At 71.1% G+C, this 43,220-nt stretch carries 33 protein-coding genes and 1 pseudogene; 12 read left to right on the top strand and 22 right to left on the bottom strand.

Translation table 11 applies throughout. The features are described 5' to 3' along the window. Nucleotides 1-176: 176 nt before the first annotated feature. Nucleotides 177-1,067, bottom strand: a complete 891-nt coding sequence (locus tag ABZS54_RS22855; RefSeq protein WP_355538978.1) for an LPXTG cell wall anchor domain-containing protein — start codon at nucleotides 1,065-1,067, stop codon at nucleotides 177-179. A 407-nt stretch (nucleotides 1,068-1,474) separates the two neighbouring features. Between ABZS54_RS22855 and ABZS54_RS22850 the strand changes: the two genes are divergently transcribed. Next, the gene (locus tag ABZS54_RS22850; RefSeq protein ID WP_355538975.1) at nucleotides 1,475-1,735 is read left to right on the top strand and encodes a hypothetical protein; all 261 of its coding nucleotides are present in this window, start codon (nucleotides 1,475-1,477) and stop codon (nucleotides 1,733-1,735) included. Between the two features lie 73 nt (nucleotides 1,736-1,808). Here ABZS54_RS22850 and ABZS54_RS22845 read toward each other — a convergent pair whose 3' ends face one another. Next, complete coding sequence (locus ABZS54_RS22845) at nucleotides 1,809-2,750, bottom strand: DUF1838 family protein (RefSeq protein ID WP_355538972.1); 942 nt, start codon at nucleotides 2,748-2,750, stop codon at nucleotides 1,809-1,811. A 717-nt stretch (nucleotides 2,751-3,467) separates the two neighbouring features. On the opposite strand from ABZS54_RS22845, the gene ABZS54_RS22840 reads away from it, so the two are divergent. From ABZS54_RS22840 to ABZS54_RS22830, 3 genes are all read left to right on the top strand, one after another. Beyond that, the gene (locus ABZS54_RS22840) at nucleotides 3,468-3,941 is read left to right on the top strand and encodes a carboxymuconolactone decarboxylase family protein (RefSeq protein WP_355538969.1); all 474 of its coding nucleotides are present in this window, start codon (nucleotides 3,468-3,470) and stop codon (nucleotides 3,939-3,941) included. A 163-nt stretch (nucleotides 3,942-4,104) separates the two neighbouring features. Continuing rightward, nucleotides 4,105-5,028 carry an RNA polymerase sigma-70 factor gene (locus ABZS54_RS22835; RefSeq protein ID WP_355538966.1) on the top strand — a complete coding sequence of 308 codons (924 nt, stop codon included), beginning with the start codon at nucleotides 4,105-4,107 and terminating at the stop codon, nucleotides 5,026-5,028. A gap of 391 nt (nucleotides 5,029-5,419) precedes the next feature. Beyond that, complete coding sequence (locus tag ABZS54_RS22830; protein WP_355538963.1) at nucleotides 5,420-6,769, top strand: hypothetical protein; 1,350 nt, start codon at nucleotides 5,420-5,422, stop codon at nucleotides 6,767-6,769. A 173-nt stretch (nucleotides 6,770-6,942) separates the two neighbouring features. On the opposite strand, the pseudogene ABZS54_RS22825 reads toward ABZS54_RS22830, so the two are convergent. Both ABZS54_RS22825 and ABZS54_RS22820 read right to left on the bottom strand, forming a co-directional pair. Continuing rightward, a pseudogene (locus ABZS54_RS22825) lies at nucleotides 6,943-7,371 on the bottom strand (CocE/NonD family hydrolase); the annotation flags it as partial. Between the two features lie 196 nt (nucleotides 7,372-7,567). Next, on the bottom strand, nucleotides 7,568-8,569 hold the full coding sequence (locus ABZS54_RS22820; protein WP_355538960.1) for an EamA family transporter: 1,002 nt from the start codon (nucleotides 8,567-8,569) through the stop codon (nucleotides 7,568-7,570). An 83-nt stretch (nucleotides 8,570-8,652) separates the two neighbouring features. On the opposite strand from ABZS54_RS22820, the gene ABZS54_RS22815 reads away from it, so the two are divergent. The 3 genes from ABZS54_RS22815 (at nucleotide 8,653) to ABZS54_RS22805 (ending at nucleotide 12,300) form a co-directional block, all read left to right on the top strand. Beyond that, nucleotides 8,653-9,618 (top strand): LysR family transcriptional regulator, encoded by a 966-nt coding sequence (locus ABZS54_RS22815; RefSeq protein ID WP_355538957.1) that lies wholly within the window; start codon nucleotides 8,653-8,655, stop codon nucleotides 9,616-9,618. A 493-nt stretch (nucleotides 9,619-10,111) separates the two neighbouring features. Next, nucleotides 10,112-11,680 (top strand): ABC transporter substrate-binding protein, encoded by a 1,569-nt coding sequence (locus ABZS54_RS22810; RefSeq protein WP_355538954.1) that lies wholly within the window; start codon nucleotides 10,112-10,114, stop codon nucleotides 11,678-11,680. A gap of 326 nt (nucleotides 11,681-12,006) precedes the next feature. After that, the gene (locus tag ABZS54_RS22805; protein WP_355538951.1) at nucleotides 12,007-12,300 is read left to right on the top strand and encodes a hypothetical protein; all 294 of its coding nucleotides are present in this window, start codon (nucleotides 12,007-12,009) and stop codon (nucleotides 12,298-12,300) included. Nucleotides 12,301-12,484: 184 nt separating this feature from the next. On the opposite strand, the gene ABZS54_RS22800 is transcribed toward ABZS54_RS22805, so the two are convergent. Continuing rightward, nucleotides 12,485-13,678 (bottom strand): permease-like cell division protein FtsX, encoded by a 1,194-nt coding sequence (locus ABZS54_RS22800; RefSeq protein WP_355538948.1) that lies wholly within the window; start codon nucleotides 13,676-13,678, stop codon nucleotides 12,485-12,487. A gap of 284 nt (nucleotides 13,679-13,962) precedes the next feature. On the opposite strand from ABZS54_RS22800, the gene ABZS54_RS22795 reads away from it, so the two are divergent. After that, nucleotides 13,963-14,778 (top strand): class I SAM-dependent methyltransferase, encoded by an 816-nt coding sequence (locus ABZS54_RS22795; protein WP_355538945.1) that lies wholly within the window; start codon nucleotides 13,963-13,965, stop codon nucleotides 14,776-14,778. A 268-nt stretch (nucleotides 14,779-15,046) separates the two neighbouring features. On the opposite strand, the gene ABZS54_RS22790 is transcribed toward ABZS54_RS22795, so the two are convergent. The 3 genes from ABZS54_RS22790 to ABZS54_RS22780 all read right to left on the bottom strand — a co-directional run bounded on the left by ABZS54_RS22790 (nucleotide 15,047) and on the right by ABZS54_RS22780 (nucleotide 19,687). Then, nucleotides 15,047-16,369 carry a S28 family serine protease gene (locus ABZS54_RS22790; protein ID WP_355538942.1) on the bottom strand — a complete coding sequence of 441 codons (1,323 nt, stop codon included), beginning with the start codon at nucleotides 16,367-16,369 and terminating at the stop codon, nucleotides 15,047-15,049. 319 nt (nucleotides 16,370-16,688) lie between these two features. Continuing rightward, a complete protein-coding gene (locus ABZS54_RS22785) occupies nucleotides 16,689-18,299 on the bottom strand; it encodes an alpha/beta hydrolase (protein ID WP_355538939.1) in 1,611 nt (536 codons plus the stop codon). Between the two features lie 383 nt (nucleotides 18,300-18,682). Then, the gene (locus tag ABZS54_RS22780; RefSeq protein WP_355538936.1) at nucleotides 18,683-19,687 is read right to left on the bottom strand and encodes a DUF2278 family protein; all 1,005 of its coding nucleotides are present in this window, start codon (nucleotides 19,685-19,687) and stop codon (nucleotides 18,683-18,685) included. A 267-nt stretch (nucleotides 19,688-19,954) separates the two neighbouring features. Between ABZS54_RS22780 and ABZS54_RS22775 the strand changes: the two genes are divergently transcribed. Further along, on the top strand, nucleotides 19,955-21,109 hold the full coding sequence (locus ABZS54_RS22775) for a hypothetical protein (RefSeq protein ID WP_355538933.1): 1,155 nt from the start codon (nucleotides 19,955-19,957) through the stop codon (nucleotides 21,107-21,109). Nucleotides 21,110-21,139: 30 nt separating this feature from the next. Here the strand turns inward: ABZS54_RS22775 and ABZS54_RS22770 are convergent, their stop codons facing one another. From ABZS54_RS22770 to ABZS54_RS22735, 8 genes are all read right to left on the bottom strand, one after another. Further along, nucleotides 21,140-22,543, bottom strand: a complete 1,404-nt coding sequence (locus tag ABZS54_RS22770) for a hypothetical protein (protein ID WP_355538930.1) — start codon at nucleotides 22,541-22,543, stop codon at nucleotides 21,140-21,142. Further along, the gene (locus ABZS54_RS22765) at nucleotides 22,540-23,817 is read right to left on the bottom strand and encodes a CHAT domain-containing protein (RefSeq protein ID WP_355538927.1); all 1,278 of its coding nucleotides are present in this window, start codon (nucleotides 23,815-23,817) and stop codon (nucleotides 22,540-22,542) included. Before ABZS54_RS22765 ends, ABZS54_RS22770 begins: the two co-directional genes overlap by 4 nt. Then, nucleotides 23,817-25,265, bottom strand: coding sequence for a hypothetical protein (locus tag ABZS54_RS22760; RefSeq protein WP_355538924.1), 1,449 nt, complete (start codon nucleotides 25,263-25,265; stop codon nucleotides 23,817-23,819). Before ABZS54_RS22760 ends, ABZS54_RS22765 begins: the two co-directional genes overlap by 1 nt. 89 nt (nucleotides 25,266-25,354) lie before the next feature. Then, complete coding sequence (locus ABZS54_RS22755) at nucleotides 25,355-26,692, bottom strand: hypothetical protein (protein WP_355538921.1); 1,338 nt, start codon at nucleotides 26,690-26,692, stop codon at nucleotides 25,355-25,357. 137 nt (nucleotides 26,693-26,829) lie between these two features. Next, nucleotides 26,830-29,721 carry an AAA family ATPase gene (locus ABZS54_RS22750; protein ID WP_355538919.1) on the bottom strand — a complete coding sequence of 964 codons (2,892 nt, stop codon included), beginning with the start codon at nucleotides 29,719-29,721 and terminating at the stop codon, nucleotides 26,830-26,832. Nucleotides 29,722-29,941: 220 nt separating this feature from the next. Then, nucleotides 29,942-31,594, bottom strand: a complete 1,653-nt coding sequence (locus ABZS54_RS22745; RefSeq protein WP_355538916.1) for a M14 family metallopeptidase — start codon at nucleotides 31,592-31,594, stop codon at nucleotides 29,942-29,944. Nucleotides 31,595-32,075: 481 nt separating this feature from the next. Next, nucleotides 32,076-32,630, bottom strand: a complete 555-nt coding sequence (locus ABZS54_RS22740; protein ID WP_355538914.1) for a cytochrome P450 — start codon at nucleotides 32,628-32,630, stop codon at nucleotides 32,076-32,078. A 144-nt stretch (nucleotides 32,631-32,774) separates the two neighbouring features. Next, nucleotides 32,775-32,957: a hypothetical protein gene (locus ABZS54_RS22735; RefSeq protein WP_355538911.1), complete on the bottom strand. Its 183-nt coding sequence runs from the start codon at nucleotides 32,955-32,957 to the stop codon at nucleotides 32,775-32,777. 369 nt (nucleotides 32,958-33,326) lie between these two features. On the opposite strand from ABZS54_RS22735, the gene ABZS54_RS22730 reads away from it, so the two are divergent. Both ABZS54_RS22730 and ABZS54_RS22725 read left to right on the top strand, forming a co-directional pair. Further along, on the top strand, nucleotides 33,327-33,746 hold the full coding sequence (locus tag ABZS54_RS22730) for an SgcJ/EcaC family oxidoreductase (RefSeq protein ID WP_355538908.1): 420 nt from the start codon (nucleotides 33,327-33,329) through the stop codon (nucleotides 33,744-33,746). Between the two features lie 84 nt (nucleotides 33,747-33,830). Then, nucleotides 33,831-34,082 carry a class I SAM-dependent methyltransferase gene (locus ABZS54_RS22725; RefSeq protein ID WP_355538905.1) on the top strand — a complete coding sequence of 84 codons (252 nt, stop codon included), beginning with the start codon at nucleotides 33,831-33,833 and terminating at the stop codon, nucleotides 34,080-34,082. Between the two features lie 115 nt (nucleotides 34,083-34,197). Here the strand turns inward: ABZS54_RS22725 and ABZS54_RS22720 are convergent, their stop codons facing one another. From ABZS54_RS22720 to ABZS54_RS22695, 6 genes are all read right to left on the bottom strand, one after another. Then, nucleotides 34,198-35,640, bottom strand: coding sequence for an aminopeptidase P family protein (locus tag ABZS54_RS22720; RefSeq protein ID WP_355538902.1), 1,443 nt, complete (start codon nucleotides 35,638-35,640; stop codon nucleotides 34,198-34,200). A gap of 61 nt (nucleotides 35,641-35,701) precedes the next feature. Then, entirely contained in the window at nucleotides 35,702-36,772 is a 1,071-nt protein-coding gene (locus ABZS54_RS22715) for an oligopeptide/dipeptide ABC transporter ATP-binding protein (protein WP_355538899.1), read from the bottom strand. Further along, nucleotides 36,769-37,809, bottom strand: coding sequence for an ABC transporter ATP-binding protein (locus ABZS54_RS22710; protein ID WP_355538981.1), 1,041 nt, complete (start codon nucleotides 37,807-37,809; stop codon nucleotides 36,769-36,771). The genes ABZS54_RS22715 and ABZS54_RS22710 overlap by 4 nt, the downstream gene beginning before the upstream one ends. Further along, complete coding sequence (locus tag ABZS54_RS22705) at nucleotides 37,809-38,783, bottom strand: ABC transporter permease (protein ID WP_355538896.1); 975 nt, start codon at nucleotides 38,781-38,783, stop codon at nucleotides 37,809-37,811. Before ABZS54_RS22705 ends, ABZS54_RS22710 begins: the two co-directional genes overlap by 1 nt. 111 nt (nucleotides 38,784-38,894) lie before the next feature. Further along, nucleotides 38,895-40,661, bottom strand: coding sequence for an ABC transporter substrate-binding protein (locus tag ABZS54_RS22700; protein ID WP_355538893.1), 1,767 nt, complete (start codon nucleotides 40,659-40,661; stop codon nucleotides 38,895-38,897). Nucleotides 40,662-40,731: 70 nt separating this feature from the next. Then, the gene (locus tag ABZS54_RS22695) at nucleotides 40,732-41,736 is read right to left on the bottom strand and encodes an ABC transporter permease (RefSeq protein WP_355538890.1); all 1,005 of its coding nucleotides are present in this window, start codon (nucleotides 41,734-41,736) and stop codon (nucleotides 40,732-40,734) included. Nucleotides 41,737-42,018: 282 nt separating this feature from the next. Between ABZS54_RS22695 and ABZS54_RS22690 the strand changes: the two genes are divergently transcribed. After that, nucleotides 42,019-42,930 (top strand): dihydrodipicolinate synthase family protein, encoded by a 912-nt coding sequence (locus ABZS54_RS22690; protein WP_355538887.1) that lies wholly within the window; start codon nucleotides 42,019-42,021, stop codon nucleotides 42,928-42,930. Nucleotides 42,931-43,220: the final 290 nt, after the last annotated feature.

Here is a 43,220-nt window from a genome sequence, read left to right as displayed (position 1 = left end):
CACCACCCCCTCCCCCCCCCCCCGCCTCTCCCTCTGGGGGCCCCCGCCGGGGCCGCGGCGGCGCCGGCCTTTATTTGGCCCGCCCGGGGGGGGGGGGGGGGGGGCCCCCCCCCCCCGCGCCCCTTCACCGTTCGGGAACGTGCGCTGCGCGGGACGGCGCCGCGAGCAACCGGCGCTTACCGGGTGGTGCGGCGGCGGACGGTCACGAGCGCGCCGCCACCGAGGAGCACGAGCGCGCCGCCGGCGACCGTCAGCGGCAGGGCCGTCGCGCTGCCGGTCCTGGGCAATTCGGTGACCTGCGGGTCGGTCGCCGCGGTGTCCTTGGTGGTCTTCGACGTGGGCGTGTCGGTACCGGGCCCGGTCGGTGCGACGATCTTGAACGGGTGGGTGACGACGTCCTGGTCGACTTCCCTCACCAGCCAGGGCTTGAGGCTGCCGTTGGTGATCCGGGTCGATACCGACGCCTTGATCGTCACGGAGAGCTCGACCGTGATCGACTTACCGACCCGCAGGGTGCCGGGAATGTCGAAGTCGACGTGCAGGCTTTGCCCCTCTTGTGTGACGGCGAGCGTTTGCATGGCCTTGCCGGGGACCTTGAAACCGACCGTGACGTCGTCGGGCTTGGCGTACGCGTTTTCGCCCGTGAGGTCGAGCAGGATCGCGAGCTGCGGCGATACGCGGTCGTTGTACTTGGTGGTGTTGGTGACCGTCAGGCGGCTCTGGAAGGTCTTGCCGCGGGTGACCGTCGACGGTACGTCGGCGGCGAGCCGGAGCCACGGCTTGTAGCCGGGCTCGCCGACGTGCGGGTCGTCCTCCTTGGGAGTGGCGGCCTTGGTGGGAGTGGCGGCCTTCGTGGGAGTGGGGGCCTTGGTGGGAGTGGGGGCCTTGGTGGTGGGCGTGGTCTTGCCGTCGCCGGGCGTCGGTGCGGCGGAGGAGGACGGAGGGGTCGGAGTCGGGTCGTCGGCCGCGTGGGCGGTGCCTGCGGCTGCGGGCAGGGCGAGTGCGACCAATACGGCGACCGGAGTGCCGACCGCGAAACGGCGGGCGAAAGAGGTTATTTCGGGCATGCGCATGACGGAGTCGTCCCTTGCTTGAGTAAAAGGTGAAAAGAAAACGAACTTGGAGTCCCGGGTGCCGCCGGAGCCGGTGTCCCGGCCCCGCTTGCTGCTTCCCGCCGCTCCTCTGTTGCTGCCGTCGCTACTGGTTCCGCGGGATTCCGCTGATTGCTGTCGATTCCTTCGGTTGCAGCTCTCGATCAGATAGACGCGCCTTCGTCATGTTGGTTGCGTCCGAAGTGAAAAGTGGTGAAGAAGTTCTCGGAGAGCCCTACGACGTGGCCTACTCGGTCCGTCGATGACGCGGGATGCGCGCGTGCGGAGCATGGGCCGCTCCCGGGAATGTCACGTTCGCGACGGCGGTTCGTGAACGAAGTGAACGGCGGGACCGTCGTGACACCCGAGCGAGGGGAACCGGCATGCCGCACGCACAACCGAGTGACGCCGACCTGTACTACGAAGTCGCGGGCGACGGCGAGCCGCTCCTTCTCGTCCACGGCTCCTGGACCGACCACAACAGCCGGCGGCCGGTCGTTCCCGGGCCGACCGCGTCCTACCGCGTCGTGACCTGTGACCGCCGAGGCCACGGCCGGAGCACCGGGCCGGCCGGCCCGGGAGCCCGCACCCAGGACGAACGAGGGGTCCTCGTCGAGGCCCTGCGGCACGACGCGCCTGGGTGAAGACACCGGCCCGTCCCGGGAGTTCATGCGCGGCAACGGCCCGGGCGCGGTGTGGGGCGGGTGCGTGGGCGGCTCAGTGGGTCGTGTCGCGCCATTCGCGCCAGGTGAGGCCGCGGGGGGCCAGTTCGTCGGCGTGGAACGCGGTCCAGGTAGTGGTGTTGGGTCCGGTGCCGGGCGCGTCGGGGGCGCTCGTGTACAGCGGGTGGTGTGCGCGTACGAGGTCGGCCAGCCACGGTTCGAGCGCGTCGAAGCCGTCCAGCGTCCAGGCGCGCGCGTGGTAGACGAGGTTGCCCGGCGTCTCGCTTTCCGCGATGCCCATCGCCGGCACGTACGGGCAGATCCGGCTCCAGCAGTTGGTGACGGGCATCGCTGCCGGCCGAGTGGCGGCATCCGTACCGGAGTACGCGCGGGCGTCGTCCTCGTGCACCAGGAAGTCGAACAACTCCCATGACGTGTACGTCGAGTTCGCGAGGCCGAAGTCGTCGTCGATGCCGTAGCGGTCGGCGAGGCGATAGACGGGCGGCACGTCCAGGGTCCACACCAGGTTTCGATGGACCTGCCGCGGGGCGACGGAGGCGGCCAGCGGTACCTCGGCGGGGCCGAACACCGCGTACAGGGCGCCGTCACGGATGCGATAAGACAGTTGCACGCGGTCGTTGGCGATCGGCGGGAGGGAGCGGGTGTGTCCGTCCAGCGGGTTCGTCCACTCGGTCAGGACGGTGCCGTCCTTCGGGTCGGTGTAGAAGACGATTTCGCGCGAGACCATGTGCAGGTCGTGGGTGCCCGGCGGATTGATCAGCCGGCGGATGTTGTAGCCCTCGACACCGAACAGCGCGCGACCGTGCGGGAAGACCTTGCCATGGACGTCACCGGGCACGTGATTGTGGACCGTTCCGCTGATGCGGTACAGCATGTCGTGGCCGTCGGGGCGGCCGAGCAACCGTACGAAGAGCCGGGCGTTCACGTCGTCGAGCGACGCGATCAGGGCCTCGGGCGATGTCTTGCCGGGTTCCATGCGCGGTGTCCGTCCATTCGTCTCGATCATGTCCGCCCACATCTTCGTCGGCCGAACTCCGAGCGTCGGCCGCTCCGGGATTCGGTCGCCCCACTTTCGGCAGCCTACGCTGCGAAATCGCCCGTTCGCGGTGGACTTCATCCGCAGCCTTGCCCATGGAGGACGAAGCGGGAAAAGATCCGTGGTTGTGGAGGGTCTACGTCCTATCGGAGCCGTAGCAACTCCGAGGCCCCCGGAGCTGTTGCGTGCGAAGTGCGGGGAAGCAGCCGTGAGGCGGCTGTTCCGCTGCCCTGGTCGGATGTCGAGCAGGCCGTTTTGATCGCGGTGAATCGCGTATCCGGCGACGACGTGGCCTGGCGCTCGACTATCGCAGCGATCCCTGCGACCCCGTGTCGTGAGTGGCGACTTCCGGACCAACCCCCACGCTGCGCGTGGCGCTTCGTGGCGCCGTCCTTCACGGCCTTCGCCGCCGACCTGGGTCGGTGAGCGGGCGCGCCCCGGTCGGCTGCGAGCGTGGGGCCGCCATGCCGTGCCGGCTTCCCTGTCTCCGCCGCCGCCTGTTCCTCGACCACGACGTGCGCACCGGCCGGTGACCGTCGGGCGTCGATCGAAGCGTGCCGGCGGCGGGAGACGCGGGTCACATTCGTCCATGTCACAGGGGGTCGGGCTGCCTCGTCTCAGGGGGTGTAGCCACCGACGACCACGAGGGAGCACACCATGGACGCGCGACTGAACTACTTCGCCGGCCCCGTCGACAGCAAGGCATTCAAGTACCTCATGTCGACGGGCAAGGCGATCAAGGAATTGCCGCTGCCCGCCGCGACGCAGGAACTGGTGGCACTTCGGGTGAGCCAGATCAACGGCTGCGCCGTCTGCGTCGACATGCACAGTAAGGAGGCCGCGGCCGCCGGCGAGACCCCGGTGCGGCTCCACCTGGTGGCGGCGTGGCGGGAGGCGACGGTCTTCACCGAAGCCGAGCGCGCCGCGCTGGAATTGGCGGAGCAGGGGACCCGGATCGCGGACGCGGCCGGCGGGGTCACCGACGAGGCGTGGGCCGATGCCGCCAAGCATTACGACGAGGAGCAACTCACCGCCCTGGTGGTCCTGGTCTCGTTCATGAACACGGTGAACCGGCTGAACGTCATCACCCGGCAGCCGGCCGGCAACTACGAAGCCGGGCAGTTCCACTGAAAGCCACGGGCTTGGGCAGAGCAAACGCGCCCGGGGGCCACTGCGGCCCCCGGGCCCCGGGCCGGGGGCGTTACCCTGGCCCGCCGGTGGTCCTGCCGATCACGGGAAGCCGCCCGCGTCGGCGCGTACGACCGGGTGGGGGCCACGGGGAAGGGAAGTCGGCGTGAGCAAGGTCGAGGACTTCGAGGAGTTGCGGCCGCTGCTGTTCTCGATCGCCTACCGAATTCTGGGCAGCGTGAGTGAGGCCGAGGACGCGGTGCAGGAGACGTGGCTGCGCTTCGACGGTTCGGCGACCCGGCCCACGTCGACCAAGGCTTTCCTGTCGGCGGTGGTCACCCGGATCTCGATCGACGTGCTGCGTTCCGCGCGGGTGCGGCGCGAGGAGTACATCGGGCCCTGGTTTCCCGAGCCGCTGCTGAACGATCCGTATCAGGACCCGGCGCGATCGGTGGAGCTGGCCGACTCGGTGTCGATGGCGGCGCTCCTGCTGCTGGAGCGGCTGAGCCCGCTGGAGCGGGCGGTGTTCGTGCTGCGGGAAGTGTTCGCCTTCGGGTTCGCGGACGTCGCTGCGGCGGTGGGGCGTTCGGAGGCGGCATGCCGGCAGCTGCTGGTGCGGGCGCGGCGGCATATGGAGGCCGGGCGGCCGCGGTTCGAAGCCGACCGAGGGGAGCGGCAGGAACTGGCGACGCGGTTCTTCGACGCGCTGAGGAACGGCGACGTGGGCGGGCTGCAGAATCTGTTGGCCGCCGATGTGCAGCTGGTCGGGGACGGTGGCGGCAGGGCTCCGCAGCTGGCCAGGACCGTTCTGGGCGCGGCGAATGTGGCCCGGCTGCTGGGCACGGTCTTCCCGTGGCTGCTCCGGGTGGACGTGACATTGGAGCCGCGCGAGGTCAACGGCCAACCCGGCGCGATTCTCCGCGACCGGGACGGCCGGATCCTGCAGGCTCTGCTCATCGAGGTTCTCGACGGACGGATCCAGGCCATCCGCGGGGTGAGCAACCCCGACAAACTCGGCCACCTCGGGCCGGTCGCCGACGCCTGGGCCGTCGACCGCGAGGTGAAGCAGGTCCGCCGACGGATGCGCTGACCCCCTCGACCGCGGCGCGGGCGGATGGGTCGGCCGGTGGTTTCGGAATCGGGCAGCGGACCGGGGTCCGATGCCCTCGGGTCATCCGGTCCCGGCCGAGTCCTCCAGGGATCAGCCGAGCTCGGGCCGATGCTGTGCGGGGCCGCGAGCGAGGGGAGCGGACGAGTGGTTGGGTCGTGCCCGTGTACTCGCTCGCCGCGCGCTACGCGTCCGTCTCCCGTGCCCGCGGCGCGGACGTCTGCCGTCGTCTCGGCCCCGGCCGCGTCGCCGGCCGAGTTCGTCCACGCCCCACGTCGCCGTCGGGTCGATCTCACTGCCTCCGGGGCGGTCCGGCTGCTCTCGACGCGGTGGAGACTCGGGCGGGTTGGGGTGGTGGCAGTAGCCTGAATATATGACGAAAGGTGTATTTCGTTGCGGGTGGTTGCCGTCGTGGATGGCCGGGCTTGGGGCGGTTCTCGTGGTCGTGATCCTGGCCTTCGCGTCGGGGCCCGCGCATTCCGCATCCGGTGGGGGCATCGGGACGATCGCGGCCTCGCTTCGGGACGATCCCGTGTACACCGTTCCGGCGGCCACGAACGTGCTGCCCGCCGATACCGCCGATGCGTTGCGGGCGAGGATCCGGTCGTCCGGCAAGCCGGTCTTCGTGGTCGCGGTACCGGCCGACTCGCCGCTCGCGACGGCGGGTTCGCGGGCGGCGGTACTGTCGGGCCTGCGCGAACAGGTGGGCCGACCCGGCGTGTACGCGATCGCCGTGGGCCGTACGTTCGATGCCGCGGCCGATGCGTCGGTCATGTCCCGGGCGCGGCTCGCCACGCTCAAGAGCGACGCGGTCGCCGCGCACCAGGGTGACGGACCGGGGCTGTTCACCGCTTTCGTCGACGGAGCCGTGGCCGACGCACAGCAGGGGTCGGCGCCCGCACGCGACGGCTCGTCGTGGACCGGCCTCGCGGTGGTCGCGGTCGTGATCGCCGCCGGGGTCGGCGTACTCCTGTTCGTGCGCAGGCGCAGCCGTACCCGCCGGACGGCGCAGGCACGGCAGGAGTTGGAGCAGGTGCGGCCCGTGGTCGACGAGGACATCACCGCATACGGTGAGACGCTGGAACGGGCCGCCTTCGACCCGGGCGCGGCCGACTCCGACGACGGCATGCGCGCCGAGTGGACGAACGCCCTCGACGCCTACGAGCGGGCGAAGTCGGCCATGGCGGCGGCCCGCGAACCCGGGGACGTGCGCGCGGTCAGCGAGGCCCTGGACGACGGACGATTCGCCCTCGCGACGCTGGAGGCCCGACGCCGAGGCACACCGCTCCCGGAACGCCGACCGCCGTGCTTCTTCGACCCACGGCACGGTCTGTCCGTGCGCGATATGCGATGGGCACCGGCAGCCGGCGCCGAGCGGGACGTACCGGTCTGCGCGGCCGACGCGGCCCGCCTGGACGACGGTCTCGACCCGGCGATTCGCGAGGTGGACGCCCCCGGTGGTCGTCGCCCCTACTGGGAGGCCGGCCCCGCGTACGGGCCGTGGGCGGCCGGCTGGTACGGCGGCATGCTGCTGCCGGGCCTGCTGATCGGGACCACGCTCGGCGCGTCCATGAACATGGGCTACGCCGCCGACGTGGGCGCGTTCGGGGCGGGCGACGGCGGATTCGGTGGCTTCGGCGGCGGTGACGGCGGTTTCGGCGGTTGGGGTGGTGACGGCGGGGGCGGCTGGGGTGGCGGCGGAGACGGCGGCGGCTCGTTCTGACCCCACCGCCGATGTCGCGACGGACCGTGTTGCCGGTCGGCCGGGACAGCCGCCGCCACGATCTCGCCGAGAAGAGCAACGCCGGCACCGCGGGAATCCCGCGGTGCCGGTGACGGTCCACCGGGCCCGCCGCGTCTTCCCGTCTCGACGAGGTGCACGCGGACGACACGGTCCGCGGGTTCGCCCGATCCGGTGTTGCGGGCGAAGCGCGGGTGGGCTCCGCCGCTCAATTGCAGGCGGACACGATGCCCGGGAAGGAAGCGGTGGCCGGTCGAGCCCATGGCGACAGTGCCCCGGGTCGGTGTGCTGCCGGCCGGGGACAGTCGCAGGATGCCGTCGCATACGTTGGTGGACCGGCCGCGTTCGTCGACGTCGCACAGCCGGGCGAAGACGTCGGCATGGTCGGTGCCGGTGACCGCGAGCACGTCCGCGTACACGGGACCGCAGACCTCCAGCGGCTCGGTCAGCGGTGCCGTGGTGAAGGTGAGCACGTCGTCGCGGGCCTCCAGCGCGGTGTTGTCGCGGTCACCGGCCTTGGGGGAGAGGGTGGAGCCGCCGACCGAGGGCGTCGGATCCGCGCGGTCCCAGCGCAGCGTCACGGGTTCCGAGTTCGATCGACTTCTGACACATCTCGTCGACGGCCTGGCCGCAGCCCGCGGAACGGCCCGCGCGTAGCGGCGTTGCCCGGGCGGCCGCGGAGGTGGCGTCGGGCCGGGGACGCGGTCGGGTGCGCCGCGCGGGTGGGGAGCCGATGCGGGCCCGGCCGACGGGTGCCGCCGTGGCTTTCCCGGTCTCGTCTCACCGAACCGGCGCGGCCCCGAGGTCGTTGGGGTCGGCCGCCGACAGGCCCTCGTCCGGGGGCGCCGGGTCGCCCGGCGGGACGGGATCGAGGTGCCCGTCCTCGGGGGCGGGGGTCGCGCGGGTCTCGGTGCGGGTGACGGCGATGCCGGCGATGACCACGAAGACGACGCCGGCCGCGGGCATCGGGCCCGGGATCTGGTCGAGCACCACCAGGCCCATCAGCAGCGCGATGGCCGGTTCCAGGCTCATCAGCGTCCCGAAGGCGGAGGCGCTCAGTCGGCGCAACGCGAGGAATTCCAGGCTGAACGGCAGCACGGCGCTCAGCACGGCCAGCCCCAGCATGATCAGCAACAGCTGCCAGGTCACGTCGCCGAGCCCGGTGGGGGCGGCGGCGAGCATGGCGACCAGGCCCGCCACGGGCATCGACACGGCCAGTCCGTTCAGACCGGTGACCCGGTTGCCGACGTGTTGGGTCAGCAGGATGTACGCCGCCCAGCAGGACGCGGCGGCCAGCGCGAAGCCCAGACCGACGGGGTCGGTCCCGGCATGCCACGGCTCGGTCAGCAGGACGACGCCGATGCCGGCCAGGGCCGTCCAGCGCCTGCGTCCGGGACCCGATCCGTACAGGGAGACCGCCAGCGGGCCGAGGAATTCCAGTGCACTCGCGGTGCCCAGGGGCAGGCGTGCGACGGCGAGCATGAAGAACAGCATCAACCCCCCGCTCACCACGCCCAACAGCGTGCACGCCCACAGATCCCGGCCGGTGAAGTCACGGCGCCGCGGCCGGACGAGAACCAGCAGGAGCAGGCCCGCCCACGCGAGTCGCAGCCCGGCCGTGCCCAGCGCGCCGAGCCGGTCGATCAGCGGCACCGACAGTGCCAGTCCGAGCTGGACGGTGGACATCGCGGCGACGGCCATCAGGGCGCCCGTCGCGGCGTCCGGCAGGTGCGGACGCGCGGCCGTGAGGCGCGGGCGGGTATGTGGTGGCGGCGTGCTCATGAGTCAAGTAGAAGACTTTGTCATCGTTCGTGTCCACGTGCCGATTCGAAACGAATCGTTCGGGAATCGTGGACAATCGAGGGATGGAGACCCGACGTCTACAGGTGCTGGTGGAATTGGCCCGGCTGGGCTCCATGCACGCGGTCGCGGACGTGCTGGGCACCGGCACCTCGACGGTCTCGCAGCAGATCGCCGCGCTGGGCCGGGACATGGGAGCCGCCCTGATCGAGCCGCACGGGCGACGGATCCGGCTCACCCCGGCCGGGCGCCGACTGGCCGAACACGCCGTGACCATCCTCGCCGCCGTCGAGCAGGCGCATCACGACCTCGCACCCGGCGCGGAGCCCAACGGCACCCTGCGCATCGCCGGGTTCGCCACCGCCATCCGCGCCCATCTGCTGCCCGTGGTCACCGACCTCGCCGCCGACCATCCGCGCATCCGCGTGCTGATCCGCGAGCACGAGCCCGCCGAGGCGTTGGAACTCCTGGCCGAGGACGGCACGGACCTCGCACTGACCTACGACTACAACCTGGCACCGGCGGCCGAGGACCCGACCGTGCGGGCCATACCGCTGTGGACCGCGCGATGGGGCCTGGGCGTGCCCGCGCACGCCGACGACGCGGCCGACGCCGCGGGCACGACGGCGGAGGTCTTCGCGCGCTTCGCCGACCACGACTGGATCGTCAACTCCCGCAACACCGCGGACGAGACGGTGATCCGTACGCTCGCCTCGCTCGCGGGGTTCACCCCGCACGTCACACACCAGGCCGACAGCCTCGACCTGGTCCAGGGCATGATCACCGCCGGCCTCGGCGTGGGCCTGTTGCCCCAGGACATCGTCATGATCCCCGGGGTGCGGCTGCTCCCGCTCACCCTCCCGCACGTCGACCTGCGCGCCTATGCGGTGGCCCGCCACGGCCGGCTGAACTGGCCCCCGCTTGCCGTGGTGACGGACCTGCTTCTGCGCCGGACCCCGGATGCCGCGAATCCGAACCGGCCCGAGGGGCCCGGAGGGTGGCCGCCGCGAGGGCCCGGCGGCGGTCGCTGAATCCCACCAGGCTCTTGCGTGCGCCCGGCGCATAACTTTGCCGCATCGGCAATGTTTCCTCTTCGTCGAAGACACCCTCGGCGAGGCGGCAACCGCACCCACCGGCGAAGGCGCGAGCGGGGGTCTCGCGTGGGCCCACGGAGGCATCGCGCCGCGTGGTGTTCGGCTTCGCCTCGGTTGGTCGACGGGCGGACGTGGGGTGGGGTGAACCTTGAGAAGACTGCCGGACGCCGTCGGCCTTGCCGTTGGTGATACGGACGGAATCGGCGGTCGTTCTTCGTTCACGTGGACGAGACGAGGTGTTCGGGCGCTGCCTACCGTGAGCGTCCTCTGCGGCACCTGCGCCGTTCTCCGAGGAGGTATCCAGCATGGGACGATCCGCTGCGGTCGGGTCCGCTGTCCGGACGGCGGGTCGGGACACTCGTACGCTGCTCGGCGCCGCATCGAGGGGCGAGCGGTCCGGGCGCTCCGCCGTTCCCGCCGGCGGTGTGCGATGAGAGGCGCCGCGCGTGGAGCCGCGACGGCGGTCGCCCTGGGCCTGCTCGCCACCGGCTGCGGTGCCACCGGCGGTTCGAGCGCGGGCGGGAGGGACACGATCACCATCGGTATCACCGACGACCCCGGCAACGTGTCCCCGCTCAGCTCGCTGTCCAAGATCACGTCCCTGATGAGTCGGTTCTCCTACGACAACCTGGTCAACGTCGGTCCCGACGGAAACATCGTCTCGGGCGTCGCCGAGAAGTGGACGTCCGACACCCTCTCGGCGACCTTCACCCTCAGGCGGGACGTGACATGCGCCGACGGCAAGCCGCTCACCGCGTCCGCCGTCGCGGCGCAGTACAACTACATCGTCGACCCGAAGAACACGTCGCCGCTGTACGGCCTGTCCGTGGCACCCGGAACCGTCGCCACCGCCGACGATGCCGCCAACACCTTGACGCTGCGCACCCCCGAGGCCACACCGTTCCTGCTGCGGGGCGCCACGGGACTGCCGCTGGTCTGCCCCTCCGGTCTCGCGGCACCCGATTCGCTCACCCACGCGACCAACGGCACCGGGCCCTACCGGCTCACCGAGGTCGCCACGGGCGACCACTTCACCTACACCAAACGACCCGACTACGTCTGGGGCCCGAACGGCGCCGGCTCCGCCGAACTGCCCGAGCGTTTGGTCTTCAAGGTCGTCTCCAACGAGTCCACCAGGGCCAACCTGGTCCTGGGCAAACAACTCGACATCGCCCAGGTCGGCGGCGCCGATCGCATCCGGTTGACGGCAGCCGGACTGAAGGCCCAGATCCAGCGCGATCCGCTCGGCATGCTCTTGCTCAACGAGGCACCCGAGCACGTCACCGCCGATCCGGCGGTGCGCTGGGCACTGATCGCCGCGCTCGATCTCAAGCAGTTGGGCGCGGTGGCCACCGGTGGCAAGGGAGAGGCGCCGACGAGGGTCGCCACCACGATGTTGCCGCCCTGTCAGGCCGACGCGGTCGGCGCGAACACCCCGCCGCACGCCCCCGCCCGCGCCGCGGAGGCACTGCGGGGCGCCGGCTGGAAGAAGTCCGGCGGGTACTGGACCAAGGACGGCAGGCAACTGTCCATTGTGCTGCCGCACTCCACCACGGGAGGTTCCCAACTCCTCTCCGCCATCGAGTTGGCGATCGAACAGTGGAAGTCGTTCGGCGTGAAGGTCACCCGCAAACCGCTCACGAACGGGACGACCGGCGAGGTGCTGGCCTCCGGTCAGTGGGACGTCTCGTGGACACCGATCACACTCGCCCAACCCGACCAGCTCATCCCCTTCTTCAGCGGCCCCGCAGGGCCCGACGGGCTCAACTTCGGCTCCATCGACAACCCCGAGTACAAGCGCCTGGTGGGCCTCGCCATGACCAAGCCGGATATTGCCGGCTGTGACGATTGGACGGCCGCCGAAGCGGAGTTGATCAAACGAGTCGACGTGGTGACGTTCGTGGACTCGCTGTCTCCCTACTTCTCCACGCCCGGGACCACGTTCGTGATCGACGGCGCGGGCATCGACCCGATGTCCATGCGCCTGAACCGCAAGTAACGCCTCCGGCCGCCCGGCCCCCGTCCCCAAGCCGTTCGATCCGGCTTCGGGACGGGGGCCGTCGGCTGTCGCGCGCAAGGCAGGCAGGGGAGAGGGCCGGGTTTCGGTGTGCGATGCCGGCGCTGCCGGGTGTCCGTGGCGCACCCGGCCCGCCGGCTCCCGAGCGCGGACGTACGCCCGCGCATACCGCCGGCGGGCACGGCTTTCGGTCTCTCCTGCGCACGGGTCCGGGCGTACACGTCACACTTTCGGGTCGACGTTCGTCTACATCGCATGGGGGTCGTACCTCGTCCGCCCTGGTCGGCGCCGAACAGGTCGCGCGACACATGCTCACGTCGGCCCCGTTCTTCCTGCCCTACTCCCGCGCGGTCGTGGTCAACGGCGGCCCGGGACGCCTGGTGGGCGACCCCAGCCTGCCCAGCGGCATCGCGGGCTTCACCGTGGCGGGCGGCCGAATCGTGCGGATCGACGTGATTGCCAACCCCGAGAAGCTCCAGGGTGTCGCGCTGGACATCGTCGACGAGGCCGATCCCGTCGACTACCCGGACTTCAGCCGGATCCCGCACGAGGCGCCGACGGGCGACGATGGTCCCCGACGCCTGGACGACACCGACGGCTGACCCGCCGAACCAGGGGCCGCCGGCCACCGCCGGCCCGGGTGCGCGCCCGGACGTGCGGGTGGCGGCGTCCCCGCCCGTGCCGTTGCCATGCCGACGCCCGTTCCTGTCGCTGTCGCTGTCGCTGTCGCACCCGATCGTGAGGCTTCGATCGTCCTGGAATCCGTACCCGGGCGCGGTGTGGTGATCAGTTCCGGACGGCGGTGTGCAGATATTCGGCGGCGCGGCGGACCAGTCGGTCCAGGGCGGTGGGGTCGACGTCTACGTCACCCAGGACGGAGACGGTGGCGACGTTGGGCCCCATGCGCACGAGGATCGAGTCGACGGCCTTGGGGCCGCCGCCCTGGTTCACGACGATGCGCATGCCTACGGCCTCCTCTCCGACGGTGGGGGCGGCGATCGCACGAAAGCGTGCGGTGCCGCCGTTCCACGGGAGGTCGAGGTCCGCGCAACCGGTCACCATGGCACGGGACTTGGCCAACTGCACGGCCGCGCCGTCACCTTCGTAGACCTGGACGGAGGCGACGAGTTGCGTCCCGGTGCGGTCCTGCTCGAAGATCCGGTCCGCGCCGAGGGCGACCCTGGTCGGGCCGGTCGGCACACTCTGGAGGGCCCGATCGCACCCGGCGTCACCGCTGCTCCCCGAGTACGGCGCCGCAGCCGGCTTGGGCTCGGTGTCCGTCAGGGCGCCCGCGCTCCACCCGGGGCCGACGTCGTCCACGGTCAGGACGGCGCGCCGGGCCCGATCCGGGGTCAGTGGGGCCGCCATGCCGGTCCGTGGTGGCGCCGCGGGGTTCCCGGGCCCGGTGGGCAGGCCGGAGGGGGTCTGGGTCATGGTCGAGGCGACGCCGGGGCGTCCGTCGAACGCGGATTTCACGGCCGCGACGGTGCCGGGGTCCTTGAGCTTGACGCGGAACGACTCCGGCAGTTGCTCGGCCGTCATCGCCTCGACGAGGGGTGTGTTGCCGTTCTGCACGCGAAACAGCTCCCATGCCTGGCGCCGGTCCTCGAAGTACACGTGCTTGACCTGCGGCATGGCCTGAAGGGCCGTGCGGATCTCATCGCGCTGGGTGCCGGTGACGGCGCCGGCGGAACAGCCGCCGGTCTTCGCGTCGGAGACATGACACAAAAACACGGCCAGGTCCACCTTTCCCGCCCAGAAGTCGACGCCCGGCGGCAGGTTGTCCATGGACCACGCGGGGGCCTCCTCGGTCGCCTCGCCGGAGCCGGGCGACCGCGGAGACTCGGTGCCCCTGGTCTGTCTCGGAGGCAACTTCCCGCCGTCGCCGGAACACGCGGCGACTGTCGTGATCGACAGCAGTGCGGTCGCGCATCCGACGGCGACCCTGCCGGCGACGCAAAACGTGATGCGCTTCGCCATGTCTGCTCCCCCCGACGTGAACTTCTCGGGCAGTGAGCCTAGTTGGTGGCCTTCCCGTCCGGTCTCGTGGTGTCGCCGACCAGTCGTCTGCCGGGAAGCGCCGAATTGTCTCAGCCGGCGGTCGTAGTCGATCGAAGCTCCGGCCGGTCTGTCCGAAGTCCACTTGATGTCCATATTTCGAGATGGGAATCTCATTATGCGACATGGAGCGTACGGTGTCGTGTACCGGTCGGCGGCGCGATGTCGCGGGTTCCGGGACCGGAAGAAGACGCGAAGGGGACGTCATGCCGAAGGAAAGCGCCGTCTACACGCATGGGCACCATGAATCCGTGCTGCGCTCGCACACCTGGCGGACCGCCGCGAACTCGGCGGCCTATCTCCTCGACTCGCTGAAGCCGCACATGAAGATCCTGGACATCGGCTGCGGTCCGGGCACCATCACCGCAGACCTGGCGTCACTCGTTCCCGACGGCCACGTCACCGGCGTCGACCACGCACCGGACGTCCTGGAACAGGCGCGCGCCACGGCCGCCGAAGCGGGCCTACGGAACGTCGAGTTCGCGGTCGCAGACGTCCACGCGCTGGACTATCCGGACGACACCTTCTGCGTCGTCCACGCGCATCAGGTACTGCAGCACGTGGGTGACCCGGTGCAGGCGCTGCGCGAGATGGTCCGGGTCACCAAGCCGGGCGGGATCATCGCCGCCCGCGACGCGGACTACCCGACGATGGCCTGGTTCCCGGCGACACCGGGCATGGACGACTGGCTCGACCTGTATCTGCGGGTGGCCCGCGCCAATGGCGGCGCGCCGGATGCCGGACGGCGCCTCAAGTCCTGGGCGCTGCAAGCGGGCTGCACCGACATTACCGCCTCGTCGAGCACCTGGTGCTACGCCGATGCGAAGGAACGCGCCTGGTGGAGCGGCCTGTGGGCGGACCGCACGCTCGCCTCGTCGTACGCCGACCGCGCCACCGAGGGTGGCCACGCGACGACCGAACAGCTGCGCGCGGTGTCGGAGGCGTGGCGGGAGTGGGGGCGGCAGGAGGACGCGTGGTTCTCCGTCCCGCACGGCGAGATTCTCTGCCGCAAGCCGTCCTGATCCGACCCGGTCGCCCGCGTGACCTTCGAGGTGACGGGCCCCTTCCGCGACGCGGCCTGACGCCACACTGCGCCGCGGACCGGGCTCGGGCGGGACGGGATTTCGACGGCTCGGGTGTAGGCGCCGAGGTCGGCGGGCACGGCAGCCGGAGCCGGGGTGTTCGGTCGTAGGTTCGCGATTGCGAACGGCCCGGCATCCGGCCCCTCCGATGGCCCGGCCACACGCCCCCCCGGGGGGCGTATCTGCGAGCAGGTGGATCACACCCGGATCACACCCTGGCCCACCGGCGCAGCGCGGCGGTCGCGCGGGCGGCGTCCTCGGGTGCGAGGACATCGATCCTGGCGCTGTGGCCCGCGTGCGGCGCCATCAGGACCTGCGCGTCACGGCTGCCCGGGCCCAGCCGGAACGGCTCGGCACGGACCGGGTCGTTCTCGCCGTAGACGAAGAGTATTTCGCTGCCCCGCGACCGGACCCAGCGGTCGATGTCGCGCATCGCCCCGGGCTCGAACCGCAGCGGTATTTCCCGAGGCACGTAGCTACGCACCTCCTGGATGCCGGGGTAGCGCAACAGACCCTCCAGATGCGGGGTCGCGACCTGCATGTATCCGAGCTGGGTGCCCAGTTGGTAGAAGTACGGCTGGAAGAACTCGACACTGCTGTCCGTGTAGACCGCCAGTCGGGAGATCCCGTCGACCCACGCGTACAACTCGTCGGAGGATGCGGCCGGCGTGGGCGCGCCGGCGCACTTCGACTCGCCCGCATACATCCAGAACATCGTCGGCAGGCGGAGCACCGCGAGTTCGAATGCCTTGTCGACGCTGCCCAGGGTGTCGAAGGTCTGCCCGTTCACCTGGGCCCATTGCGCGTAGCGGGCCACCATCTCCTCCCGTCGCCCGAGTGCTTCGCGCTGCACCGTCTGCAGAGCGGCCCGGCACTCGGGCGTGCCCACCCGGGCGAGGAATTCGTCGTATGCGGTGTCGTCGCGGTCATCGGTGTTGTTGGGAGCGGAGTAGACCACGCTGCCATCGACGTCGTGCGGGTAGAAGCGCCGATGGTAGACGGTGGTCATGCCGCCCTTGCTGCCGCCGGTGGATATCCATGAACCGCGGTAGATCGGCTTGAGGGCCTGGATCAGCCGGTGGTGGTCGTCGGCCGCCTGACGGATGTTCAGGTTGGCCGGGTCGGCGGGGTCGGGGCGGGATGTGCCGAAGTAGCGCTGCTCGGTGTAGATCTGGTTGCCGTCCACAAGGGTGGTCGGCTCGGAGCGGAAGCTCGGACCGGCGCCGAGGTCGTAGCCGCTGGTGTACAGGACCATCGGCCGTCGCGTGGAGACGTGTCGAAGGCTGAGCCGCTGTTCGAAGGAACCTCGCTCGGGACGCAGGTGGTCGGTGGGCTGACGGTAGGTCAGGTCGAAGTATCGGACGCCCGGCGTGACGGGCTTCTCGTCCAGCACCCGCATGCCCGGTATCGCCTCGATCAGCGCTCGGATGTCGGACTCGTCGGCCTCGGCCATCGCACCGGCTGCCGCCGCCTGTGCCCGGGCCGGGACCGCCGTGCCACCACCGACGAGCCCGAGCACGACGGAGAACACGGAGAGCACCGCGAGTCTGCGTCCGCCCCGCCGTCCCGCGCGCCCGCGCCGGGCCGCCGGTGCCGCTCCGACGCCGCTTCGGTCTTGATCGTTGATCGCGTTTGTCATGCCTCAAGAAAAGCCGGAGTCCCCATGCGGGTGGATCCCCGAACCGGGGGAATCGCCTCCCCCGCCCGGGGGATGCCGGACCACCGACACCGCACCCCGCACACCCCCGGCACCAGCCGGCATGCGATCGACGCCGGACCCGGTCCGTGCCGACGGGCGTGAGCGAAGATTCCCGGTCACGCCCGTCGGGTGGTGCACGCCGGTGGACCGGCTACTTCACGCAGGTCGGGTCGGTCGCGGGCAGGTTGCCCGTGGCCAGGTAGGCGTTGACCCGGCTGTCGACACAGGCGTTGCCGTAGGAGCCGAAGACCCCGTGCTGGTTGGCGCCCCGAAGGGTGACCAGCCTGGAGCTCGGCAGCTGGTCGTGCAGGGCGACGGAGCCCTTGTAGACGGTGCGCGGGTCGCCGGTGGCGGCCACGATCATGATCGGGGCGTCGCGCCGCACCCGGGTCGGCTCCTCGCGGGGCCGGTCCCAGAAGGCGCACGGCACGATGTTGTTGCTCAGCGGGCCGAACAGCGGGTGTGCGGCGCGACTGCGCTGGACGTCCCGCCAGTAGACCTCCGGGTTGCGCGGGGCGGCGACGTCACCACAGAAGATCGCGGACTGCACGCTGCCGTGCGGCGAGCCGCCGTCGGTCAGCGCGAACTGCAGGAGCCCGATGAGGCCGGGCGACGACGGGGCCGGCAACCCCTGTGCGGCCTTGTTCAGCACCGACACCTGTTCGGCGAGGGCCGCACGGGCCGCGTCGCTGTCGTCGGCGATCCCGATGAAGTACACGAACGGCACCTGGGTGTCGTCGACCCGGAAGACGTCGGGCGCGGTGCCGACGGTCAGCGGGTTGCGCGCGGACGCCGCGACGATGCGGTCCGCCGCGGCGAGCACCTCGTCGCGGGTGCCACCGAGGCCGTAGACGTCGTCGCGGCTCGCCGCCCACGCGGCCCAGTCGCCGAACGCGTGCTCGTACTCGGCCTCGCCGCCGCGCAGCGTCCGGGAACCGTAGTTGTTCGGGTCGAGCGCCCCGTCGAGCACGACCCGGTCGTAGCGGCCCGGGAACATCTGGGTGTAGACCGTGCCCAGATAGGTGCCGTACGAGTAGCCCAGGTAGGAGATCTTCCGCTCGCCCAGCGCGGCCCTGATGACGTCCATGTCACGGGCGGTGTTGCGGGTCGTGACGTACGGCAGCACCGAGGCGTTGGTGGCGCGACACCGGTCGGCCAGGTCCTTCTGGAGGGTGACCTGACGGTCGAAGGTCGCCCGACCGAGACCGGCCGAGAAGATGTTGGTGCCGACCGGCCAGCCGCAGTCCAGCCGGCTGCTGCGGCCGACGAAGCGCGGGTCCATCCCGATGATGTCGTAGCGCGCGCCGACGTCCTTCATGGCCGTGCGGATGTCGGGCGGCGCGCCGATGGTGTCATTGCCCGGGCCACCGTTGTTGAGCAGCAGCGAGCCGATCCGACGATGGGTGTCGGTGGCTTCGAGCCGCGAGATCGCGACGGTGGTGGTCCGACCCCAGGGGTCGGCGTAGTCCAGCGGCACGGTCACGTTCGCGCAGAACGCGCCCGCCTGCTCCAGATTGCGGCCCACGGCGTCGTCCGGGCCCAGGACACAGCTGCGCCAGTCGAGGCGTTGGTGGTTGAAGCGGTCGAGCCCGGCTCCGGACGTCGCCACGTCCGTGCCGGGGTCCGCCGGGGTTGCCGCCGTGGCGGACAGCGTCGTCAGGCCCGCGGTGAGGATGAGACCCGTGGCCAGGGCGGTTGTGCGCCGAGCCGCTCGATACATGCCGGAGAAGGATCTCTTCACGCCGTGCTGTATGGAAGTCATAAGGTCGGACGGTAGGGGGCGCAGCGTCCCCGCCCATCGACGTCCGCTACGAAAATCGGTGTGGTGTGCTGTGCCAACGCCCATATGTACAACCGAAGTTCGACTTCGGCGAAGCGGATCACAGCTCCACCACGTCCGCGTGACCGGGCTTTCCTCGGCGGGGCCGAACCCGTCGACGGCGAAGTCGGAGCGCATGAACGCCATTTCGGCGACCAGGAGACGGAGGGGTCGGTTGGGGCGGGGGCGGGGCACGTGACCTGTCTCTTCCAGCGTGACAAACGCGGCTCCCGTACGCACCTTTTGGCCGCACGTGCCACCGATATCCGCCCGGACATGCCACGCAGGGGCGCCGCGCACCCGCGCCGCCCCTGCGCACGTGTCGATCAGAACACGATCGTGCATCCCTCGCGCCGCGCTTGGTCCGCGGTGTACGTGACACCGTGCACCTTGAGCCCCGCCGGATCGATCAGGGTGATCACGCCGCCGCGGTTCCCCAGGTGGAACGTCGGGTTGCCGGGCACCACCAGGACCGCACCGGGCGCCGGCGTCGTCGCGGGGAGAGGCAGCGCGGTCTTGTCGCGGTCCAGGAGTTGCCAGCCGTCGAGCATGATCGGTGCGGGGGAGGCGTTGAGCAGAGTGACGGTCTCCGCCTCGGGTGCCGGTCCCGGAGCGTTGACCAGCGCCGCGACGATCCGCATCGGCTCCTCGCCCGAACCCGGGAGGGGCGGCGCGGTGTCGAGGGTGTGGCCTGTGGTGTCATCGGTGTGCCACGCCTGGGACTGGAAGGCCAGGAAGACGGCCACCCAGCGGCCGTCCGGCAGGCGAATGAGCAGGCCGCCGTCCTGCCAGACCCCGTCGTCCTTGCGGAACTCCTCGCTGTTGCCCTGGTTCATGTGCACGTCGTGCACACCGTTGCCGGGCAGGAAGCCGAACACCTGGTCCGGCTCGGCGGGTTCGGGGCCAAAGCGCCCGCCGAACACGTAGACCGCGGCCGCCGGATTGCCGATCGCGCGTTGCACGTAGTGATCGAGCAGATCGGCCAGGTCGTTGTCCTCGCCGGGCAGGTCCGGGGGCAGCGGCCGCGCGGTCGCCGGATCGAAGAGGTTGGCGCGGATGTAGTCGAGCGCGGCTCCGCCGGGCCGCGAGGCGAGTGTGGTCCACCCGCTGCCCGCGGCCGGCAGGGAGTCGGTGAGCGGGTGGCGGAAGTCCTCCACCACCACGAACAGCAGCTCGGACGGCGCCTTCTTGGACAGCACGTTGATCGCCGCACGATACATGGTGCCGGCGTCGTCGGCCAGATGGATCTGGTAGTGCGGTGTGCCGGTGGCGCCTTCGCGTACGCGCGCCACCGCCCGCGCGGCCAGAACTCCATAGTCCCTCAGGGGCATGGGCATCCCTTCCCACCGGGCCCGGTCCCGTCGCCGGGCGGACCCGGCCATCGTGGAGGGCCGGCACACCGGAATCGAGCGCGACACACCGCAGGACCGCGACCCGCACCCGATCGCCGGCCCAAAGCGATCCACGGCGGAGGCACTCGCATACCACGCCGAGCAACAGCACGGCAGGCGCTCCCGGCGCGTCCATCGGGGTGACGCCGGACCTGAAGAAGCCGATCGAGCCCGAATTCGTCCAGCCCGTCGTTCATAGTCGAATACATGGAGTCAAACCCGACACCCGCGGAGCAGCCTCCGCCGCCGCCCCCCGGCAGTTTCCGTCGAGTCGGGCGCTCGCAGGCCCGCAACGTCCGACGGCACGAACGCGGACAGTGGGAACTGCGCGAAGGGCTGCGCTCTCGCGTCATCGAACTCGAGGCACTCCTCAAGAGCAAGACCGCACCGGGTCCGCTCGCTCCGAGCGATCAGGTCCTGGCCGACCAGGCCCTCGAGTCGCTCGATGAGGCGAAAAGGGCCCTGGGGCACGAACACGGCCGACCGGCCGCACACATCGCGGTCGCCCAGACGCAACTGGACGTCGCCTACATCATTCTGCTGCGGCTGTTGACGCTGGAAGACATCACCGCACACCTTCCCGGCATCGTGGCCTTCATCAAGGAGCACCTGCCACTCGGCGACGAACGCCGCGCCCACGTGGACGAAATGGCGCTGTCCGTTCGCGGGGGCGACACGCTGACCGAAAAGCAGCGGGAAACGTTGGTCGACGCCTCGACCGTGGCACACCAGGTGCACCTGAAGGAGAAGCTCAGGGTTCGCAGTTTCGCGCACATCGTCTTCGGTGTCACCGCGGCACTCGCGATCATCGCCACCCTGATCGCCCTCGCCGGTGCCTCCTCGCCCGGGACGGTGCCGCTGTGCTTCAACCCGCCGGGCGTCGGCATCGTCTGCGCCACCGCCACTTCCACCGTCAGTGCCGGTTCCGCAACGAACCGCGACCAGTTCGCCGGGCGAAGCCTGGACCAGATGTACGCCGACGTCGCCTCCCAGTGGGACTACCCGGTGGTCGAGCTGGTCGGCCTGGTCGCCGCCGCCGTGGCCGCCGCCGCGTCGCTGCGCCGGATCCACGGCACCTCGACGCCGTACAACGTGCCCGTCGCCCTGGCCCTGCTCAAGCTCCCCACCGGCGCGCTCACCGCCCTTCTGGGCCTGTTGCTCATGCGCGGCGACTTCGTTCCCGGCCTGAGCGCGCTCGACTCGTCCGCGCAGATCATCGCCTGGGCGGTCATCTTCGGCTACGCGCAGCAGTTGTTCACCCGCTTCGTGGACAACCAGGCCCAGTTGGTCCTCAATGCCGTCGGCGGCCCGACGACCCACCCCGCCAAAACGACACGCAGCTCAGCGGGCCAACCGGGCTGAGCCGCCGCGCCGCCCGTCGAGGACGACGCGTCACGGCCCGTCGCCGCCCGACGCGGGCAGGGCCACGGTCGGGTCGCCCAGCAACACCAGGCTCTGTCGATCCAGTGCCGAGACGCGCAGCCTGGTCAACGTCTCCCGGACCGACGTGTCGCCGCCCGCCAACGCCTCCCTCAGCCGGGCCCACCGGGTGTGCAACTCGCCCACGTCGGCCCGGTATTCGGCCAGGGCCAGGCCCAGCGGCTCGCCCGCGTACAGATGCGTGGACAAGGCGGAGACCAAGCGCCCGCCGAGTCCCTGTCCGGTGTCGTCGACCTGCAGGGTCCAACTGAAGGTGGGCTCGACGTGACCGAGGACGGCCCGCACCGGGTTCTCCCGGCCGAGCAGTTCCAGTGCCGCGGGTGCCACCATCGTGCCCAGCCCCGCGACGGCCTCGACCGCGCCGAGGGCGGAACTGCCGACCGGAAGCAGCCCGGCGTAGAAGCTCTCGCCGGCGGCGCCGGCGGAGCAGCACGCCTGGGCGTACCAGACGCAGCCACCGGGCATGGCGTCGCACAGCGTGCCCAGCGGCACGGTGGTGTGCGTGCCGTCGACCGGAAGCCCGAGCGCGGCCCGCATCTCGGCGGGGTTCCCCAGCGGTCCGGTGCGGCCGTGGCTGGACGTCGCGAGCAGTCCCGGGCGGATCTCGGCCAAGGCGCCCAGCAGCGCCGCGCCGGTGGCCTCGGCCGCGGTGAGATCGCGGAACTGCGCGAGCGGGGGCGGCGTGAGGCGCTCGGCCAGGGGCGCGGCGATCACCGCGCGCATCAACGCGGTGATGTCCGTGGGCCCGTGGTCGACCGTCCAGGTCAGCGCCCGATCCGCGTGGGCCTGCGCGTCGCTCCAGCCCGCGAGCAGCGCGTGCACGTAGTGGGCGAGCGGCTCCCCGGACAGGGGGATGCGCCCGACCAGGTGCCGGGTACCCAGGGCGTACTGCACGGACCAGGGGATCACCTCGGGGCCGCCGATGATCGCCACGTACTTGGGGAGCCGGCCCCGGCCGATCCCGAACTCGGACAACCCGATGGCCGGTTCCTGGGGCAGGCCCTGCGCGAAGTACCTGCGCAGGAGGTGGTCGGGCAGGTCCGGGCTCCAGCGCAGCACCGCGGTGTCCGGCCGTGCCGCCAGCAGTTCGCGTACCGGCGCGGCGGCGTCCTCGCCGGCGGCCTTCGCGGCGTCGGACAGATTCGGATCGGTGTCGTCCGGCAGCAGGATCCCGTAGCCGACGTCGGCCGAGCGCCAATCGCGCGGATCGGCCGGCGGGCCGAAGGGGAGCACGGCCTGGGAGTGCGGGATGCCGCGCGTTCCGGCACCCCAGCGCGCCGCATCCTGGTCCGGCGTGGCCCGCGCGACCTCGTCCCCGGTCCAGGCGTTGAGCTGAATGTCCGCGGGCAGAGTCATCGACCCCCACCCGCCGATCGGGCCCGCAGGTCGGCGATCAGGGCGTCGACCCGGTCCAGCAGGGTCCGGTCGACGGTGATCGGGTCGAGCGTCGCGCGGAACCGCTCGTAGGTGTCGAGCTGCCCCTGCAGGTTCGCCGTGTCGGACAACGCCACGGCGGAGCTCGACGTGATCCGCAGCGGTTCGTCCTGCACGTAGAGCACGGGATCCGACCACGAGTCGGTCTGCGACGGGTCGGCTTGTGCCATCGCCTGGCGCGGCGCGGTGAAGGTCGTGGCCCAGTCGATCTCGTGCTCTCCGGCATCCTTGACGGCGATGCGGACGGTGGCGAGCACCTCCGGGTACAGCGCGGCGCAGAACCGGTCCGTGTCGTTGAGGTCGATCAGCCTGCGCATGCCCGCGACGGCGGGCAACCCCTGCGAGACGAGTTCGTGGGCGAGCGAGAGCGTGTCCGAGGTCTGTGCCGTCCGGCAGGCACCGAGGACGACCAGCCACGGTGCGCACGGGTTCAGCGCGACCACCAGATCGGGCAGTTTCAGCTGTACGGAGCCGACCGGTTCGCCCGCGTCGACGTCGGCGGTGTGCGCGAAGGCCAGTGTCCGGACACCGCCGACCGCCCCACCGTGACACAGCAGGTGCACGATGTGTGGCCGGGCCGCGGTGATGCGCCCGGCCAGATCGGGCGCGTTCGCGGGGATCGGTTCGGCGCTGACGTCGGGTCGTCCGGCGGCCGCGACGGCATCCAGCACGGCCTGCTCGGCGCTGATCACGTGCAGCCGTGTGTCGACCGCCCGGGCGTCAGGCAGCGCCGTGGCGGCCAGCAGGGCCTGCAACTGGGGCACGCCACTGCGCAGTGCCGCGGACAGCACGGCGACGATCGTCAACGGCGGGGTGAACGTGCGGCGATCGACGGGGCTGCGGATGGCGGCGATGCGGGCGATCGGCCAACGGGCGTCCAGGGCGATGAACCCCTGGAGGACGGAACGGAGTTGCTCCCAGGGCAGCTGATCGGCCTGGTTCGAGACCATGTGCAGGTACAGCGGTCCCGGTCCGGCGACCGGCGGCTGGGCCAGCGCGGCGTTCAGCCCCTGGCTCACCGCCGGATGCCGGCACAGCCGCTCCAGCAGGGCCTCGCCCCGGGAGGTGATCGTGCCTCCGGGGTCGGTGACGTCGGTGAGTTCGTTGGTACCGAGCCCCGGGATGTTGGCGGGTGCCTCCCGCAACTTGAGCACCGTGCGATCCCCGAACGGCTCGAAGCCCAGGACGGTACGCATCACGACTCCCGCATCCGCCGGTCGACCAGGGCACGCAGTTCGGCGATGGCCTGCCCGACCCCGCGGTCGTAGGCCTGCTTCGCGGCCGGGGTCTCGCCCGGAACGCCCGCGGTCCGTACCAGCGAGGCCACCTGGTTCTCGATGTAACGCGTGGACGCGGCGACCCACATCGGCACCGACTCGGCGTTCGCATAGCGCGCGGTGATCTCTTCGCCGCCGGCCACACCAAGGGCGTTCGGCAGGATCTCGCCGCTGGTCGCCGATTCACCGATCGCCGCTCGCCCGCTGAGCCAGACCTGCCCGGGCCGGTCGGGATCGGGCCAGGCGTCCCTGAGCGCGGCCTGCACGAACTCGGGCTGGAGGTACGCGAACAGCGAGGGGTCACGCGGGATCGGCACCGAACCCGGGGCGCCGGCGACGAACGCGTGTGCCCGTGCCAACGCGTATCCGGCGGGATCCAGCGGCAACGCGGTGTAGAACGTCGGCCCCGCACGCCGCAGACCGACGTGGTCGGCCATGATCCGGGTGGCCGAGTCGCACGGATTGTCCGGGGGCGAGCCGAACGACAGCACGGACGCGCCGACGCGGTCGGCCAGGCGCCGTACCCGGTCCGAGGTCACGTACGCGCGATCGGATCGGTGGGTCGGCGCAGCGGGATCGGGGCTCACCGACAGGACCGGGCGGTTGCCCTCGAACGCGCCGTCCGCGACGATGTGCAGCGCCCGCACCGCACGGCCGTCGAGCCCGGCGGTGATCCAGTCACCCCACAGCGGCGGGCCCGTCGCCGGGTGCGCGTCGGCGTCGTCATGCCGGCGCGGCGGCCCCGATCGGGCGAGCAGTGCGGCGTCGCCGGGGTCGTGCAGGTGCACACGCGGTGCGTCCGGACCCTCGGGCGGCAGCGCCCGCAGCGCCTGTTCGGCGCCCCGGTCGGTGAACACGTGCACATCCACCTCAGCCGCGACGGAGGTGCGCAGGCAGGAGATGAACGACGAGAGGTATCCGGCGACCCAGGCCGCGTTCGGCGCCACGGACACCGCGACGGCAACGGTCCACACCCGCCCCGGGTCGGATCCCGGCGGCAGCCGATCGGGAACCCGCAGGAGCGGGCGACCGGTGGCGGGGATCAGGGCGCCTTCCCACGGAACCCCGCCCAGGTGGCCATACGGTGGGACCAGCCGCAGCCACAGCGCGGTATCCGCCTCGAAGTCCGCGAGCAGGCAGTTCTCGACGGCTTCGACCAGATCACGGGGCACCTTCAGCCCGGTTGGCGGCTCCGTGCCTTCGGAGAGCCCGAACGTGCCGTAGTCGAATTCGGCGTGCCAGTACGTCGTCGGGTTCTTCGCGGGATACCCGACCAGTTCGACCACCGCCACCGGCGACGACCGCGTCAGGTCGAGCCGCACCCGGAGCACCGCCAGGCGCCAACTCTCGATGAGAGCCTCGGCCATCACGACTCCTTCGTCTCGGGCCGACCGTTTCGGCCACCGGCGACTGCGCCGGGCGGCGTATCCGGTCGCGGGTGCGCGCGGACCGCACCTCAGTCGGGCCGCACGAGGGCGTGCATGGCCCACCACGTCGCCGGGTTGCTGACCTCGCCGTGCCCGGCGATGGCCGGCTTCCCGTCGATCTCGACCCCGCCGTCCACGGCGATCACGCGCGACGCGCCGCCGAGGTCGTAGCGTTCTCGACCGGGCACGGCCGCAAGTCGACGGGCGGAGATCCCCTCTACGCCGGCGGGCCCGAATCCGCCCAGCGCACCGTACAGTTCGGGATCGCCGATCGCGGCTACGCCCGGTTCGCCCAGTTGACTTCCGCGCATCGCGAGATGGAACACCTTGGTCAGCGGGTCGTCGAACGCGGAGAACGTCGTCAACAACGGCCTGTCCACCAGGTCCGGGACCGAGTGGTAACCGCCGGGGCGCCCGGTGCCGGCGACGTCCGCCGCGAAACACCAGCGGTTGACGGCGGCCTGCAACAGCAGCATCGACCGCGCGGGACGGCTCGGGGCCGCGGACGCGAGCGCGGACAACAACACCTTCGCGCCGAAGGAATGGCCGACCAGATGCAGTCGGACCCCGCTCTCGCGCAGGATGTGCGCCACGAGCGGACCGACCCCGTTGCTCCCCACCCCACCCGCGCGCGCCTTCATCTTCCACACGGTGGCCGCACGCAACAGGTTGCGCGGGTCGAATCCCCCGCCACCCGCGACGAGCAGACCGGGGGAGGCACCGCGCGCGACGCCGAAGTCGTCCGGGTCGGCGGGTGCGGCTGCGGCCCCGCCACCGTCCAACGCCGCCCAGACAGTGAGGAATTCCTTCGCGGTGGGCGGCGATGATCCGTCGTCCGGGTCGGGCTCGGCCCGCAGTGCGCCGAGCACGATCTCGGCCGCACGCAGCGCGGCATCGGAGTCGATCACGGAGCGGCCGTCCACCAACTCGACGAACTCCGGGTCCACCTCGGCCCCCAGGGACCCGGTGACCAGGCCGAGCATCTCCTCCACCTGGCGCGCCTCGGCCCCGTCGGGTTCCGGATCGGCGGCGATTCTCGGGCCCGCCTCCCACGGCATGAGGAAGCTCGTCGAGGGCCAGATGACGCCGATCAGCAGGGGCCGGTAGTCCGGTGGAACCGCAATCGCGAACTGTTGTCGCTGAGCGATGAAGCCACCGACGAAATCGCGATAGCGGTCGAGGGCCTGCGCGAAGATGTTGTTCCAGCCGTGGGAGAACAGGAAGACGTCGCCGACTCCGGCGAGCCGGTCCTTGATCTCCCGCTCGGCGAGTGGACTGCGCAGCCCACCGTCCTGGTCGTAGCGGAGCAGGTACAGGTCCGCGGTCGTACCCCCACCGAGCGGAAACTGCTGAAAAGGACCAGACATGGTCCGGCTCCAGATCCGTGCGGTTGTCGTGCGACGATCCTGATTCCATGGTTCACCTCCCCGAGGACCGGGGCAAACGGGGCAGGGCCTCGACGCCCGGAGGGGCCGGGGCTGCCGGTGCGGCACGCAAAGGCCGGTCAGCGGGGACGTTCCGGCAGGCCCAACGCGTCGTGCAGGTGTGAGCCGAGTTGGGTCCGCGAACGCACGGCGAACTTGCGGTAGATCCGGGTCAGCGACGCCTCGACCGTCTTGACGCTGAGGAACAGGGCCGCCGCCGCCTCCCGATTGCTCGCCCCCTCCGCGACCAGCCGCGCCACCTGTTCCTCGGTCGCGGTCAGCGTGGCGAACGCCCGAGCGGCATCGGATCGCGGCCGGCCTACCGGCGGACCACCCGACGCGGGCTGCCGGGCGAGCGTACGACCGGCCTGCTCCATCCACGGCCGCGCGCCGCACCGGGTGAACACCGCCAGCGCCTGCGCCCCCGCCGAACGTGCGGCCGCGTGCCGGCGGCGGCTGCGCTCGATGCGACCGAGCACCAACAGACAGTGGCCCGATTCCAGCGGCTGACGCAGCGCCTCGAAGACCCGCGTGGCGTGATCGAGCAACTCCACAGCGCGGCCGACGTCGCCCCGAGCGGCGCACAGGACCGCCTCCGCCCGGTCGAGTTGTGCGCTGGTGCCCCGGCCGCGGTCGGCGGGATCCAGCGCCTTTCGGGCCGACCGGATCACCTGCTCCGAATCGTCGAGTCGGCCGCCGAGGGCCAACGCGCAGGCCAGGTCCCCGTGCCGGCGCAACACCGACGGCGGGGCCACCCACCGGCCCCGCGCCGGGTCGGCGATCAGCCGCAACGCCTCGATGGCTCCGCAGACGTCCCCCGCGCGCAACCGCGCCTGCCCCAGTGCGTGCAGATGGCGCTCCAGGAAGATCGAGTCGCCCTCCTGCTCCGAGGCACGCACACCGCGTTCCGCGTACGCCGCGGCCCGCGCCACGCTGCCGCCGGCGAGTTCGGCGATCGCGCCGTTGTACCAACCCGGGCCCGGGCTCAGGCCGGAATCCTCGGCGATCCGCATCGCCCGGTCCGCGAAGTGCAGTGCGTCCGCGCACCGGCCCAGCCGGGCGGACACCTCGGACAGCGAACGCAGTACCGCGACGATCTCCTCGCCGGTGCCGCCCTCGGTCCGGGCGAGCATCGCGAGCAGATCGTGCCGGGCGTCGTCGAGTCGGTCGTCGAAGACCGCGAATCGCGCGGCCACGAAGCGCGGTGTCATGTGCAACCGGCCGTCGAGTTCGGGTTCCGGCAGCGCCAGCGCCCGGTGCATGTGGAGCCGGTGATCGGGGCGTCCGGTGACTCGCGCGGTCATCGCCGTCACGGCCAGCGCCATCGACTCGGTGGCCCGGTCACCGGCCGTTCGGGCCAACCCGATCGCCGACTCGGCGTGGTGGGCGCTGCGTTCGTGGTTGCCCGCGACCATCGCCGCCCATGAGCGCCGCAGTCGCAACGGTCCGGTCAGGGCGGGGTCCTCGCCCGCGTCGAGCAGGGCCGCGGCGAACAACTCGTCCATGTCCGAGAGCCCTTGGCCGGCGAGGTCGATCAACGCCATGCGCACCCGCACCCGCTGCGCGGGCAGCGCGTCGGCGGCCAGCACCGCGTCCGCCGCCCGGTGCACGGCCTCCGACAGCCCGGCGGTCGCACCAACCTCCGCCGCGGCGACCAGCCGATCCAGTCGCCGGCCGTCGAACTTTGCAGGGGTGCGCTCCGCGGCCAACAGATACAGCTCGGCCGCAAGCCGGCGGGAGCCGCGTCGGCGGGCCTCCTCGGCGGCGGTCGCCAGTTCCCCGGCGAGTTCCGCGTTCGGGTCGGCGCAGACGAGTGCCCGATGACGGATGCGTGCGGCGGCGTCGGTCACCACCGCGGCCAGGGCCAGATGCAGCCTCGTGCGATGGTCGGCGCGCGCGGATTCGGCGAGCACGCCGGCCACGGCCGGCGGCGTGAATCGGATCTGCCTGCCCTCGCCGACCACGAGCCCGGTGGCGGCGGCGAGCCGGATGTCGTACTCGGCGTCCGCGCGCCCCGCGCGCAACAGCAGTTCAATGGTCGGGCGGGTGGTCAGCGCCGCGACGAGCAACGTCTCGCGGGCCTGCGGGGACAGGCGGCCCACGCGCTCGCCGATCAGCGCGCGCACCCGCTGCGGCAGCGGCGCCGGCCGGCCGTGGCGCGTGGCCCGATCCGACGGTTCGCCCGCCAGGGCCAGGGCCAGGTACGGATTGCCGCCGGAGTCCGCGTGCAGCTTGTTCGCGACGCGAGCGGGTACACCGTGCCGGTCGAAGAGTTCGACCAGGTCTTCCGGCGGCAGCGGCGGCACGGCGACCTCGACGGCGATCGGCGCGGTCAGCCAGGGCAGGTCCTCGCCATGCTCGGCCGTACCCCGCTCGGCCCACCCGCCGGCGACCAACGCCCGGACGTCGGGGCCGGCCAGATGGTGCAGCGCGTGCGCCAGCACGTCGGCCGAGGCGGCATCGAGCCAGTGCGCGTCGTCGACCACCACCAGGGTCGGGAAGAGCGCGGAACAACGTTCGAGCAGCTCTTGCCAGGCCCGCCCGCACAGGTCGTGGAAGCGCGCTCCGGGCAGGTGACCTCCCCACGGCGGGCGGCCCGGGGCGAACGCCTCGATACACATCCGGGTGTGCCCGCCCGCGAGCAGGTCGCGGACGACGGAGCGCTGTGCCGGCGCCAGCGTGGCCGGCAGTTCGGGCGGAATACGTTGCAGCAGGGCGGCCAGCCCGGAATAGGGGACCCGTCGACCGATCTCGGTGCCGCTCGTGCGCAGGACGTTCTCGCCGCGAGCCGTGGCGGACCCGCAGAGAGCGCCCATCACGGTGGTCTTGCCGATTCCGCTCGATCCGGTCAGCACCACGCTGCCACCGGCCGCGATCCGTGACTCGACGGAGGCGAGCAGCGCCGCCCGACCCACCAGGGGTGTCGACGGCGGGTCGAGGGTTTCGGCGGAGCCGGCGACCTGGTCGGCCATCGTCTGCTCCCGGCGGATGGGGGAATTCCCGACTGAACCCTAGCCATCGGGTATGTCGGGTATCAACCCCGTGGATGGGTGTCACCCGAGTGGCCCCATGTTCCTCGTGTCGCCCTCGCCGAACGCGTCGGCCCGGTCGCTGACTTGCCGCACACGAGCGACTCGGCCCGACCCGATGCGAAGCCGGGCCGGGCCGAGTCGAGGTCCACGAGACACCCGCTCAGAAGGTGACCTTCCAGGAGTCGATCTTGCCGGTGTCGGAGGCGGCGACGTCCTGCACCTTCAACCGCCAGGTGCCGTTGGCGACTTCACCGGAGACGTCGACGGTGTAGGTGGTGATGACGTTGTCCGCGGAGTCGTTGCCGACGGCGTTCTTGAGTCGGTAGACGGAGTTGTCCGGTGCGACGAGGTCGATGGTCAAATCGCCGCGCCAGGTGTGCTTGATGTCGACGCCGACCTTGAGGCCGGCGGGCGCGTTGCCCGGTACACCAGTGACGGCGATGTCGCTGAAGACGGCGGCGCCGTTGTCGGGGACGGCCACATCGTTGGTGTTCTCGAACGTTTTGCCGCCCGGATCCGCGCCACAGGTCTTGCCGATGGCACGCGGGGGACAGTCCGCGTAGTCGAGCAGGTGCAGGACGGCGGCCTTGTTCCGGGACGTTTCGCGGTCGATGACCTCGTCGGGCGGATAGAAACCGCCGTTGCCCGACGCGGGGTACATCTCGAACGTATAGGCGTAGACGCGCTGATCGCCCCACAGCCAGTCATCGATCGAGCCGTCGGTGATGTAGAGATCGGACGACTGCTCGGGGGTGTAACCGTTGGTCGCCGCCATGGCCCGGCCGATCGTGGCGAACGTGTTGTACTCGTCGGCGGTCATCCCGGGCACGACGTCGTTGTAGGTCCAGCCGAACGGCCACAACACCAGTTCGCTGTAGGTGTGGAAGTCGATCGCGGCCGTCAACTGCTGCTTTCCGCCGACGACGCGGCCGTGCACCCAGTCCGTCACGGCCTTGACCTCGGGCGCGGATTCGGCCCGGGGGCCGCGGTACGTCTCGCTGCCGGTGCTGCCCGAGGAACCGCCGCAACAGCCCCACTTGTAGGACCAGTTGCGGTTCAGGTCGGTACCGACGTTGCTCGAACCGGAGTTGGGCTGCCGGTTCTTGCGCCAACTGCGGTACGAACCGGTGGCGATGTCGAACTCGCCTCCGTCCGGGTTGACGTCGGGCATGATCCAGATCTCGCGACTGTCGACCAGCGCCTTGATCCGAGGGTCGGTGGTGTAGCCGTCGCCGAGCAACTTGACGAGATAGAGCGCCATCTCGACGGTCAGGTGCTCTCGGGCGTGTTGGTGGTGGGTGAACAACACTTCCGGTTCGTCCTCGTCGACCGTCACGTTGTCCGAGATCTTCAGCACGTACAGGTCGCGGCCCTCGTAGGAGCGCCCGATCACCTGCTTGCTGATCAGCGTCGGGTGGTTGGCGACGGCCTTGTCGATCTCGGTGACCATCTCCGCGTAGTTGTGGTAACCGGAATCCGAGGGCGGGAAGTCCCGGTTGATCAGGCTCCCGGGGGCGGTGGGCGGAGCCTCCGCGTTCACGGTGAAGCCGAGCGCCCTGATCCGCCGGACCTCCTCCGGAGTCGCGGTGACCAGCAGGCGGCCGTCCTCGACGCCGTCGACGGCGGCGCCCGTCGCTGCGATGGCGCTGCGCTGTTGGGTGGTTCGCACGCCGACGACGCTGTATTCGGCCGAGGTCGTGGCATCGGCGGACGACGGTGCCTTCTCCCCGACGGCGGAGTCGGGGTTGACCGCGACCATCGCGAGAGCGACGGTGAAGGCGGCCGTCAGGACGGACAGGCGTTTACGTTTCACACGTGTACCTCCTCGTGGCGGCATCGGAGTTCTCCGATGCCGGAGGGATTGCGTCGTGTGTCGACGGACACCGCCGGTGGAGGCCGACGACATGCCGAACGGGCCGCGCGTGGTGGTGAGGGACAGCCGCCCATCGAGCGAACGGGTGTGCCGGACGTGCGCTCGCGCACGCCCAAGACGATTCGGTACGGGGGACATGATCGGCATGGGAAGACGAAAGGACCGCTACCAAAGGGTAATCATCCGACCCCGGAGCGCGAATCGGGGAAAACCCTTGTCCTCCCGCCGAGCCGGAGCAGGGGTGCGAGGGGCGCGCGACACCGCGACGCCGGCGCACGGGAGCGGCGAACGGCCCGCACGGCGTGATTCCTTCGGCCGTGCGGGCCGTCCGGTTCGCGGTCGGATCACCAATGTTCCTTCGGGTTCCAGATCAGCGGCGGCGTGTTCGTGAGGACGCGCCGGATGATTGCCATCATGGTTTTCACCTCCCTTCGGGTGCGTGCGATCGGGTGACGGGCTCGGTGGTGCGGTTCAGGGTGAACGCACGTGGGGCGGCAGCGTTGGTCACGACCGGACGGGTGCGCCCGCCCAGGACGCTCAGCCGGGCGTCACCGGCCAGGGCGGCCACGGCGTCGGCGGTCATGGTCTGCGCGACGGCCGCGCCGGCGCAGATGAACGGGCCCGCGCTGAAGGGCAGATAGGGGCCGCGTGTGTCCGGGTGGGCCCAGCGTTCGGGGTCGAACACGTCGGGCCTGTTCCAGTGCCGTTCGTCGTGATGCAGGAGGCAGGGACTGACCGACAGGATCGCGCCGGGACGCAATGCCACACCGCCGAATTCGACCGGGTGCGGGACGGGGCGGCCGACCATCCAGACGAACGGACGATGCCGTGCGGCCTCCCGCACGATCCAGTCCGTGGGCCACGGCCACGCCGCTTGCGGCGCGTGATGCAGACCGGCCGGCAGTACGGTCCAGGCCACGGCGTAGCCGATGTTCCCCACGATCGACCGGAACAACAGCACGTACAGCTCGGCCACGACCTCGTCGGTCGTCTCCCTGGGGCAGGCATCGAGGACTGCGTCGAGCAGGTCGCGCGGTCCGCCGGGGGCGCCGCCGTGCGCACGACGTCGGCCGATGTGCCGGATCAGCGCGACGAAGAGCCTGGATCGCAGGATCTCCGCTCATGCCCGCTCCCGTATCAGGGGCGAACGGATCAGCAGGCCGGCGCCCACGGACCGGGCGAGCAGGCGCCGCAGTTCCGGCGCCGCGGCGGGGTGCAGCAGCAGGTCGGCCGTGCACTCGTAGACCAGCGCGGGGCCGGTCTCGGGCCGGCGCCCGGGAGCGCGATCGCGGTGCAGCTCCACAACACCGCCTCATCGCGGCTGCGGAGGGGAATCCGGCCCTTGAAGGTCATGGTGGCGAGGATGGGGCGGCGAGCGGCGCGGGCCCGGCGAAGGGCGCCGACGACCGGGGCCGAGGCGCCCGCAACATCAAGTGGGTCGGCAGGCCGGTTGCACCGCGAGGCGCTGTTGGGGTCCTCCGGGGCCGCGCCGATCAGCTCGCCCATCCGTCGGCCGTCCGTCACCGACAGGTGCCGATCCGAGGCAGTCAAGCTTGCGCGGCGTCCACGTCCCATCTCGGTTCGGCCGATATGTTCGAACCCACGCACAGACCTGCCCACCGGCGTGCGGGTGCGTGCGTGACGCCGACAGTGGAAGGACCGGGATTGCGTCATGTCCGACGACACCGAGCAGATCCGCACTCTGGTCGAGCGGTGGGCGCAGGCGGTGCACCGCGGCAACCTCGACACGGTCGTGGCCGATCACGCCGAGGACATCGTGATGTTCGACGTGCCGCCGCCCTATGAAGGCGTGCGGGGCATGGCGGCCTACCGGGAGGTCTGGCCTCCGTTCTTCCAGTGGCAGGCTCAGGGCGCGTCCTTCGACATCGAGGAACTCCGGGTCACCGCAGGCGCGGACGTCGCGTTCGCCCACGCCCTCCTGCGCTGCGGCACTCCACAGGAACTCGACACCCGACCCGGCCTCCGGCTGCGGCTGACGCTGGGCCTGCGCAAGGAGGCCGACCGCTGGATCGTTGCACACGAGCACCACTCCTTCCCCGACCTCAGCGGCACCGACCCGGACGCCGCATAACGCCCACCGCACCACCGCACAGCCGGCCGATCGACAGGACGACTCCGTTGCTCTCCGGTCGCGCGCGGGGACAAGGATCGACCGATGGAACGTGCCCATGACGATGCGCGGTTGGCCGGCGTCTACCAGGCGGGCAACGAGATGCCGGAGGCCTCGCTCCGAGCCTGGGCCGAGTTGATCGGTTCGTTCGCGCCGCAGCCGCATCCGACCGTGCTGGAGGTCGGCGCCGGCACCGGGATGTTCTGTGCGGCGATGGCCCGGTGGCGCCGCGCGTCGCTGGTGGTGGGTATCGATCTTTCGTTGTCGATGTTGGCCCAGGCCCGCCGGCGGGTGTAGGGGATCGGCGGGGTGCGGTGGGCGTCGTGGTCGGCGGACCCGCTTCGGGCCCGAGTACCAGGCCGGCGCCGGGCCGCTCCTACACAGGGCGGCCCGGCGCCGCGGGGATTCGGGTTCAGCCGGCCAGTGTGCCCATCCACTCTTCGATGGCGTCCGGCGTGCGGGGCAGGGTCGCCGACATGAGGCGGGCGCCGTCCTCGGTGATCACCAGGTCGTCCTCCACCCTGATGCCGATGCCGCGCAGTTCCAGGGGCAGCGTCTCGTCGTCGGGCTGAAGGTACAGGCCCGGTTCGACGGTGAGCACGTGGCCGGGCTCCAGGACGCCGTCCAGGTATGCCTCCGCCCGCGCCTTGGCGCAGTCGTGCAGGTCCATGCCGAGCATGTGGCCGCTGCTGCAGAGCGTGTACCGCCGGTACAGGCCGCTGTCCGGACGCAGCGCCTCCTCGGGGGTGACCCGCAGGACGCCCCAGGCGTGCAGGCCCTCGGCGATCACGCGCATCGCGGCGTTGTGGAAGTCGCGGAAACGCGCGCCGGGGCGCAGCGCGTCGATGCCGGCCTGCTGCGCGGCCAACACCAGTTCGTACGCCTCGCGCTGTGCGGGGGTGAATCGGCCCGAGAGCGGCAGGGTGCGGGTGATGTCGGCGGTGTAGAGGCTGTCCATTTCGACGCCGGCGTCGAACAACAGCAGTTGCGTCGGGTCCAGCGGGCCGTCGTTGCGGATCCAGTGCAGCACGCAGGCGTGTGCGCCGGCCGCGGCGATCGTGTCGTAGCCGGTGCCGTTGCCCTCGATCCGGGCGCGCATGTCGAACACGCCCTCGATCCAACGTTCGCCGCGCGGGTGCCGCAGGGCCTGGGGCAGGGCGCGCACCACGTCGGCGAATCCGGTCGCGGTGTGGTCGACCGCCAGTTGCAGCTGCTCGACCTCCCACGGGTCCTTGACCAGGCGCATCTCGGACAGGTGCGCGGCGAACTCGGCACCGCGTCCGGCGTCGGTGGGGGCGGCCAGTCGGTCCACGTCCGGGTCGACTCCGCGGAGCAGGCGGGTGGGGACGGCGGGGCCGGTCAGCCGGGAGGGCAGGGTGTCCAGGTGGGCGCATTCGACGCCCAGCAGGGTCGTCGATTCGTCCAGGGTCGGCCGCCGCCCGGTCCAGAACTCGCCGTGGCGCCGGTCGCGGTAGAACTCGCCGGTGTCGCGCGGCGAACGCGGACGCAGGTACAGGACGGCCTCGTGCGCGTCGCCGACCGGTTCCAGGACCAGGACGCCGTCGGGTGTGTGGTCGCCGGTCAGGTAGGTGTACGCGGTGTGCGGCCGGAACCGGTAGTCGACGCTGTTGCTGCGCACCTTGAGCGTGCCGGCGGGGACGACCAACCGCTCGCCGGGGTAGCGCGCGGACAGTCGCTCGCGGCGTTTCGCCGCCCACGGTGCGACCGGCTCGGCGCCGAGGTCGGGCAACGGGCTGGGCGCCCAGGCGGAGGCCATGAAGGCGTCGAGCGCGGGGGATACGGGCATGTCGTGGGTGCCGGTGTTGAGTGCCGCGGCGGGGTCTTGCCGGGTCATGGGATCCCTGTCCTTCCGGTGGGTTCGGGCGGTGCGTGGACCGGGTCGAGTGAACCGGGTCTCAGGAGGTCCGGCTCGGCCGACCGGGCGCCGCCGGCGTCGGGACCTTCGCGGACCGGGCCTCGACGGGTTCGGGGAAGTGGCAGGCCACGTCGTGGTCGGCCCGGCCGGCCACCGCGGTGAGCGGGGGTTCGGCCACCGCGCACACGTCCTGTGCCTTGTGGCAGCGGGTACGGAAGCGGCAGCCCGAGGGCGGGTCGATCGGGCTGGGTACGTCCCCGTTGAGTCGGATGCGCTCGAGCCGGGTGCCGTCCGGCCCGGTCGCGCCGGGCACGGCGGACAACAGCGCCTGCGTGTACGGGTGATGTGCCCGCTCGTACAGCGACTCGCGGTCCGCGCTCTCCACCACGCGTCCGAGGTACATCACCACCACCCGGTCGCAGAAGTGGCGGACCACGGCCAGGTCGTGCGCGATGAACACGAACGCGATGCCCAGGTCGCGGCGCAGTTCCTCGAGTAGGTTGATCACCTGCGCCTGGATGGACACGTCCAGCGCGGACACCGGTTCGTCGGCGACGATCAGGCTGGGCCCGGCGGCGAGCGCGCGGGCGATGCCGATGCGTTGTCGCTGCCCGCCGGAGAATTCGTGCGGGAAGCGGTTGCGGTGCTCGGGGTTGAGGCCGACGGTCTCCAGGAGTTCCTCGATCCGGCGGTCGCGACCGCCGGGCGGGTCGATGCCGTTGACGTCGAGCGGGGCACGCAGGATGGTGCCGATGGTCTGCCGCGGGTTCAGCGAGGAGTACGGGTCCTGGAAGATCATCTGGATCTGCGAGCGGATCGGCGCCAGTGCGCGGCGCGAGGCGTGCGTGATGTCGCGGCCGCGGTACTCGATGGTGCCCGCGCTGGGTTCGAGCAGTCGGGTGATCAGCCGCCCGGTCGTGGACTTGCCGCACCCGGACTCGCCGACCAGGCCGAGGCTCTGCCCGGCCCCGACGGTGAGGTCGATGCCGTCGACCGCGCGGACCGCCCCGGCCCGGCGGCCCAGCAGGCTTCGGCCCGTGGGAAAGTGCTTGGTCAGTCCGCTCACTCGCAGCAGCGGCGGCTCGGACGCGTCGAGCGACGTGGCGTTCATGGGGTGGCTCCTTGCAGGTCCGTCGGCGCCGCGATGCCCGGCGCCGCCTCCAGGTGGCATGCCGCGGCGTGCTCGCTGCCGTCGGGGCCCGTCTGCGCTCGCGTCAACAGCGGCAACACCGTGCGGCACGGCGCCTGGGGCCCGTCGATCGCTTGTGTACAGCGCGGGTGGAAAGCGCAGCCGGACGGCGGGGCGAGCAGGCTGGGCGGCGAGCCGGGCACCGGTTGCAGCGGCCGGTCCAGGGCGTCGGACAGGCGCGGGACCGAGGCGAGCAGGCCCCGGGTGTACGGATGCCTGGGCGTGTCCAGGACCTCGGCGACCGGGCCGAACTCGACCGCCCGGCCCGCGTACATCACGAGCACCTCGTCGGCGACGTCCGCGACCACCCCGAGGTCGTGGGTGACCAGGATGATCGCGGTGCCCAACTGCTCCTGCAACTCCGCGAGCAGGTCCAGGATCTGGGCCTGCACGGTGACGTCGAGCGCGGTGGTGGGCTCGTCGGCGATCAGCAGGTCGGGTTTGCACACCAGCGCCATGGCGATCATCGCGCGCTGGCGCATCCCGCCGGAGAACTGGTGGGGATACTCGCGGGCCCGGCGCTCGGGTTGCGGGATGCCGACCCGGTCCAGCATCTCGACGGCGCGCGCCTTGGCCTCGCGTCGGCCGGCGCCGGTGTGCCTGCGATAGGTCTCGACGATCTGCGCGCCGACCGTGAAGTAGGGCGACAGGGCGGTGAGCGGGTCCTGGAAGACCATCGACACGCGTTGCCCGCGCAGGCCCCGCAGGGTGCGTTCGGGAGCGCCGACCAGTTCCGTTCCGTCCAGGACCGCGCTGCCCTCGATGGTGGTGCGGGCCGGGTTGTGCAGCCCGAGCAGGGTCAGGTTGGTGACGCTCTTGCCGGAACCGGACTCGCCGACGATGCCGAGCGTGCGGCCGCGTTCGACGTCGAAGGAGACGCCGTCGACGGCCTTGACCACGCCGCCCTCGGTGGCGAAGCGCACCCGCAGGTCGCGGACCGCGAGCAGGGGAGGAGTCATCACACACGCACCCGGGGGTCGATGACGGCGTACACGGCGTCCACCGCGACGTTGGCGAGCACCATCGCGGTGGCGGCGATCAGCACCACGCCGGTGATCATCGGCAGGTCGGAGTTGGCGACCGCGTTCACCGCGAGCTTGCCGATGCCGGGGATGTTGAAGGTGGTTTCGGTGACCACCGCGCCGCCGAGCAGGACGCCGAGTTCGATGCCGTAGACGGTCACCACCGGGGTGATCGCGCCGCGCCACGCGTGCTTGAAGTAGACCTGACGGGACGTCAATCCCTTGGCCCGGACGGTGCGCACGTGGTCCTCGCCGAGCGCGTCGATCATCGACGCCCGGGTCAATCGTGCATACACCGCAGCCTGCACGCAGGCCAGGGTCAACCACGGCAACAGGAGCCCGCCCATCCAGCCGCCGGGATCACCGGTGAACGGGAGGTACTCGGGTTTGGGCAGCCAGCGCAGTTGGTCGACCAGGACGTAGCGGGCGATCACCCCGAGGAATTGGATCGTCACCGACGCCCCGATCAGCGAGAACGCCATCGTGGACTTGTCCAGCCAGGTACCGCGCCGCAGCGCCGCGAGCATGCCGATCATGATGCCGCTGCCGAGGAAGATCACCGAGGCGCCCAGGGCCAGCGAGAGGGTGGCGGGGAAGCGGTCGAGCAGGGTGTCGAGCACGGGCTCGTGGTTGACGAACGAGTAGCCCAGGCAGGGCGCGGAGCAGTGCGAGGAGCCGAAGTCGCGCCCGGCGAAGACGCCGACGATGTAGTGCCAGTACTGCATCGGGACCGACTCGTCCAGGCCCAGGTCGCGTCGGATCAGGGCGAGCGTCTCGGGCGTGCAGGTCTTGCCGCAGGACAGGCGGGCCGGGTCGTCCGGCATCGCGAAGAACAGGAAGAAGGTGACGGTGAAGACGACGAACAGGATCAGTGCGGCGCCGAGTAGTCGCTGCACCAGGAATCGGAACATGGGGCCCTCACTGGAGGTCGGACCGGGCAGTGGCCGGGCGGCCCGGCGGCGCGGGCGGGAAGCGGCGAGCCTTCCCGCCCGCGCCGCCGGCCGCGGCAGCCCCGACCGGGGCTACTTGACCCAGACGTCGATCGGATAGGTCGAGCCGATGAAGCCGACTCGTACGCCGCCCAGTCCGGGGCCGTACAGCGTCAGTTGGCGCCGATACACGAACGGCACCACCGGGGACTCGGCCATGATCTTCTTCTCCAGGTTCGACCACTCCTTGCCCGCCGCCACGACGTCCGACATCGCGGTGATGCGATCCATCTCGGTGCTCATCGCCGGGTTGTTGTACAGGCTGTACACGGAGCCGTCGTCGATGATCTTGCGGCCGTCGAACTTGGCCGGGAGTACGGTCGCGGCGCTGGGCCAGTCGGCGCCCCAGCCGGCCCAGTACAGGTCGTACTTGTTGTCCACGCGACCGATCTCGGTGTAGTAGCTCTTGTCGTTGATCGGCTGCGGAACCACCTTGAAGCCGGCCTGCTGGAGAGCCTGGACGATGGTCACCGACACCTGCTCCCACAGCGGGGTCTGGTTGTACGCGTAGACGATGGTGGGGTTGGGGGTGCCGGACTCGGCGAGCAGTTGCTTGGCCTTGGCGATGTCACCGGTGTTCGGCACGCCGGCCAGGTCGAAGGGCTCGAAGCCGAGCACCGTCGGACCCATCAGCGTGGTGGCGAACTCGCCGTAGGCGGGACCGCCCATGATCTGTCGCACCTGCTCCTTGGGGAACGCCGCGATCAGCGCCTGGCGCACCTTCGGGTTGGTCTGGCGACGGTTGTTGATCTCGAAGTACTCGGTGTACGGGGTGGCCGCGTCCGCCGTGCGGGCCTTCAAGTCCGGTGTGGTGAGCACCTGTTGGGCGACCTCGCGACCCACCGCGACGCGGAAGGTCATCGCCGTGCGGTCGCCGCCGTTGGCCGCGATCAGCCGCTCGTTGATCTGCTGGTTGGACGCGCCGAATTCGAACTTCCACTGGTCGGGGTAGGCGTGCCGGACCACGTCGGTGTTCGGGTCCCAGTGCTCGTTGCGGACCATCGTCATGGACTTGTCGATCTCGCGCGCGGAGATCTTGTAGGGACCGCTGGAGAACGGGTGCTTGTCGTACTCCAGTTTGGTGTCCTTGGCGCGCGGCACCGGGGTGCTGGTGTGCATCGCCACCGCGAACGGGAAGTCACCGCGTGGGGCGGGGAGCGCGAAGGTGATGGTGCGCGCGTCGGGGGTCTTGATCGCGTCCAGCTCGCGGCCGCCGTAGGGGCCGTCGTACGCCGAGCGGAAGTCGGCGTTGCCGACGAGCCATTCCTGGATCCAGGTCGGGCCGCCGGTGATCTCCTTGGCGAACGAGCGCTCGATGCCGTACTTGACGTCCTGCGCGGTGATCGGCGATCCGTCCTCGTACTTGAGCCCGTCCTTGAGGGTGAAGGTCCAGGTCTTGCCGCCGTCGGGGCTGGTCCCGGTGTCGGTGGCCAGGTCGCCGACCAGGGTGGTGTGGTCGCCCTCCTGCTTGTACGTGGTGAGTTGACGGGAGATCAGCAACTCGGCCGTCTGCTCGTGCGAGACGTACACGCGCGCCGGGTCCAGGTGGTTGAAGTCGGCGCGCTCCAGCACCGTGGCGGTGCCGCCGGGCTTGGCCCCGGGAAGTTCCTTGGCCGGGCCCTTCGACTCGGCGGCGGCGCCGATCGACACGGCGCGCACCTGGGCCTTGGGGGCACCCTTGGCGGGCCCTCCGCTGTCGGGGCTGCCGCCGCCGCCGGAACAGGCGGCCGCGCCGAGGGCGAGGGCGAGCGTGGCGAGCGCGGTTCGGGTCAGGCGAGTGGGTCTGCGGCGAGGGTTCATGGTTCCTTCCGAGAGTTGCCGTGCGGGTGCGGTGTGGCGAGGGACCGGTGGCGTGCGCGGCGCCGGTGGCTCAGCGGTCGCTCTTGGGATCGAGGGCGTCGCGGACCGAGTCGCCGAACAGGTTGAAGGCGACCACGAAGACGAGCATCGAGATGCCGGGGACGCACATGTACGTGATGTCGGTCTTGTAGACCTCGGCGCCCTTGAGCAACATCCGCCCCCAGTCGGGCGTGGGCTCGACCATGCCCACGCCCAGGTAGGACAGCGCGGCCTCGGTGGTCACGTAGGTGGGCACCGCCATCGAGGCGCTGACCAGGATCGGGGTGACCAGGTTGGGCAGCAGCTCGCGCAGCACGACGCGGCCGGGCGAGGCGCCGATCACGCGCGCCGCCTCGACGTATTCGCGGCTGCGCAGGGAGAGCACCTGGCCGCGCAACAGGCGGGCCACCGAGGCCCAGCCGAACGCGGCGAGCACCGCGACGATGACCGCCCCCCGCAGCAGCGGGGACATCTGCTCGCCCGGGTGGGTCAGCAGCGAGGTCACCACCGGGGTGAAGGCGATGAAGAAGAGCGTCGACGGGAAGCTGAGCATGACGTCGATGACGCGGCCCACGAAGTAGTCGGCGCCGCCCCCGAGGTAGCCGGCGGTCACCCCGATGAGCACGCCGAGCACGGTGACGATCGCGACCACGGCCAGCGAGATGAGCAGCGAGGTGCGGATGCCGTAGAGCAGTTGGGTGAGCACGTCCCGGCCGAGGCCGGGTTCGAGGCCGAGCCAGAACTCGCCGGACATGCCGCCGTTGGGTGCGACGGGGAAGCCGAACTCGTTGAGCAGGCCGGGCCGGTTCTGGCCGTAGGTGGTGTAGGGGTCGTGCCCGTACCACTTGGCGAACAGCGGTGCGCCCAGGCCCGCGACGACGAACACGGCCACGACGCACGCGGCGACGATCCCGGTGCGGTCGCGGCGGAAACGACGCCAGGCGAGTTGCGAGGGGCGCAGCCCCGTGGGGGCGGTGTCGGCGGCGGGCGGATCCGATGCCACCGGCGGATCCGTGGGGGGCGCGAGCGTGGTCATGACGGCGGGCCTCTCGGGAGGCGGCGGGGTGGGTAATGGTGGGGAACTCTGCCCAGGGCCGACTCAATGGTCAAGGTCTGAGTCGTGTCACATTTGAGGTGCGACATTGTATTTACAATCCCTTTACCATTCACCTGCGGTTTTACTTCTCCCCCGGCCGTCTACGGTGATCGAGGTCGGGTCTGGCGCAATGCAAGAGCAATGTGACATTGTACTGATCCTGATACCGACACCGGCCTCGACGTCGACGTCGAAGCCGAGCCGAAAGCCAAGGAGTCCCCCATGTCCGACGCGAACCCCACCGACCGCACCCTCCACCCGTGGCGCGGCCTGATGGTCGCCACCCCGCTGCCGCTGCACGCGGACCTGAGCATCGACTACGACACCTTCGCCGAGCACGTGCGCGGGCTGGTCGACGCCGGTTGCGACGGCGTGGTGCCCAATGGCTCCCTGGGCGAATACCAGGTCCTGACCGCCGAGGAACGAGCCCGGGTGGTCCGCGTCGCGGTCGAGACCGTGGGCGGTGATCGGGTGATGCCCGGCGTCGCCGCGTACGGCTCGGCCGAGGCCCGTCGCTGGACCGAGCAAGCCGCGGAGGCCGGCGCCAAGGCGGTCATGCTGCTCCCGCCGAACGGCTACCGCGCCGACGACGCCGAGGTGCACGCGCACTACGCCGACGTGGCCTCGGTCGGCGTGCCGATCGTCGCCTACAACAACCCCTTCGACACCCGGGTCGACCTGACCCCCGAAGTGCTGGCCAAGCTGCACGCCGACGGCCATATCGTCGGCGTCAAGGAGTTCAGTGGCGACACCCGACGCGCCTATCGGATCGCCGAACTCGCGCCCGACCTGGACCTGTTGGCCGGCGCCGACGACGTACTTCTGGAACTGGCCGTGGCCGGTGCCAAGGGCTGGATCGGCGGATTCCTCAACGTCCTGCCGCACGCCTGCATCGAGCTCTACCGCACCGCCGGCGCGGGCGATCTGGCTCGGGCGCGGGAGCTGTACGACATCCTGCAACCGCTGCTGCGCTGGGACACCCGCAGCGAGTTCGTCCAGGCGATCAAGTTGTCGATGGACGTGGTCGGCAAGCCGGGCGGCCCGTGCCGTCCGCCGCGCCGGCCGCTGAACGCCGAGATGCAGCAGGTCATCCGTCTGGCGACCGAGCGCGCCGTCGCGGCCGGGCTGAGCTGAACCGGGCCCGACCGACCCGCCTGACGCATCGTCAACACCGGTACCGTGCCGCCGCGTTCTGGACAGGAGGCGGATTCCGTGCGCAGCCGCCACGGCTTCCACGCCGTCGAGGCACACCGGAACCGCGCAGCACCCGCTCGACCCCACCGACCCCTTCCCGAAGGGCTTCCCGCTGTGACCACCACGTCCGCCGCGCCGCTCGTGCGCAGCCACAACCCCGCAGACCCCGCCGAACTCGTCGCCGAAGCCCCGGGGGTGTCGCCCGCCGACGTGCACCGCGCCGCCGACCG

The organism is Embleya sp. NPDC005575, assembly GCF_040605455.1.
Taxonomy (GTDB): domain Bacteria; phylum Actinomycetota; class Actinomycetes; order Streptomycetales; family Streptomycetaceae; genus Embleya.
The sequence above is the reverse complement of the archived record's forward strand: the minus strand, read 5'-3'. Positions and strand labels throughout refer to the sequence as shown.

Coding starts and splice junctions, on each gene's coding strand:
- ABZS54_RS22775 (WP_355538933.1), top strand. CDS start 19,955: ATGGAGTCAAACCCGACACCCGCGGAGCAGCCTCCGCCGCCGCCCCCC.
- ABZS54_RS22800 (WP_355538948.1), bottom strand. CDS start 13,678: ATGGCGAAGCGCATCACGTTTTGCGTCGCCGGCAGGGTCGCCGTCGGA.
- ABZS54_RS22845 (WP_355538972.1), bottom strand. CDS start 2,750: ATGGAACCCGGCAAGACATCGCCCGAGGCCCTGATCGCGTCGCTCGAC.
- ABZS54_RS22765 (WP_355538927.1), bottom strand. CDS start 23,817: ATGCGTACCGTCCTGGGCTTCGAGCCGTTCGGGGATCGCACGGTGCTC.
- ABZS54_RS22695 (WP_355538890.1), bottom strand. CDS start 41,736: ATGACCACGCTCGCGCCCCCCACGGATCCGCCGGTGGCATCGGATCCG.
- ABZS54_RS22770 (WP_355538930.1), bottom strand. CDS start 22,543: ATGACTCTGCCCGCGGACATTCAGCTCAACGCCTGGACCGGGGACGAG.
- ABZS54_RS22840 (WP_355538969.1), top strand. CDS start 3,468: ATGGACGCGCGACTGAACTACTTCGCCGGCCCCGTCGACAGCAAGGCA.
- ABZS54_RS22850 (WP_355538975.1), top strand. CDS start 1,475: ATGCCGCACGCACAACCGAGTGACGCCGACCTGTACTACGAAGTCGCG.
- ABZS54_RS22730 (WP_355538908.1), top strand. CDS start 33,327: ATGTCCGACGACACCGAGCAGATCCGCACTCTGGTCGAGCGGTGGGCG.
- ABZS54_RS22810 (WP_355538954.1), top strand. CDS start 10,112: ATGAGAGGCGCCGCGCGTGGAGCCGCGACGGCGGTCGCCCTGGGCCTG.
- ABZS54_RS22855 (WP_355538978.1), bottom strand. CDS start 1,067: ATGCCCGAAATAACCTCTTTCGCCCGCCGTTTCGCGGTCGGCACTCCG.
- ABZS54_RS22815 (WP_355538957.1), top strand. CDS start 8,653: ATGGAGACCCGACGTCTACAGGTGCTGGTGGAATTGGCCCGGCTGGGC.
- ABZS54_RS22795 (WP_355538945.1), top strand. CDS start 13,963: ATGCCGAAGGAAAGCGCCGTCTACACGCATGGGCACCATGAATCCGTG.
- ABZS54_RS22780 (WP_355538936.1), bottom strand. CDS start 19,687: ATGCCCCTGAGGGACTATGGAGTTCTGGCCGCGCGGGCGGTGGCGCGC.
- ABZS54_RS22700 (WP_355538893.1), bottom strand. CDS start 40,661: ATGAACCCTCGCCGCAGACCCACTCGCCTGACCCGAACCGCGCTCGCC.
- ABZS54_RS22725 (WP_355538905.1), top strand. CDS start 33,831: ATGGAACGTGCCCATGACGATGCGCGGTTGGCCGGCGTCTACCAGGCG.
- ABZS54_RS22805 (WP_355538951.1), top strand. CDS start 12,007: ATGCTCACGTCGGCCCCGTTCTTCCTGCCCTACTCCCGCGCGGTCGTG.
- ABZS54_RS22690 (WP_355538887.1), top strand. CDS start 42,019: ATGTCCGACGCGAACCCCACCGACCGCACCCTCCACCCGTGGCGCGGC.
- ABZS54_RS22710 (WP_355538981.1), bottom strand. CDS start 37,809: ATGACTCCTCCCCTGCTCGCGGTCCGCGACCTGCGGGTGCGCTTCGCC.
- ABZS54_RS22720 (WP_355538902.1), bottom strand. CDS start 35,640: ATGACCCGGCAAGACCCCGCCGCGGCACTCAACACCGGCACCCACGAC.
- ABZS54_RS22760 (WP_355538924.1), bottom strand. CDS start 25,265: ATGGCCGAGGCTCTCATCGAGAGTTGGCGCCTGGCGGTGCTCCGGGTG.
- ABZS54_RS22705 (WP_355538896.1), bottom strand. CDS start 38,783: ATGTTCCGATTCCTGGTGCAGCGACTACTCGGCGCCGCACTGATCCTG.
- ABZS54_RS22785 (WP_355538939.1), bottom strand. CDS start 18,299: ATGACTTCCATACAGCACGGCGTGAAGAGATCCTTCTCCGGCATGTAT.
- ABZS54_RS22750 (WP_355538919.1), bottom strand. CDS start 29,721: ATGGCCGACCAGGTCGCCGGCTCCGCCGAAACCCTCGACCCGCCGTCG.
- ABZS54_RS22715 (WP_355538899.1), bottom strand. CDS start 36,772: ATGAACGCCACGTCGCTCGACGCGTCCGAGCCGCCGCTGCTGCGAGTG.
- ABZS54_RS22755 (WP_355538921.1), bottom strand. CDS start 26,692: ATGTCTGGTCCTTTTCAGCAGTTTCCGCTCGGTGGGGGTACGACCGCG.
- ABZS54_RS22830 (WP_355538963.1), top strand. CDS start 5,420: ATGACGAAAGGTGTATTTCGTTGCGGGTGGTTGCCGTCGTGGATGGCC.
- ABZS54_RS22820 (WP_355538960.1), bottom strand. CDS start 8,569: ATGAGCACGCCGCCACCACATACCCGCCCGCGCCTCACGGCCGCGCGT.